Source organism: Streptomyces sp. NPDC016469 (assembly GCF_040632905.1).
In the GTDB taxonomy this organism is placed as follows: domain Bacteria; phylum Actinomycetota; class Actinomycetes; order Streptomycetales; family Streptomycetaceae; genus Streptomyces.
This window is the reverse complement of sequence record NZ_JBEYCQ010000002.1, coordinates 285,005-342,675: the sequence shown is the minus strand read 5'-3', so window position 1 is coordinate 342,675 and position 57,671 is coordinate 285,005. Positions and strand designations below refer to the sequence as shown.

General features: G+C 71.9%; 45 protein-coding genes (2 of these 45 running past the window's edge). 9 read left to right on the top strand and 36 right to left on the bottom strand.

Annotated elements, in window-relative coordinates:
* From ABZ565_RS03430 to ABZ565_RS03380, 11 genes are all read right to left on the bottom strand, one after another.
* Positions 1 to 989: the 5' portion of a discoidin domain-containing protein gene (locus tag ABZ565_RS03430; RefSeq protein ID WP_361019973.1), read on the bottom strand. It extends 886 nt beyond the left edge of the window; the window shows 989 of its 1,875 coding nt (coding positions 1–989); it begins with the start codon at positions 987 to 989; its stop codon lies beyond the left edge, outside the window.
* 55 nt (positions 990 to 1,044) lie between these two features.
* Positions 1,045 to 2,466, bottom strand: coding sequence for a GH1 family beta-glucosidase (locus ABZ565_RS03425; protein ID WP_361019971.1), 1,422 nt, complete (start codon positions 2,464 to 2,466; stop codon positions 1,045 to 1,047).
* A gap of 41 nt (positions 2,467 to 2,507) precedes the next feature.
* Positions 2,508 to 3,521 carry an ABC transporter ATP-binding protein gene (locus ABZ565_RS03420; RefSeq protein WP_361019969.1) on the bottom strand — a complete coding sequence of 338 codons (1,014 nt, stop codon included), beginning with the start codon at positions 3,519 to 3,521 and terminating at the stop codon, positions 2,508 to 2,510.
* Positions 3,518 to 4,504, bottom strand: coding sequence for an ABC transporter permease (locus tag ABZ565_RS03415; RefSeq protein ID WP_361019967.1), 987 nt, complete (start codon positions 4,502 to 4,504; stop codon positions 3,518 to 3,520). Before ABZ565_RS03415 ends, ABZ565_RS03420 begins: the two co-directional genes overlap by 4 nt.
* A gap of 3 nt (positions 4,505 to 4,507) precedes the next feature.
* A complete protein-coding gene (locus ABZ565_RS03410; protein ID WP_361019965.1) occupies positions 4,508 to 5,488 on the bottom strand; it encodes an ABC transporter permease in 981 nt (326 codons plus the stop codon).
* A complete protein-coding gene (locus tag ABZ565_RS03405) occupies positions 5,485 to 6,543 on the bottom strand; it encodes an ABC transporter ATP-binding protein (RefSeq protein ID WP_361019963.1) in 1,059 nt (352 codons plus the stop codon). The genes ABZ565_RS03410 and ABZ565_RS03405 overlap by 4 nt, the downstream gene beginning before the upstream one ends.
* 23 nt (positions 6,544 to 6,566) lie before the next feature.
* Complete coding sequence (locus tag ABZ565_RS03400; protein WP_361019961.1) at positions 6,567 to 8,243, bottom strand: ABC transporter substrate-binding protein; 1,677 nt, start codon at positions 8,241 to 8,243, stop codon at positions 6,567 to 6,569.
* A gap of 126 nt (positions 8,244 to 8,369) precedes the next feature.
* Positions 8,370 to 9,344, bottom strand: coding sequence for a LacI family DNA-binding transcriptional regulator (locus ABZ565_RS03395; RefSeq protein WP_361019959.1), 975 nt, complete (start codon positions 9,342 to 9,344; stop codon positions 8,370 to 8,372).
* A 348-nt stretch (positions 9,345 to 9,692) separates the two neighbouring features.
* The gene (gene cimA / locus ABZ565_RS03390) at positions 9,693 to 11,300 is read right to left on the bottom strand and encodes a citramalate synthase (RefSeq protein ID WP_361019957.1); all 1,608 of its coding nucleotides are present in this window, start codon (positions 11,298 to 11,300) and stop codon (positions 9,693 to 9,695) included.
* A gap of 339 nt (positions 11,301 to 11,639) precedes the next feature.
* Positions 11,640 to 12,725: a branched-chain amino acid aminotransferase gene (locus ABZ565_RS03385; protein WP_361019956.1), complete on the bottom strand. Its 1,086-nt coding sequence runs from the start codon at positions 12,723 to 12,725 to the stop codon at positions 11,640 to 11,642.
* Positions 12,726 to 12,954: 229 nt separating this feature from the next.
* Positions 12,955 to 13,995: a 3-isopropylmalate dehydrogenase gene (locus tag ABZ565_RS03380; RefSeq protein WP_361019955.1), complete on the bottom strand. Its 1,041-nt coding sequence runs from the start codon at positions 13,993 to 13,995 to the stop codon at positions 12,955 to 12,957.
* A gap of 129 nt (positions 13,996 to 14,124) precedes the next feature.
* Between ABZ565_RS03380 and ABZ565_RS03375 the strand changes: the two genes are divergently transcribed.
* Positions 14,125 to 15,690, top strand: coding sequence for a metallophosphoesterase family protein (locus ABZ565_RS03375; RefSeq protein ID WP_361019953.1), 1,566 nt, complete (start codon positions 14,125 to 14,127; stop codon positions 15,688 to 15,690).
* Positions 15,691 to 15,715: 25 nt separating this feature from the next.
* Here the strand turns inward: ABZ565_RS03375 and ABZ565_RS03370 are convergent, their stop codons facing one another.
* Positions 15,716 to 15,847, bottom strand: coding sequence for a hypothetical protein (locus ABZ565_RS03370; RefSeq protein ID WP_361019951.1), 132 nt, complete (start codon positions 15,845 to 15,847; stop codon positions 15,716 to 15,718).
* 339 nt (positions 15,848 to 16,186) lie between these two features.
* Here ABZ565_RS03370 and ABZ565_RS03365 point away from each other — a divergent pair, with 339 nt between their 5' ends.
* The 3 genes from ABZ565_RS03365 to ABZ565_RS03355 are packed head-to-tail and all read left to right on the top strand — an operon-like array spanning position 16,187 to position 18,824.
* Positions 16,187 to 16,759 (top strand): phosphatidate cytidylyltransferase, encoded by a 573-nt coding sequence (locus tag ABZ565_RS03365; RefSeq protein WP_361019949.1) that lies wholly within the window; start codon positions 16,187 to 16,189, stop codon positions 16,757 to 16,759.
* Positions 16,756 to 17,616, top strand: coding sequence for a phosphatidate cytidylyltransferase (locus tag ABZ565_RS03360; RefSeq protein WP_361019947.1), 861 nt, complete (start codon positions 16,756 to 16,758; stop codon positions 17,614 to 17,616). The genes ABZ565_RS03365 and ABZ565_RS03360 overlap by 4 nt, the downstream gene beginning before the upstream one ends.
* Positions 17,613 to 18,824 (top strand): lysophospholipid acyltransferase family protein, encoded by a 1,212-nt coding sequence (locus ABZ565_RS03355; RefSeq protein WP_361019945.1) that lies wholly within the window; start codon positions 17,613 to 17,615, stop codon positions 18,822 to 18,824. The genes ABZ565_RS03360 and ABZ565_RS03355 overlap by 4 nt, the downstream gene beginning before the upstream one ends.
* An 85-nt stretch (positions 18,825 to 18,909) precedes the next feature.
* On the opposite strand, the gene pruA is transcribed toward ABZ565_RS03355, so the two are convergent.
* Together pruA and ABZ565_RS03345 are read right to left on the bottom strand one after the other, a co-directional pair.
* Entirely contained in the window at positions 18,910 to 20,541 is a 1,632-nt protein-coding gene (gene pruA, locus ABZ565_RS03350; protein WP_361019943.1) for an L-glutamate gamma-semialdehyde dehydrogenase, read from the bottom strand.
* Positions 20,542 to 20,590: 49 nt separating this feature from the next.
* Positions 20,591 to 21,517 (bottom strand): proline dehydrogenase family protein, encoded by a 927-nt coding sequence (locus ABZ565_RS03345; protein WP_361019941.1) that lies wholly within the window; start codon positions 21,515 to 21,517, stop codon positions 20,591 to 20,593.
* A gap of 188 nt (positions 21,518 to 21,705) precedes the next feature.
* Here ABZ565_RS03345 and ABZ565_RS03340 point away from each other — a divergent pair, with 188 nt between their 5' ends.
* Positions 21,706 to 22,848, top strand: coding sequence for a helix-turn-helix domain-containing protein (locus tag ABZ565_RS03340; RefSeq protein ID WP_361019939.1), 1,143 nt, complete (start codon positions 21,706 to 21,708; stop codon positions 22,846 to 22,848).
* A 3-nt stretch (positions 22,849 to 22,851) separates the two neighbouring features.
* Here ABZ565_RS03340 and ABZ565_RS03335 read toward each other — a convergent pair whose 3' ends face one another.
* The 7 genes from ABZ565_RS03335 to ABZ565_RS03305 all read right to left on the bottom strand — a co-directional run bounded on the left by ABZ565_RS03335 (position 22,852) and on the right by ABZ565_RS03305 (position 33,178).
* Complete coding sequence (locus tag ABZ565_RS03335) at positions 22,852 to 23,445, bottom strand: TetR/AcrR family transcriptional regulator (protein WP_361019937.1); 594 nt, start codon at positions 23,443 to 23,445, stop codon at positions 22,852 to 22,854.
* Between the two features lie 86 nt (positions 23,446 to 23,531).
* Positions 23,532 to 25,124 carry a phosphoglycerate dehydrogenase gene (gene serA / locus ABZ565_RS03330; RefSeq protein ID WP_361019935.1) on the bottom strand — a complete coding sequence of 531 codons (1,593 nt, stop codon included), beginning with the start codon at positions 25,122 to 25,124 and terminating at the stop codon, positions 23,532 to 23,534.
* A 216-nt stretch (positions 25,125 to 25,340) separates the two neighbouring features.
* Positions 25,341 to 26,342 (bottom strand): ketol-acid reductoisomerase, encoded by a 1,002-nt coding sequence (gene ilvC, locus ABZ565_RS03325; RefSeq protein WP_361019933.1) that lies wholly within the window; start codon positions 26,340 to 26,342, stop codon positions 25,341 to 25,343.
* A gap of 107 nt (positions 26,343 to 26,449) precedes the next feature.
* Entirely contained in the window at positions 26,450 to 26,977 is a 528-nt protein-coding gene (gene ilvN / locus ABZ565_RS03320; RefSeq protein WP_018553223.1) for an acetolactate synthase small subunit, read from the bottom strand.
* A gap of 23 nt (positions 26,978 to 27,000) precedes the next feature.
* A complete protein-coding gene (locus ABZ565_RS03315; RefSeq protein ID WP_361019931.1) occupies positions 27,001 to 28,857 on the bottom strand; it encodes an acetolactate synthase large subunit in 1,857 nt (618 codons plus the stop codon).
* A 215-nt stretch (positions 28,858 to 29,072) separates the two neighbouring features.
* Positions 29,073 to 31,922: an EAL domain-containing protein gene (locus ABZ565_RS03310; RefSeq protein ID WP_361019929.1), complete on the bottom strand. Its 2,850-nt coding sequence runs from the start codon at positions 31,920 to 31,922 to the stop codon at positions 29,073 to 29,075.
* Between the two features lie 293 nt (positions 31,923 to 32,215).
* Positions 32,216 to 33,178 (bottom strand): 2-hydroxyacid dehydrogenase, encoded by a 963-nt coding sequence (locus ABZ565_RS03305; RefSeq protein WP_361019927.1) that lies wholly within the window; start codon positions 33,176 to 33,178, stop codon positions 32,216 to 32,218.
* A 109-nt stretch (positions 33,179 to 33,287) separates the two neighbouring features.
* Between ABZ565_RS03305 and ABZ565_RS03300 the strand changes: the two genes are divergently transcribed.
* Positions 33,288 to 34,244, top strand: a complete 957-nt coding sequence (locus tag ABZ565_RS03300; RefSeq protein ID WP_361020038.1) for an aldo/keto reductase — start codon at positions 33,288 to 33,290, stop codon at positions 34,242 to 34,244.
* A gap of 170 nt (positions 34,245 to 34,414) precedes the next feature.
* Complete coding sequence (locus tag ABZ565_RS03295) at positions 34,415 to 35,602, top strand: PQQ-dependent sugar dehydrogenase (RefSeq protein WP_361020036.1); 1,188 nt, start codon at positions 34,415 to 34,417, stop codon at positions 35,600 to 35,602.
* An 18-nt stretch (positions 35,603 to 35,620) separates the two neighbouring features.
* On the opposite strand, the gene ABZ565_RS03290 is transcribed toward ABZ565_RS03295, so the two are convergent.
* From ABZ565_RS03290 to ABZ565_RS03225, 14 genes are all read right to left on the bottom strand, one after another.
* The gene (locus tag ABZ565_RS03290) at positions 35,621 to 38,749 is read right to left on the bottom strand and encodes an AAA family ATPase (RefSeq protein WP_361019925.1); all 3,129 of its coding nucleotides are present in this window, start codon (positions 38,747 to 38,749) and stop codon (positions 35,621 to 35,623) included.
* Between the two features lie 76 nt (positions 38,750 to 38,825).
* Positions 38,826 to 39,017, bottom strand: coding sequence for a hypothetical protein (locus ABZ565_RS03285; protein ID WP_361019923.1), 192 nt, complete (start codon positions 39,015 to 39,017; stop codon positions 38,826 to 38,828).
* Positions 39,018 to 39,235: 218 nt separating this feature from the next.
* Positions 39,236 to 39,808 carry a hypothetical protein gene (locus ABZ565_RS03280; RefSeq protein ID WP_361019920.1) on the bottom strand — a complete coding sequence of 191 codons (573 nt, stop codon included), beginning with the start codon at positions 39,806 to 39,808 and terminating at the stop codon, positions 39,236 to 39,238.
* A gap of 64 nt (positions 39,809 to 39,872) precedes the next feature.
* On the bottom strand, positions 39,873 to 42,086 hold the full coding sequence (locus ABZ565_RS03275) for an MMPL family transporter (RefSeq protein WP_361019917.1): 2,214 nt from the start codon (positions 42,084 to 42,086) through the stop codon (positions 39,873 to 39,875).
* 189 nt (positions 42,087 to 42,275) lie between these two features.
* On the bottom strand, positions 42,276 to 44,384 hold the full coding sequence (locus tag ABZ565_RS03270) for a phosphocholine-specific phospholipase C (RefSeq protein ID WP_361019914.1): 2,109 nt from the start codon (positions 44,382 to 44,384) through the stop codon (positions 42,276 to 42,278).
* Between the two features lie 186 nt (positions 44,385 to 44,570).
* Entirely contained in the window at positions 44,571 to 46,079 is a 1,509-nt protein-coding gene (gene gatB / locus ABZ565_RS03265; RefSeq protein ID WP_361019911.1) for an Asp-tRNA(Asn)/Glu-tRNA(Gln) amidotransferase subunit GatB, read from the bottom strand.
* 15 nt (positions 46,080 to 46,094) lie between these two features.
* Complete coding sequence (locus ABZ565_RS03260; RefSeq protein WP_361020034.1) at positions 46,095 to 46,328, bottom strand: hypothetical protein; 234 nt, start codon at positions 46,326 to 46,328, stop codon at positions 46,095 to 46,097.
* An 8-nt stretch (positions 46,329 to 46,336) separates the two neighbouring features.
* Positions 46,337 to 47,839: an Asp-tRNA(Asn)/Glu-tRNA(Gln) amidotransferase subunit GatA gene (gene gatA, locus ABZ565_RS03255; protein ID WP_361019908.1), complete on the bottom strand. Its 1,503-nt coding sequence runs from the start codon at positions 47,837 to 47,839 to the stop codon at positions 46,337 to 46,339.
* A 5-nt stretch (positions 47,840 to 47,844) separates the two neighbouring features.
* On the bottom strand, positions 47,845 to 48,141 hold the full coding sequence (gatC, locus tag ABZ565_RS03250) for an Asp-tRNA(Asn)/Glu-tRNA(Gln) amidotransferase subunit GatC (protein ID WP_018102521.1): 297 nt from the start codon (positions 48,139 to 48,141) through the stop codon (positions 47,845 to 47,847).
* A 285-nt stretch (positions 48,142 to 48,426) separates the two neighbouring features.
* Complete coding sequence (locus tag ABZ565_RS03245; RefSeq protein ID WP_361019906.1) at positions 48,427 to 50,601, bottom strand: bifunctional diguanylate cyclase/phosphodiesterase; 2,175 nt, start codon at positions 50,599 to 50,601, stop codon at positions 48,427 to 48,429.
* 229 nt (positions 50,602 to 50,830) lie between these two features.
* The gene (ligA, locus tag ABZ565_RS03240) at positions 50,831 to 53,047 is read right to left on the bottom strand and encodes an NAD-dependent DNA ligase LigA (RefSeq protein WP_361019903.1); all 2,217 of its coding nucleotides are present in this window, start codon (positions 53,045 to 53,047) and stop codon (positions 50,831 to 50,833) included.
* A gap of 30 nt (positions 53,048 to 53,077) precedes the next feature.
* Positions 53,078 to 54,103, bottom strand: coding sequence for a methionine synthase (locus ABZ565_RS03235; protein WP_361019900.1), 1,026 nt, complete (start codon positions 54,101 to 54,103; stop codon positions 53,078 to 53,080).
* Positions 54,104 to 54,128: 25 nt separating this feature from the next.
* Positions 54,129 to 54,818, bottom strand: coding sequence for an SDR family oxidoreductase (locus ABZ565_RS03230; protein ID WP_361019898.1), 690 nt, complete (start codon positions 54,816 to 54,818; stop codon positions 54,129 to 54,131).
* A gap of 43 nt (positions 54,819 to 54,861) precedes the next feature.
* Positions 54,862 to 55,401 (bottom strand): TIGR00730 family Rossman fold protein, encoded by a 540-nt coding sequence (locus ABZ565_RS03225; protein ID WP_361019895.1) that lies wholly within the window; start codon positions 55,399 to 55,401, stop codon positions 54,862 to 54,864.
* Between the two features lie 77 nt (positions 55,402 to 55,478).
* On the opposite strand from ABZ565_RS03225, the gene ABZ565_RS03220 reads away from it, so the two are divergent.
* The gene (locus tag ABZ565_RS03220; RefSeq protein WP_361019892.1) at positions 55,479 to 55,814 is read left to right on the top strand and encodes a DUF427 domain-containing protein; all 336 of its coding nucleotides are present in this window, start codon (positions 55,479 to 55,481) and stop codon (positions 55,812 to 55,814) included.
* Between the two features lie 167 nt (positions 55,815 to 55,981).
* Here ABZ565_RS03220 and mnmA read toward each other — a convergent pair whose 3' ends face one another.
* Positions 55,982 to 57,112 (bottom strand): tRNA 2-thiouridine(34) synthase MnmA, encoded by a 1,131-nt coding sequence (gene mnmA / locus ABZ565_RS03215; protein ID WP_361019889.1) that lies wholly within the window; start codon positions 57,110 to 57,112, stop codon positions 55,982 to 55,984.
* Between the two features lie 61 nt (positions 57,113 to 57,173).
* Between mnmA and ABZ565_RS03210 the strand changes: the two genes are divergently transcribed.
* Positions 57,174 to 57,671: the 5' portion of an N-acetylmuramoyl-L-alanine amidase gene (locus ABZ565_RS03210; protein ID WP_361019886.1), read on the top strand. Its footprint extends 180 nt past the window's final position; only the first 498 of its 678 coding nucleotides appear in the window; its start codon is at positions 57,174 to 57,176; its stop codon lies off the right edge, out of view.

Below are 57,671 nucleotides of genomic sequence, written 5' to 3'. Positions count from 1 at the left end.
GCGGTGGCCGGCGCCGGGTTGTAGAACGAGCGGCGCTCCACGCCCAGCATCCGGACGTAGCGGCCGGTCGCCGGGGTGGCCAGTCTGACGGTGTCGTGCCGTCCGACGGCGTCGCCGGGCGACTTGACGTCCGCGCGGCGGGCGGCGACCTCGGCGGCGGACGGCTGGTGGACGGTGCGCCAGGTGCGGTTGTCGTCGGAGACCTGGATGCGGTAGTCGACGGCGTACGCGGCCTCCCAGTACAGGTCCACGGTGTCGATGACGGAGGTCGCGCCGAGGTCGACGCCCACCCAGCGGTTGGCGTTCCAGTCGCTGGACCAGCGGGACCGGTCGGCCTTCAGGTCGGCGGGCCAGCCGCCGTCGGTGACGAAGGCCGGTGAGTTGCCGGCGTGCTGGTAGAAGTCGCCGTACGCGGGGTGGTTGAGGGCGAGGTTGCTGCGGGTCGTGGAGGCCGGGGCGGGCTCTCCCCCGTACACCTTGAAGGAGTACAGCGAGTAGCCCCAGGGGGTGGCGCGCTGGATGCCGCGCATCCGGACGTAGCGGCCGGTGACCTCCTGCGGGTAGGTGTGCGCGGTGACGCTGCCGCCGGTGCCGTCGTCCTCGGTGTAGAAGGGGGTCCAGTCCGTGCCGTTCCTCGACACCTCCAGGACGTACTTCTTGCCGTAGGCGGCCTCCCAGTCGAGGGTGACGCTGCTGACGCGGATGACGGAGCCGAGGTCGACCCGGATCCAGGCGTCGTCGGCGAACTCGCTGGACCAGCGGGTGGCGCCGTCTCCGTCCGTCGCGGCCCCGGGGCCGGTGCCGGCGTTCTCGCTTCCGGAGGCGGTGACGGCGCCCGGGTTCGCGGCGTACGCGGAGGCGGCCCGGTCGGTGTCCCAGGCCGCGGCCTGGGCCGCCGCCGGCTTGGGGACCGGGGCGGCGAAGGCCATGGGGGCGGCGAGGGCGATCAGAGCGGCGGTGGTGGCTGCCAGGGTCGTACGAGAGGGCATGGTGGGGTATCCCGTTCGTATCGGTGAGGGTGAGCGGCCACACCCGCGGTCGCGGCTACGACGCGTCGCGGGTGAGCCGGATGGTGTCGCGGTACCACTTGGCGCTGTCCTTGAGCGTCCGCACCTGCGTGTCGTAGTCGACGCGGACGATGCCGAACCGCTTGTCGTAGCCGTAGGACCACTCGAAGTTGTCCATCAGCGACCAGGCGAAGTAGCCCCGCACGTCCGCCCCCTGGGCCCGGGCGGCGGCGACGGCGGCGATGTGGTCGGCGAGATAGGTGGTGCGGTCGGCGTCGTGGATCTCGCCGTCCGCGGAGACGGTGTCGTCGAAGGCGGCGCCGTTCTCCGTGATGACCGTCGGGAGGCCGTAGTCCTTCTCCAGACGGACCAGCAGGTCGGTGAGGGCGGTGGGGGTGATCTCCCAGTCCATGGCGGTACGCGGCAGGTCGCGCTCCACCTGCCGGGTGACGGGCAGCCCCTCCGCGTCGGTGGTCGCGCCGTCCTCCGTGACGCCGGAGAAGAGCGCGCCCCGGTAGAAGTTGACCCCGAGCACGTCCAGCGGCGTCGAGATCGCGGCCAGGTCGCCGTCCTGGACGGGCAGTTCGATGCCCTGGGCGGCGAGGTCGGCGACGATGTCCTGCGGGTAGGTGCCCTTGACGACCGGGTCCAGGTAGAGCCGGGCGCCCAGGCCGTCGGCGCGGCGGCACGCCTCGGCGTCCTCGTGGCTGTCGGTCTCCGGGGTCGCGGTGCCCAGGTTGAGGGTGATGCCGAGTTCCAGCTCGTTGCCCCGGGCGGCGGCCTGCTCGCGCAGGTACCGGGAGGCGAGACCGTGGCCGAGGAGCAGGTGGTGCACGGCGTGGATCGCCTCGCCGAAGTTCTGCCGGCCGGGCGCCTGGCCCCCGTAGGCGTAACCGAGCATCGCGGAGCACCAGGGCTCGTTGAGGGTGGTCCAGTGCTTCACCCGGTCGCCCAGGGCGTCGTAGGCGAGCGCGGCGTACTCGGCGAAGCGGTACGCGGTGTCGCGCACCGGCCAGCCTCCGGCGTCCTCCAGCTCCTGCGGCAGGTCCCAGTGGTAGAGGGTGACCCAGGGGGCGACGCCCTTGGCCTCCAGCTCGTCGAGCAGCCGCTTGTAGAAGTCCAGCCCCTTGGGATTGGCCGGGCCCCGGCCGCCCGGCTGGATGCGCGGCCAGGCCATCGAGAAGCGGTACGTGTCGACGCCGAGGTCCGCGATGAGCCGCACGTCCTCGGGCATCCGGTGGTAGTGGTCGCACGCCAGGTCACCGTTCTCACCGCGGACGACCATGCCCGGCACCCGGCAGTACGTGTCCCAGATGGACGGCGTCCTGCCGTCCTCGGCCGCCGCGCCCTCGATCTGGTACGCGGCTGTGGCGACGCCCCAGCGGAAGCCGGCGGGCAGACCGGGGACGGCTTGGGCGGTGATCTCGCGGGCGTATGCCTGAGGGGTGACGAGGTTCATGGTTCTCCTGTGGTGTGCGTTGCTCTGGGCGGCCGGCGGGGCTACGCGCGGGCGGCGGCGGTGGCCGGGGCCTCGTGGTGGAGCCAGCAGGCCACCGAGCGGGAGCCGTCCGCCCCGGGCGCCGCGAGCACCGGGACGTGGGTGTCGCAGCCCTCGGTCTTCTTGGCGCAGCGGGGGTGGAAGGCGCAGCCGGCGGGCATCGCCGAGAGGTGCGGGGGCGAGCCGGGGATGCCGCTGAGTTCGCGGCGGGGTCCGTGCAGCGCGGGGAAGGAGTGCAGCAGCCCGGCGCTGTACGGGTGGTGGGGGTCGCGGTAGATCTCGGTGGCGCCCGCCTCCTCCACGATCCGGCCGCCGTACATGATCGCGATCCGGTCGGAGAACTCGATCAGCAGCGAGATGTCATGGGTGATGAAGACGACCGAGAACCCCAGCTCCTCGCGGAGCCGGACCAGCTGGCGCAGGATCTGCCGCTGCATGACCACGTCGAGCGCGGTCGTCGGCTCGTCCATGATGACGATCTCGGGTTCCAGGGCGAGCGCCATCGCGATCATCACGCGCTGGCGCATGCCGCCGGACAGCTGGTGCGGGTAGGCGCCGAGCCGGTCCGGGGAGATCCCGACGAGGCTGAGGAGTTCCCGCGCCCGGGCGGTGCGGTCGGCCTTCCGCATCTCCGGGCGGTGCGCCTGGAGCACGTCGGTGAGCTGGGCGTGGACCGTGTAGACGGGGTTCAGCGAGTTCATCGCGCCCTGGAAGACGATGGACAGCTCCTGCCAGCGGAAGGCGCGCAGCTGGGCCGCCGACATGGCCAGCAGGTCCAGTGCCTCGCCGTCGCGCCCGTGGTAGTGGACCTCGCCGCCGGTGATGACACCGGGCGGGGAGAGGAGCCGGGTGACCGCGTAGGCCAGGGTGGACTTCCCGGAGCCGGACTCGCCGGCGAGGCCGAGGACCTCGCCGCGGTGCAGGGTGAGGTCGATGTCGCGCAGGGCGTGCACGGCGTCGGTGCCGGTCCCGTAGTCCACGTTGAGGCCGCTGATGGTGAGGACGGGCTCGCTCATGAGCGGGTCTCCTTGTGGCGCTGGGTGCCGGTGCCGGGACGGGCCACCGGGGTGAAGCCGACGCGCATCTTGACCTTGCGGGAGCCGCCGGTCTCGGTGCGCAGTCGCGGGTTGACGAACTCGTCGATGCCGAAGTTGATCAGGGCGAGGGACATGCCGAGCAGGGCGATGCAGAGCCCGGCCGGGACGAACCACCACCAGGCGCCCTGGGCCAGGGCCTGGCTGGACTGCGCCCAGAACAGGACGGTCCCCCAGTTCCAGTTGGAGATGTCGGCGACGCCGATGAAGGCGAGGGTGATCTCGGAGAGGATCGCGAAGATGACCGTGCCGACGAAGCCAGAGGCGATGACGGCGGTGAGGTTCGGCATCACCTCGAAGAGGATGATCCGCCAGGTCGGCTCGCCCGTGGCGCGGGCCGCCTCCACGTAGTCGCGGCGGCGCAGCGACAGCGTCTGGGCGCGCAGCACGCGGGCGCCCCAGGCCCAGGAGGTGACGGCGATGACGAAGGCGATGAGCAGGTCGCCGGCGTCCGTGACGAAGCTGGCGATGATGATGATCAGCGGCAGTCCGGGGATGACCAGGAAGACGTTGGACAGCAGCGACAGCACCTCGTCGGCCAGCCCGCCGAGGAAGCCGGCGGTGACGCCGATCAGCACGGACAGGGCGGTGGCGAGGATGCCCGCGACGAAGCCGACGACGAGCACGCCCCGGGTGCCGACGAGGATCTGCGAGAGCACGTCCTGGCCGGTCTGCGTGGTGCCGAACCAGTGCGAACCGGAGGGCGCCTGCAACAGGTCCTGGCTCATCGTGTCGGGGTCGTACGGGGCGATCCACGGGCCGATGATCGCGATCAGCACGAAGAAGAGCAGGATGCCCAGTCCGATGACGGTCTTCCGGCCGCGCAGGAACCGGAACTTGCGCTTGCTCGCTGCCGGGGTTTCGGCGGCATCGAGTACGGCGACCTCGGTGGCGGTGACGGCCATGTCCTACGCCTCCCTTCGGGTACGGGGGTCGAGGAGCATGTAGAGGATGTCGGCGATGAGGTTCGCCGCGAGGACGGAGAGCGTGATGATGAGGAAGATGCCCTGCATGAGGGGGTAGTCCTTGGCGCCCACGCCCTGGAAGAGCTGGTAGCCGATGCCCGGGTAGGAGAAGACCATCTCCACCAGGAGCGTGCCGCCGACGATGAAGCCGAGCGAGAGGGCGAACCCGGAGATGTTGGGCAGGATCGCGTTGCGTGCCGCGTAACCGAACATCACCCGGCGCTCCGAGAGGCCCTTGGCCTGGGCGACCATGACGTAGTCCTCGCTGGACACCGTCACCATCATGTTCCGCATGCCGAGGATCCAGCCGGCGACCGCGCTGAGGACGATCGTGAAGCCGGGCAGCACCCCGTGGTAGAGCGCGCTGGAGATGAACGGCCAGTCGAAGGCGGGCACCAGCGAGTTGTCGTAGCCGCCGTCGGCCGGGAAGAGCGGCCACTTCACGGCGAACAGCGAGATCGCGATGAGCCCGAGCCAGAAGTACGGGATGGACGAGATGAACGTGGTGACGGGCAGCAGGCTGTCCATCCAGGAGCCGCGCCGCCAGCCCGTGAAGACCCCGATGCCGGTGCCGAGCAGGAAGCTGATCAGCGTGGTGATGCCGACGAGCGCCAGCGTCCAGGGCAGCGACTGCGCGATGACCTCGCTGACCGGGGTCGGGAAGAAGGTGAACGACAGGCCGAGGTCGCCGTGGAACAGGTGCGCCCAGTAGTCGGTGTACTGCTCCCAGATCGACTGCTTCTTGTCGAGGCCGAAGAGGGCCTTCAGCGAGTCGATGGCGCTGGTGTCGAGCTGGCCCTGGAAGCGGGCGATGAGCGCCTGGACCGGGTCACCGGGCATCAGGCGCGGGATGAGGAAGTTGATAGTGATCGCGGCCCAGGCCGTGACCAGGTAGAAGGCGAGCCGTTGGAGCAGGAACTTCACTTCGCAGCCTCCTTCTCGTGGTCGTCGGTGCGGGTGCCGGTGCCCTCGTAGAGCCAGCAGGCGGCCCACTGGCCGTCGGCCAGGTCGAACCGGGGCGGCAGCTCGGTGCGGCAGCGCTCCATCGCCTTGGGGCAGCGGGGGTGGAAGCGGCAGCCGGCGGGCGGGGCGATGAGCGACGGGGGCTCGCCGGTACCGGCGTCCTCCGGCTCGTCCTCGTCGCCCGCCCGGTCGGGGTGCGGGGCGGAGGCGATGAGCAGCTGGGTGTAGGGGTGTGCGGGGCGCTGGGTGACGGTCTCGCTGTCACCGCCCTCGACGATGCGGCCCGCGTACATCACCAGGGTGGTGTCCGCGAAGTAGCGGGCGGACGCGATGTCGTGGGTGATGTAGAGGATCGCGAGGTGGAGCCGGTCCTTGAGGTCCTTGAGCAGGTTGAGCACCCCGAGCCGGATGGACACGTCCAGCATCGAGACCGGCTCGTCGGCCAGGAGGACCTGGGGGTCGGCGCCGAGCGCGCGGGCGATGGCCACGCGCTGGCGCTGACCGCCCGACAGCTCGTGCGGGAACTTGTCCAGGTACTGATGAGGAGGAGTCAGCTGGACGCGGTTCAGCAGAGCGGTCAGGTTCTGTTCCAGTTCCGCCTCGCCGCTGCCCGCCCGGCCGTGGATCTTCAGCGACCGGGTCAGGTGGTAGCGCACGGTGTGCACGGGGTTCAGCGAGGCGAACGGGTCCTGGAAGATGAGCTGGACCCGGCGTACGTAACTGCGGAAGGACCGGCCACGTCCGGCCTTCACCGGCTGTCCGCCCAGGTGGATCTCGCCCGAGGTGAGCGGATACAGCTGGGCGAGCAGTCTGGCGACGGTGGACTTCCCGGAGCCCGACTCCCCCACCAGTGCCGTGACGGTGCCGCGCCGCAGTCGCAGCGAGACGTCGTCCACGGCGTGGACGGTACGGCGTGTGCGCGCGAGGAGGTCGCGGGCGTTGCGCCGCACGGCGAAGTGCTTGGTGACTCCGCGTGCTTCGAGCACGATGTGGTTGTTCTCTGGCTGTTCAGACATGGCCGGTACCTGATCCCTGCGTACTACTTGGCGGGCTTGAGATTCAGCACGACTTCCAGCGAGGTGCGCTGGGTGTGCTGCGGGTCCGCGTAGGGGTTGTCCTCGGTGGGCCAGCCCACCCAGTTCTTCGTGGAGTACTCCGCCCCGATGGGCGCGGCCGCGGTCGGGATCATCGGGACCTGCTCGACCATGATCTTCTGGAGCGTGTTCATCGCCTCGTTGCGGGCGGTGTCCGTGGTGGCCTGGGCGAAGTCCTTCAGCGCCTCGGTCGCCTCGGTGCTCTTGAAGCGGCCGAAGTTGCCGGACTGGGACGGCTTGCCGACGGGCTGGAGCAGAGCGCCGTCCATGATGTTCTGGTACATGTCGTACGGCGTCGCGCCGCTGTTGGTCCAGTGCAGGGTGGCGTCGAAGTTGCCGTTGGCGACGTTCGCGCCCCAGGCGTCCGCGGTCTGCGTCTTGACCTTGGCGTCGATGCCGATCTTCTTGATGTTGTCCTTGATGATCGACAGACCGGTGATGTAGTCGTTCCAGCCGGCCGGGTCGGTCAGGGTGAGCTTCACCGGCTTGCCGCTCGGGTCCTTGAGGACACCGCCGCTGAGCGTGAAGCCGGCCTTCTCCAGGACCTTCTTGGCGCCCTCGACGTCCGGCGTGGTGGTGGCCTTCTTGTAGTCCGGGGCGACGAAGGACTCACCGGCGGGCAGCGGGATGCCGGTGGGGTTGGTGATCTCCGGGTAGAGCGTCGCCTCGGCCTGGGTGTAGATGGCCTTGCGGTCGATGACCATCGCCATGGCCTTGCGGAGCGCCGGGTCGTCGAACGGCTTGCGGGTGGTGTTGAACCAGAGGCCGTGGATGCCGAGGCCGGAGGGGAACCACAGCTTGTGGTTCTTCGGGTCCTTGTCGATGAACAGCTTCTTGAAGTCCGGCATGAAGACGAACGACCACTCCAGCTTGCCGCTGGCCAGCGCGGTGGTCGCCGCGTTGTTGTCGTTGTACGTGCTGTAACGCAGCTCCTTGACCTTGGTCGACCCCTTCCAGTAGGTCGGCGTCGCGGTCAGCGTGGTGGTCTGCGGCGTGAAGGTCTTCAGCTTGTACGGGCCCGAGCCGACGGGGTTCCGGTTCGGCCAGGTCTCCGGGTTGTCGACCTTCTCCCAGATGTGCTTGGGCACGATGTACTGCTGGAGGATCTTGTTCTGGTTGACGTACTGCGAGGCGTTGAAGGTCAGGATGACCTTCTTGTCCTTGACCTCGATCCCGCCCCACTGGATGCCGTCGGCGTTGAGGGCCGGGTGCTTCTTCAGCAGGCTGAAGGTGTACGCCACGTCGTCGGCGGTCAGCGGCTTGCCGTCGGCCCACTTGGCGCGCTCGTCGATGGTGAGGGTGACCTTCGTGAAGTTGAGGTCCCACTTCCAGTCGGTCGCCAGCCACGGGTCGGGCTTGTCGGCGGGCCGGATCTGGCTCACCATCGCCAGCGGCTCGTAGATCATCCAGCGGTAGCCGAGGGTGGCGCCGGCCGAGGTGTTGAGGAACGGGTTGCTGTTGTTCGTCTGCGGCCCGTCCGGCTTGCCGATGTTCAGGACGCCCGTAGCGGCACCGCCGCCGTTCTTGTTGTGGTTCGAGTTGGCCGAGGAACAGCCTGCGGCGAGTGCGACCACCGCGGTGGCGAGCGCGGCCGCTCTCAGCGTGTGACGGCGTGCGGACATAACGACTCCAGGAGGGACTGGCGGGTCTGTGGATTCCGGAAACGGGCAGCGCTGGGCGCGCCTGGGTACGGGCTTGCTGTACAGGCGGTGCGGGTGCGGGAGTGGGCCTGGGGGTGCCCTTGTCCGCTAGGGCGCCGAGTGGCGCACGACCAATTCGGTGGGGAGCACGACCGGGGTGTCCGGCGCGAGCGTGCCGCCCAGGTGGGAGAGGAGCATCCGTGCGGCCGTCTCACCCATCTGCCGGGTGGGCTGGCGCACGGTGGTCAGGGGCGGTTCGGTGTGCTCGGACATCGGGATGTCGTCGAAGCCGACGACCGCGATGTCACCGGGCACGCTCTTCCCCGCGGCGCGCAACGCCCGCAGCACGCCGGCCGCGGTGATGTCGTTGTGCGCGAAGACCGAGTCGAACTCCGTGCCCGAGGCGAGGAGTTCCTCCACGGCGAGCCGGCCGGAGCGTTCGGTGAAGTCCCCCAGGACGACGAGGTCCGTGGGGAGGACCGAGACGAACCCGGCCGTCCGGTCGCGTACGCAGCCGAAGTGCTGGGGGCCGGTGATCACGACGGGCCTGGTGCGACCGGCGTCCCGCAGATGGCGGGCGGCCGACGCGCCTCCTTCGTGGTTGGTGGTCACGACGGAGGGAAATTCGGGGTGGTGGCCGCGGTCGTCGATGAGCACGATCGGCAGGCCGTCGCGGTGCAGTTCCGTGAGGTGGTCCAGGGTGTTCTCGGGTTCCACCACCACCAGGCCGTCGAAGGCCCGCGCCGACACCTGGCTGGTGAAGCGCTCCACGGACTCGGCCCCGCGGTTGCAGGTGAACAGCAGCAGCCCGTAGTCGGCGGCCTCGACGGTGTCGACCACGCCCTGGAGCAGCTCGCCCATCCAGGGCCAGGTCAGCGAGGGCACCAGCATGCCGACCGTACGGCTGCTGCCGCGGGCCAGGCCGACGGCGCCCGAGCTGGGCACATAACCGAGCTGTGCGATCACTTCGCGAACGCGCGCCGCCGTCGAACCGTCCACCTCGCCCTTGGTGTTGATGACCCGGGACACGGTCGTCTTGCTGACGCCGGCCTCGCGGGCGACATCAGCGATGGTGACTCGCATCGGGGGCCTCCAGGACACAACGGGACAGAGAGAACGGCCGCAACGGCCGACGATGGAACCGGTGCCGCAACCGGTTCCGGAACCGGTACCGGCGTTGGTGGCGTGAGTTAACCCCGCTGGAACACGGCCGTCAATACTTCACGTCGAGATTGGTCCGTACCCATCTGATAACGAGAAGAACACGGTCCTTTCGTTCAATTCCTGAACGCGAAGAACTCTTGACGCGGACACCCGGAATCCCGTTCACTCAGTCCCCGTACGGGGCCGTACACGCGAACGCCCCCGCCCGCCCTGCCGGTTGAGGCGGGCGGACGGGGGCGGGCGTGTACGGGTCGGGCCCCGCGGGCGTCAGTCGGTCGGTTCGAGGCCGGCGCGCAGCAGCCCGTAGGTGTACGCGTCCTCCAGCGCCTGCCAGGACGCGGAGATGATGTTCTCGGCGACCCCGACGGTCGACCACTCGGCGGTCCCGTCGCCGGTGGTGATCAGGACGCGGGTGGTGGAGTCGGTGCCGGTGCGGCCCTCCAGGATGCGGACCTTGTAGTCCGTCAGCTCCAGCTTGGCGAGCTGCGGGTAGATCCGCTCCAGGGCCACGCGCAGCGCCCGGTCCAGGGCGTTGACCGGCCCGTTGCCCTCGGCGGTGGCGACGATCCGCTCACCCTTGGCCCACAGCTTCACGGTCGCCTCGTTGGCGTGGGTGCCGTCGGGGCGGTCCTCGACGATCGCCCGCCAGGACTCGGTGCGGAAGTAGCGCCGCACCCGGCCCTCGGCCTCGGCGCGCAGCAGGAGCTCGAAGGAGGCGTCGGCCGCCTCGTAGGTGTAGCCCTTGAGCTCGCGCTCCTTGACCCGCGCGACGACCCGGGCGACCAGCTCCCGGTCGCCCCCGAGGTCGATGCCGAGTTCGTCGCTCTTCAGCTCGATGGAGGCCCGCCCGGCCATGTCGGAGACCAGCATCCGCATGGTGTTGCCGACCAGGGCGGGGTCGATGTGCTGGTAGAGGTCCGGGTCGACCTTGATCGCGGAGGCGTGCAGCCCGGCCTTGTGCGCGAAGGCCGAGACACCGACGTACGGCTGGTGCGTGGAGGGGGTCAGGTTGACCACCTCGGCGATGGCGTGCGAGACGCGGGTCATGTCGGCGAGGGCGCCGTCGGGGAGGACCCGCTTGCCGTACTTGAGTTCCAGCGCGGCGACGACCGGGAAGAGGTTGGCGTTGCCCACGCGCTCGCCGTAGCCGTTGGCGGTGCACTGGACGTGCGTGGCGCCCGCGTCGACGGCGGCGAGGGTGTTGGCGACGGCGCAGCCCGTGTCGTCCTGGGCGTGGATGCCGAGCCGGGCGCCGGTGTCGGCGAGGACCGTGGAGACGACGGCCTGGATCTGGGCCGGGAGCATCCCGCCGTTGGTGTCGCAGAGAATGACCACGTCGGCGCCGGCCTCGGCGGCGGCCTTCACGACGGCCTTGGCGTACTCGGGGTTGGCGCGGTATCCGTCGAAGAAGTGCTCGCAGTCCACGAAGACCCGGCGGCCCTGCTCGCGGAGGTGGGCGACGGTGTCGCGGACCATCTCCAGGTTCTCCTCCAGCGTGGTGCGCAGCGCGAGCTCCACGTGGCGGTCGTGGGACTTGGCGACCAGCGTGATCACCGGGGCGCCGGACTCCAGCAGCGCCTTGACCTGGGGGTCCGTCGCTGCCGAGCCGCCCGCCCTGCGGGTCGCGCCGAAGGCGACCAGCTCGGCGTTCTTGAACTCGATCTCCTGGCGCGCACGGGCGAAGAACTCGGTGTCGCGGGGGTTGGCGCCGGGCCAGCCGCCCTCGATGAAGCCGACGCCGAACTCGTCCAGGTGCCGGGCGATGGTCAGTTTGTCGGCGACCGTCAGGTTGATGCCTTCACGCTGTGAACCGTCGCGCAGCGTGGTGTCGAAGACATGGAAGCTGTCGTCGGTGGGCTTGGCCTTGGTGGTCATTGCTGGTCTGACTCCTGTCGGATGAGTGGATCCGGACGATCTGGCTCCACTTGCCCCCATCATCCCGTGCGCCGCGTTCCCGGCCGAGGTGGAGGCCGGAAAACAAAAAACCCCTCGCGGGTGCGAGAGGTCTGCGCGCGGGTCTGGGGCACGGTGGCCGTGCCGTACGTGGTGGTACGGAACGGTCACTGCGGACCGGCGCGCCTGCTGCCAATAATCATGACGAACGAGGACACGGAAGCAGTCTGGCACAGGACCGCCGCCGTGAAGCGCCCGTCTCAGGATGCGGGCGTACGGAGAGCCCCCGGCGTCTCGCCGGGGGCTCTCCGTACGGGGTGCTCACGCCAGGGAGTGCATCCAGCCGTGGGTGTCCTCGGCGGTGCCGCGCTGGATGTCGAGCAGGCGCTCGCGCAGCTTGAGGGTGACCGGGCCGGGCGTGCCGTCGCCCTGGGTCCACTCGCCGCCCGCGCTCTTCACCGTACCGACGGGGGTGATGACGGCGGCGGTGCCGCAGGCGAAGACCTCGGTGAGGGTGCCGGCGGCGGTGTCCTCGCGCCACTGGCCGATGGAGACGCGGGCCTCCTCGGAGGTGTAGCCGAGGTCACCGGCCAGCTTGAGGAGCGAGTCCCGGGTGATGCCGGCGAGCAGGGAGCCGGTGAGGGACGGGGTGACGATCTTGTCCCCGTACACGAAGTAGAGGTTCATGCCGCCCAGCTCCTCCACCCACGTGTGCTCGACGGCGTCGAGGTAGGCGACCTGGTCGCAGCCCCTGGCTGCGGCCTCGGCCTGGGCCAGGAGGGAGGCGGCGTAGTTGCCGCCGGTCTTGGCGTCGCCCATGCCGCCGGGAACGGCGCGCACCCGGTCCTCGGAGAGCCAGATGGAGACGGGCTTCACACCGCCGGGGAAGTAGGCGCCGGCCGGCGAGGCGATGACCAGGAACAGGTACTCGTTGGCCGGCCGCACGCCGAGGCCGACCTCGGTCGCGATCATGAAGGGGCGCAGGTACAGGGACTCCTCGCCGCCGTGGGCCGGGACCCAGGCCGCGTCCTGCTGGACGAGCGCGTCACAGGCCGCGACGAAGGTCTCGACGGGCAGCTCCGGCATGGCGAGGCGGCGGGCGGAGGAGCGGAAGCGCTCGCCGTTGGCCTCGGGGCGGAAGGTGGCGACGGAGCCGTCGGGCTGGCGGTACGCCTTGAGACCCTCGAAGATCTCCTGGCCGTAGTGGAGCGTCATGTTGGCCGGGTCCATCGACAGCGGCGCGTACGGCACGAGCTGGGCGTCGTGCCAGCCGCGGCCTTCGGTCCACTTGATCGTCACCATGTGGTCGGTGAAGTAGCGGCCGAATCCGGGCTGGGCCAGGATCGCCTCGCGCTCCGCGTCGGACAGCGGGTTCGAGGAGGGCTTGAGCTCGATCGTGGTCGTCATGAGTGCGTGTCCTTCACCGTGATGTGTGTGTAGGACCGCGTGCACGCCTTCAAGTGCTAGGACGTCCGAGCTTCGCTGCGAGCCACGGCCCCGTTCGATTATCGCCCGAAGGGTGCCGTGCACGAAATGGCGTGATTGCGGTCCAGGGTTCGATGGTGACACCCGGGGCCGCACAGGTGAAGCCGCCGGGTGCGTCTGCGACCCGGCGGCTTCTGTGGGAGTCGTCGGGTCAGCCCGCTACGCGTACCGCGAGGGCGTCGCCGATCTCGTCGGTGCTACGGGCGGTTGCGTCGCGCTCCGCGAGGTCGGCGGAGACGGCGTCCTCGATGCGCACGGCCTCGGCCTCGTAGCCGAGGTGGCGCAGCAGGAGGGCGACGGAGAGGATCGTGGCGGTCGGGTCGGCCTTGCCCTGCCCCGCGATGTCGGGGGCGGAGCCGTGGACCGGCTCGAACATCGACGGGAAGGCGCCCGTCGGGTTGATGTTGCCGGAGGCGGCCAGGCCGATGCCGCCGGAGACGGCCGCGGCGAGGTCGGTGAGGATGTCGCCGAAGAGGTTGTCGGTGACGATGACGTCGAAGCGCTCCGGCTGCGTGACGAAGAAGATCGTCGCGGCGTCGACGTGCAGGTAGTCGGTGGTGACCTGCGGGTACTCCGCGGCGACCTTGTCGAAGGTGTTCTTCCACAGGTGGCCCGCGTACACCAGGACGTTGTTCTTGTGGACCAGTGTCAGCTTCTTGCGGGGGCGGGCGGCGGCGCGCTCGAAGGCGTCCCGGACGACCCGCTCGACACCGAAGGCGGTGTTGAGGCTGACCTCGGTGGCGACCTCGTGCTCCGTGCCGGTGCGCAGCGAGCCGCCGTTGCCGGTGTACGGACCCTCGGTGCCCTCGCGGACGACGACGAAGTCGATGTCCGGGCGGCCGGCCAGCGGGGTCCCGGTGTTCGGGAAGAGCTTCGACGGCCGCAGGTTGATGAAGTGGTCGAAGGCGAAGCGCAGCTTCAGCAGCAGCCCCCGCTCCAGGACGCCGGACGGCACGGACGGGTCGCCGATCGCGCCGAGCAGGATGGCGTCGTGCCCCTTGAGGGCGTCGAGCTCCGCGTCGGGGAGGGTTTCGCCGGTACGGTGCCAGCGCCGGGCCCCAAGGTCGTACTCCTTGGTCTCCAGCTTCACATCCTGCGGGAGAACAGCGTTGAGGACCTTGAGGCCCTGGGCCACGACCTCCTGGCCGATACCGTCACCGGGGATCACTGCGAGATTGATGCTGCGAGACATGGTGGCACCCTACTGCTCGTCCCACCCCATGACACGTCCCGTCCACCATACGGACATATGAGCAGCTGTACGTGTACCGTTCACCTACTCGACGGGGCGCCGTCAGCCGGGCGGTGGAGGTTGTCGCCCATGGACCTCCCCCGCTTCGGCATCCCCGAGAAGCTCGCCGCCCGCATGACCATGGCCGAGCAGCACGACTACCTCCGCACCCGGCTCACCCGCCGCGGGGCGCTGCGCACCGGCGTGGCGACCGCGGCCGTGGCCGGCGCCGGGATCGGCCTCGCCTCCTCCCCCGCGTACGCGGCCCCCACCGTACTCACCTCGCACAGCACCACCCGGGTCGACGGCGCGCTGGTCGCCCCGTTCGGGCGGCACCTGGCGTACGGGGCCGACCCGAAGACGCAGATGGCGGTCTCCTGGCAGGTGCCGTTCGCGGTGCGCCGCCCGTACATCCGCATCGGGCTGAAGCCGTGGGCGCTCAGCCGGAAGATCGACGCCGAGGTGCGCCACCTGACGACGCCGCGGCTGGACAACGGCAGGATCGCGGCGGCCGAGCAGTTCTACGTGCACGCGTCGCTGGAGCGGCTGAAGCCCGGGACCACGTACTACTACGGCGTCGGCCACGAGGGCTTCGACCCGGCCGACGCGCGCAACCTGGGCACGCTCGGCACCTTCACCACCGCACCGGCGCGGGCGGAGAACTTCACCTTCACCGCCTTCGGCGACCAGGGCGTCAGTTACCACGCGCTCGGCAACGACCAGCTGATCCTGGGCCAGAACCCGGCCTTCCACCTGCACGCCGGGGACATCTGCTACGCGGACCCGTCGGGCTCCGGGCGGACCACCGACACCTACGACGCGCGCACCTGGGACCAGTTCCTGGCGCAGACGGAGACGGTGTCCAAGACCGTGCCGTGGATGGTCACGACCGGGAACCACGACATGGAGGCGTGGTACTCGCCGGACGGCTACGGCGGCCAGAACGCGCGCTGGACCCTGCCGGACAACGGCCCGGACCCGGTCAACCAGCCCGGTGCCTACTCCTTCGTCCACGGCAACGTGGGCGTGATCGCGCTCGACGCCAACGACGTCAGCTACGAGATCCCCGCCAACTTCGGCATCAGCGGCGGCCGCCAGACCCGCTGGCTGGACCGGCGCCTCGGCGAACTGCGGGCCCGCCGGGACATCGACTTCCTGGTGGTCTTCTTCCACCACTGCGCCTTCTCCACGACGAACGCGCACGCCTCGGACGGCGGGGTGCGCGACGCCTGGGTGCCGCTGTTCGAGAAGCACCGGGTGGACCTGGTCATCAACGGGCACAACCACGTCTACGAGCGCACCGACGCGATCCTGAACAACGCCGTCGAGCGCCCGGTGCCGATCGGCGAGCGCACCGACCCCCGCCGGGACGGCATCGTCTACGTCACGGCGGGAGGCGCGGGCAAGGCGCTGTACGACTTCCCGGTGCCCGACAGCTACGAGGGACACGTCGCGGACCTGGAGAGCGTGCACACGTACCACGTGGCCAAGGGCGGCGCGAAGGCCGCCGAGACCGTGGAATGGTCGCGGGTGCGGTACACCGGCTTCTCGTTCCTCGCGGTGGAGGTGGAGGCCGGACGGCACCCCCGGATGAAGGTCACCGCGCTCGCCGAGTCGGGCGAACGCGTCGACCACTTCGAGATCAGCCGCGGCTGAGCGCGGCCGGCTGAAGGAGGACCGGTCAGTGGCCGGTGGAGCCGCCGTTGTCCCTGCGGTCGAGGGCGCGCTGCAGGGCGGCGGCGGCAGCCTGCCGCTCCGACTCGGTCGGACGGTGGGCGTGACGGACACGGCGGCGGATGGTGGTCTCGGCCATGGTGGATCGACTCCTTGAGATCGCGGGGATTTCGAGATCGAACAGCGTGGGGTGATGTCGAGATCGGTGATTTCGAGGCGCCGGAAGGGGCGGGGAACGGGCACCGCAGGGGTTGCCTGCACAGGGCGCGCGCTCTCGACCGCCAGTCGCTTGATCTAGCGAGACGTTCGGCTCCTACAAAGCTAGAACAGCCGGGCCGGTCTGTCTCCACAATTACTCGGACTTCCTACTATCTGAGACGGGGCCCCTCGGGCGGGCCCCCTGCCCGCGCGCGTACTCAGGCGTACTTGAGTACCCGGGCCGTGTCGAAAGAACGTGCGTCGCACGAGAGTTGCGGTCATGAACGGCCTCTACGCTCTCAAGCCCTGGTACGCGGACCGGCTCTCCGGCGTCCGCGCCTCGCTGGTCCGCCGTGAGGTGTCGCCCGACACCCTCACCGCCGCCGGGGTGGCCGCCGCGGCCGGCGCCGCCGCCTCGCTGGCCTGGCTGCCCGCCCCGGTCGCCGCCCTGCCGGTCGCCGTCCTGCTCGCGGCGCGGCTCGCCTTCGCCAACCTGGACGGGGCGCTGGCCCGCGACACCGGCCGCACCACCCGGCGCGGCGCCGTCCTCAACGAGCTGGGCGACCGGGGCGCCGACCTGGTCGTGCTCGCCGGCTTCCTGACGCTCGCCCCGCTCGGCCTGGTCGCGCTGGCCGGTCTCGCGGCCACGCTGCCCTCCTGGGTGTCGCTGGCCGGGGCCGCCGCCGGGGCGCCCCGGCGCAACGGGGGCCCGGTCGGCAAGACCGAGCGCTGTCTGCTCGTCGTGGTCGCCGCCGCGAGCGGCTGGGCCGTCCCGGTGCTGGCCGTGATCGCCGTCGGCTCGCTCCTCACCGCCGCGCTCCGGCTGGCCGGCCTCCGGCGGGAGCTGGCATGAGCGCCGTACTGATCGCCGAGGAGGCCGCCGCCCGCGCGGTGCCGCTGGTGGCGGGCGTGCTGGGTGCGGGCGGGGTCGCCGTCGCGGTGCTGCCCGCGAGGGTCCGGATGCGCGCCGAGCTGCGCAAGCGGTGGCGGACCTGGGCCGTGGTCGCGCCGGTCTTCCTGGGCGCGTTCTTCCTGGGCGGCGGCGGCACGTACGCGCTGGCCGCCGGTCTCGGCGTGGTCGCGGCAGGCGAGTACGCCCGGATGGCGGGGCTGCACCGGGGCGACCTGGCCGTCCTGGCGGTGGCGTCGGCCGCCCTCCCGGCCCTCGCCCTGCTCGCCCCGCACGCGCTGGACCTGCGGGCGGCGGCCCTGCTGCTCGTCGCGGCGGCGCTCCCCTCCGTGCTGGGCGGGGACGACCGCACGGGTTTCACCCGCACCGCGCGGACCGCCTTCGGGCTGCTGTGGATCCCGGTCGCGCTGACCGGCCTGGTGACGCTCGGGGACACCGCGGTCGCGGTGGGCCTGGCGGTGGCGCTCGGGGACGTCGGCGCCTGGTGCGGCGGTACGGCGCTGGGCCGGCGCGGTCCGCTCGCCCGGCCGCTGTCGCCGCTCTCCCCGAACAAGACGTGGGCCGGGGTGCTGGGCGCGGCCGCCGCCACCGGCGCGCTGCTGCTGGTGCTCGGCGCGTTCAGCCCGGCGCTGTGGGCGGCCGTGGTGGGCGGGTGCGTGCTCGGCGACCTGGTCGAGTCGATGGTCAAGCGCGAGTCCGGGGTGAAGGACGCGGGCAGGTGGCTGCCGGGCTTCGGCGGCCTGCTCGACCGGATCGACTCCCTGCTGGTGGCCCTCCTCCTGGCGATGGTGACGACGTGACGCTCCCCGGAAGAACCCTTGTACGCATCCCCGGTGTCCTCCCGGTCCGCTCCCGGGCCGCGTCCGCCCTGCGGCGCGGCCTGTGGTGGGGCGTGCTCAGCCTCACCGGCGGCATCGAGCGGCGCGGCCGGCTGCCGCGCGGCGGGTGCGTGGTCGTCGCCAACCACACCTCGCACGCGGACACGGCGGCGCTCCTGGCCGCGCTCGACGCCCGGCACGCCCCGGCGATCGGCGCGGCGGCGGACTACTGGTTCGCCTCCCCCTGGCGGCGCCGGATCTGCCGCAGGCTGGCGGCCGGCTTCCCGGTACGCCGGGCGGGCGGCGGGACGGCCGACCTGCTGTCGATGACCGGCGAACTGCGCGAGGGCCGGGCGGTCGTGCTCTTCCCGGAGGGCACCCGCGCCGAGGACGGTACCCTCGGCTCCTTCCACAAGGGCGCCCTGGTCCTGGCCGAGGCGGCGGGCGTGCCGGTGGTGCCGGTGGGCATCGCGGGCACGGACCGGCTGCTGCCCAAGCACGGCCGGCTGCGCTCGTCCCTGGTCCGGGTGACCATCGGTGAGCCGCTGCCCTCCGGGGTCACCCCGGACTCGGCCCGGGACGCGGTGCGCGGACTGCACGACCGTACGGCCGCCGAACCGCTGCGGGACTCCGCGGCGCGCAGGCGGGTTGCCTCGGTCGTCACGTCCCGCGCGGGGCTGCCGCTGGCCTTCTGCTGGGCGTTCGCGGAGGCGCTGAGCTGGCCGCTGATGCCGGAGCTGCTGCTCGCCGCGGTCTGCGTGGCGGTGCCGCGCGCGGCCCTGAGGATGTCGCTGGGGGCGCTGGCCGGGAGCCTGGTGGGCGGGCTGCTCGCGCTGCACATGGCGGCGGCGGGCGCGCACCTCCCGGCGCCGCTGACCACGGACCGGATGCGGGCGGAGGTCCGCGCGGAGCTGGCGGTGGAGGGCGCGTCGGCCGTCCGCCACCAGCCGTGGAACGGCATCCCCTTCAAGGTGTACGGGGCGGAGGCGGGCCGGGCTTCGGTGCCCGCGGCGGACTGGGTGGCCGCCTCGGCGGCGGCGCGGGGCTCGCGGACGCTGACGGTGGGGCTCGCCTTCGGCGCGTTCGGGCTGCTGCTGCGCCGCCACCGCCGGCTGTACGGGCCCTGTCTGGTGCTGCTCGGCGGCGGCTTCGCGGTGGGGCTCGCGCTGATCGTGCACGGGTGGAGCTGAGCCCCGTGATGGAAACCGCCCCCCGTCCGGCAGGGGAACCGGGCGGGGGGCGGGAATCGTGGGGGCGCCGGGCGCCCCGGGCTGGTCAGCCCTGGTGGGGGTAGGTGTACTCGGTCGGCGGGACCAGGGTCTCCTTGATGGCCCGGGTGAGGGTCCAGCGCTGGAGGTTCTGGGGGGCACCGGCCTTGTCGTTCGTACCCGAGGCGCGGCCGCCGCCGAAGGGCTGCTGGCCGACGACGGCTCCGGTCGACTTGTCGTTGATGTAGAAGTTGCCCGCGGCGTACCGCAGCTTCTCCATCGTGTACGCGGCCGCCGCGCGGTCGTTCGCGATGACGGAACCGGTCAGGGCGTAGTCGGAGACCGACTCCATCTGGTCCAGCATCGCGTGGTACTGGTCGTCCTCGTACACGTGCACGGCGAGGATCGGGCCGAAGTACTCGGTCGTGAAGACCTCGTTCTCGGGGTCGGTGCACTCGATGACGGTCGGGCGGACGAAGTAGCCCACCGAGTCGTCGTAGGTGCCGCCCGCGACGATCGTGCACGCCGGGTCGGCGGCGGCGCGGTCGATCGCGGCCTTGTTCTTCGCGAAGGAGCGGTCGTCGATGACGGCGCCCATGAAGTGCGACAGGTCGGTGACGTCACCCATGGTGATGGAGTCGACCTCGGCCGCGAACGCCTCCTTGAAGCCCGAGTTCCAGATGGAGGCCGGGATGTAGGCACGCGAGGTCGCCGAGCACTTCTGGCCCTGGTACTCGAAGGCGCCACGGGTCAGCGCGGTCTTCAGGACGGCCCGGTCGGCCGACGGGTGGGCGACCACGAAGTCCTTGCCGCCGGTCTCGCCGACGAGCCGCGGGTAGGTGCGGTAGTGGGCGATGTTGTTGCCGACGGTCTTCCACAGGTGCTGGAAGGTCGGGGTGGAGCCGGTGAAGTGGATGCCGGCCAGGTCGCGGTGGTTCAGGGCCACCTCGGAGACGGCGATGCCGTCACCGGTCACCAGGTTGATGACGCCCTTGGGCAGACCGGCCTCCTCCAGGAGCTGCATGAGCAGCACGGCGGCGTGGGTCTGCGTCGGGGACGGCTTCCACACGACGACGTTGCCCATGAGGGCGGGCGCGGTCGGCAGGTTGGCGGCGATGGCCGAGAAGTTGAACGGCGTGATCGCGTAGACGAAGCCCTCCAGCGGGCGGTGGTCCATGCGGTTCCACACGCCCGGGGAGTTGGCCGGGGGCTGCTCGGCGAGGATCTGGCGCGCGTAGTGCACATTGAAGCGCCAGAAGTCGACCAGCTCGCAGGGACAGTCGATCTCGGCCTGCTGGGCGGTCTTGCCCTGGCCGAGCATGGTGGAGGCGGCCAGCGTCTCGCGCCACGGGCCGGACAGCAGCTCGGCGGCGCGCAGGATGATCGCGGCGCGGTCGTCGAAGGACATCGCGCGCCAGGCCGGGGCGGCGGCCAGGGCGGCGTCGATCGCGTCCTGGGCGTCCTGCTCGGTGGCGCCGGCGAAGGTGCCGATGACGGCCTTGTGGTTGTGGGGCTGCACGACGTCGACGCGCTCGCCGCCACCCATCCGCTTCTCGCCGCCGATGGTCATCGGCAGGTCGATGGGGTTCTGGCTGAGCTCCTTGAGCTTGGCCTCCAGGCGGGCGCGCTCCGGGGAGCCCGGGGCGTAGGAGTGGACCGGCTCGTTGACCGGCGCGGGGACCTGGGTCACAGCGTCCATGGGTTCCGATGCTCCTTCAGTCAGTCGTGGGGAGGGTGGGAGGGGGTGCTCAGCCCTTGGTGAGGATGGAGCGGCCGAAGAAGAGCAGGTTGGCCGGCTTCTCGGCGAGGCGGCGCATGAAGTACCCGTACCAGTCGGTGCCGTACGCGGTGTAGACACGCATGCGGTGGCCCTCGGCCGCGAGCCGGATGTGCTCGTCGCTGCGGATGCCGTACAGCATCTGGAACTCGTACTCGTCCAGCTTGCGGCCGGCCTGGCGGCCCAGCTCCTGGGCGATGGCGATCAGGCGGGGGTCGTGCGACCCGATCATCGGGTAGCCCTCGCCCTGCATCAGGGTCTTCAGGATGCGGACGTACGCCTTGTCGATCTCGGCCTTGTCCTGGTACGCGACGGAGGCGGGCTCCTTGTAGGCGCCCTTGACGATCCGCACGCGGCTGCCGGCGGCGGCGAGGCGGCGGGCGTCCTCCTCGGTGCGGAAGAGGTACGCCTGGATGACGCAGCCGGTCTGCGGGAAGTCCTTCCGCAGCTCCTCGTGGATGGCGAACATCGAGTCGAGGGTGGTGTGGTCCTCGGCGTCCAGGGTGACCGTGGTGCCGATCGCGGCGGCGGCCTCCACGACCGGGCGCACGTTGGCGAGGGCCAGCTCGTGGCCGCGGTCCAGGGACTGGCCGAACATCGAGAGCTTGACGGACATCTCCGCCCGGGTGCCCAGGCCGAGGTCCTTGAGGCGCTCGATGAGCTCCAGGTAGGCGTCGCGCGCCGCGGCGGCCTGCTCGGGGGTGGTGATGTCCTCGCCGACGACGTCGAGGGTGACTTCGAGACCCTTGTCGGCGGCGTCCTCGATGACCGGGACGACCTGGTCGACCGTCTCACCGGCGATGAAGCGGTCCACGACCTGCTTGGTGCCGGGCGCGGCCGAGATGAACCGGCGCATCTTGTCGCTTCGCGACGCGGCGAGAATCACGGGACCCAGCACGGGGCACCTCCACGGAAAGTACGAACGAAGCCACACCGCCGTATATGCCCTGTAACGAACATAAGCGGTACAGCACGGAGAACCACCGTGAAATCTAAGGATCGCGCCGTTTCCCTGCCATCGACAGCTGCCACACATCCGTGCACCGGATCTCAGACATATGTCTGAAGGGGTGCGAGAATGGCCGGGTGAAGGGCGATTACCAGGAGCTGGTGGACGAGATCTCCGCGCTGCTCGGCGTCCCCGCGACGCTGGAGAACCGGGATTTCGGCCTGGTCGCCTTCGGGGCCCACGACAGCGACGACACCACGGCGATGGACCCGGTCCGCACCCGGTCGATCCTCACCCGCCGCTCCACCCCGGCGGTCCGCGCCTGGTTCGAGAACTTCGGCATCACCCGCGCCACCGGCCCCCTGCGCATCCCGGCCGCCCCCGAGGCCGGCGTCTACCGCGACCGCATCTGCCTGCCGGTACGCCATCGGGGTGTCGTGCTCGGTTACGTATGGCTGCTCGACGCGGACCCGGGGCCGACCGACCGCCAGCTCGACGCGGCGATGGACGTCGCCGCCCGGATCGGCGCGCTGCTGGCCGACGAGGAGCGGGCGGGCACCGACCTGTCCCGGGAGTTCGGCGCGGTGCTGGCCGCCGGGCGCGGCTGGCAGCGGGACATGGCGGTGGCCGCGCTCGCCGAGGCGCTGGGCCCCGACGCGGACGGCCTGCACACCGTGGTGTGCGTGGCCCCGTGGCCGGACGGCGCGCCCGCCGTGCGCACGGTCCCCTCGGCGGCGGCGCTCACCGGAGCCCCGCTGCCGGGCCGGGCCGGCCCGCCCGCGCTGGCGGCGCTGATCCGGCTGCGGGCGCCGGAGGTCCTGGACCCCGCGCTCACCGCGGCCGGCCGGCTGCGCGCCACCGCCGGGGAGACGGCCACCGCCGGGATCGCGGTCCCGCGCCGGGGCCTCGCGGAGCTGGCGGACGCCTGGCACGAGGCGTCGGCGGCGGCCCGGGCCGCGGCGGCGGAGACCCGGTTCGGCCCGGTCGCCGACTGGTCGGCCATCGGCCCGTACCGCACGCTGACCGCGCTCGCCCCGGACGCCCTGCCCGACCCGGCCGTGTGCCCGCTGCTGACCCCGGCGCAGCGGGACCTCGCCCGCACCGCGGAGGTGTTCCTGGACTGCGCGGGCCAGGCGTCCCGGACCGCCGCCGAGCTGGGCATCCACCGCCAGACGCTGTACTACCGGCTCTCCCGCGTCCAGCAGCTCACCGGTCTCGACCTGAACGACGGCGAGGACCGCCTGCTCCTCCACATGGCCCTGAAGGCGGCCCGGCTCTGAGGCTCAGTTCGCCGGGCCGCGCCCTTCCAGGACGACCTTCAGGCCGTCCGTCAGGTCCTGGGCGGACGGGGCGGAATCGGCGTCCATCAGCCACTGGACCATGACCCCGGCGAGGAGGGCCTGGCAGAAGAGGCCGGCGACGCGGGCGCGCTCGGGGTCGGTCTCCGGGTCGATGCCGAGCATGTTCTCGGCGAGACCGTCGCGGCCCGCACGCTGCGGCCCGGCGAGGGCCTTCTGCAGTTCGGGGTCGGAGTCGATGCGGGAGATGACCTCCATCTGGAGCTGCCAGACGGCACGGGTCTGCTCGTAGCTCCCGATCACCCGCTCCCAGGTCTCGCGGAACTGGTCGAGGGGTGCCGCCGGAACCTCCGGCTGCCCTCCGGACCCGCCCTCGTCCACGGTGAGCCGTTCGCCCCACTCCTCCGTCACCTTGATGAAGGCGAGGTTGAGCAGCGCCTCCTTGGAGCCGTAGTGGTAGCCGATGGAGGCGAGGTTCGTGCCGGACGCGGCCACGATGTCGCGCGCCGTGGTGCGCGCGTACCCCTTCTCCAGCAGGCAGCGCTTGGCGCCTTCGAGCAGATCCTCACGATGTCCCATGACAGCAGCGTACCCGGCATGCAGACGTTTGTGTAAGACGCGCGTCTACATGCCGGGTACGGGTGGGACTCGTGAGGCCCGGAAGGTCAGTCGGTGAGGTTCACCGAGCGGGCCGAGGCGGCGCCGATCTCCGAGGAGATCTCGGTCAGCACGGTCGCCGGGACGTCGTCGTCCACGGTGAGGACGACCAGCGCCTCGCCGCCCACATCGGCGCGGGAGACCTGCATGCCCGCGATGTTCAGACCGGCCTCGCCGAGGATCCGGCCGACCGTGCCGACGACGCCGGGGCGGTCCTCGTAGCGGAGCACGATCATGTGGTCGGCGAGCGCCAGGTCCACGTCGTGCTCACCGATCGCGACGATCTTCTGGAGGTGCTTGGGGCCGGCCAGCGTGCCGGAGACGGCGACCTCCTGGCCGTCGGCCAGGGTGCCCCGGACGGTGACCACATTGCGGTGCTCGGGCGACTCGGAGCTGGTGGTGAGGCGCACCTCGACACCGCGCTCCTGGGCGAACAGCGGGGCGTTCACATACGACACCGTCTCGTCCACGACGTCCTCGAACACGCCCTTGAGCGCGGAGAGTTCGAGCACCTTGACGTCGTGCTGGGTGATCTCGCCGTAGACCTCGACGTCGAGGCGGGCGGCGACCTCGCCGGCCAGCGCGGTGAAGATCCGGCCCAGCTTCTCGGCGAGCGGCAGCCCGGGGCGCACGTCCTCGGCGATGACACCGCCCTGGACGTTGACCGCGTCCGGGACCAGCTCACCGGCGAGCGCGAGGCGCACGGACTTGGCGACCGCGATGCCCGCCTTCTCCTGGGCCTCGTCGGTGGAGGCGCCGAGGTGCGGGGTGCAGACGACCTGGTCGAACTGGAAGAGCGGGGAGTCCGTGCAGGGCTCCTTCGCGTACACGTCGAGGCCGGCGCCGGCGACGCGGCCCTCCTTGAGCGCGGAGGCCAGCGCCTCCTCGTCCACGATGCCGCCGCGCGCGGCGTTGACGATGCGCACGGTGGGCTTCACCTTGTGCAGCGCCTCGTCGCCGATCAGGCCCAGCGTCTCGGGGGTCTTGGGGAGGTGCACGGTGATGAAGTCGGAGACCTCGAGCAGCTCGTCCAGCGAGAGGAGCTTGACCCCCATCTGCGCGGCGCGCGCGGGCTGCACGTAGGGGTCGTAGGCGACGATCTTCATGCCGAAGGCGGACATGCGCTGGGCGACCAGGACGCCGATGCGGCCGAGGCCGACGACGCCGAGGGTCTTCTCGCTCAGCTCGACGCCGGTGTACTTCGAGCGCTTCCACTCGCCGTTCTTCAGCGCGGTGTTGGCCTGCGGGATGTGGCGCGCGGTGGCCACGAGCAGACCGCAGGCCAGCTCGGCGGCGGTGACGATGTTGGAGGTCGGGGCGTTCACGACCATCACGCCGGCCTTGGTGGCGGCGGAGACGTCGACGTTGTCCAGACCGACGCCCGCGCGGGCGACGACCTTCAGCTTCTTCGCGGCGGCGATGGCCTCGGCGTCGACCTTGGTGGCGGAGCGCACCAGGATGGCGTCGACATCGGCGATGGCGGGGAGGAGCTCGGCGCGGTCCGCGCCGTTGCAGTGCCGGATCTCGAAGTCCGGTCCCAGGGCGTCCACCGTGGCGGGCGACAGCTCTTCAGCGATGAGTACGACAGGTTTCGAGCTCACGTGAGTCCTCACAGATCCAGTGCGGACGGCCGTCCCGACGGCCGCAGGCGTGGAGGGGCTTGCCGCGTGGAAGACGCACGACACTGTGGGCCTGACGCGTGTATGTGGAGCAGTGTAGTCATGCGCGGGACCCCGATCAGCGCCCCTTCGCAAGGATCACCCGCACGAGTGCGTGGGCCCCAGGGGCGGGGGTGACCCGCCCCCGGGGCTCGGGGCTTACGCGTCCTCGTCGTTGACCCAGCTCATGAGCTTGCGCAGCTCACGTCCGGTGGTCTCCAGGAGGTGGTTCTCGTCGGCCTTCTTGTACTCGTTGTACTTGGGCAGACCGTTGTGGTACTCGGCCATCCAGTTCTTGGCGAAGGTGCCGTCCTGGATCTCGGCGAGGACCTTCTTCATCTCGGCCTTGGTGGCGTCCGTGATGATGCGCGGGCCGGTGACGTAGTCGCCCCACTCCGCGGTCTCCGAGATGGACCAGCGCATCTTCTCCAGGCCGCCCTCGTACATGAGGTCCACGATGAGCTTCAGCTCGTGCAGGCACTCGAAGTAGGCGATCTCCGGCTGGTATCCGGCCTCGGTCAGGGTCTCGAAACCGGCCTTGACCAGGGCGGCGGTGCCACCGCAGAGGACGGCCTGCTCGCCGAAGAGGTCGGTCTCGGTCTCCTCGGTGAAGGTCGTCTTGATGACGCCGGCGCGGGTGCCGCCGATGCCCTTGGCGTACGACAGGGCGAGCGCCAGGCCGTTGCCCGTCGCGTCCTGCTCGACGGCCACGATGCACGGGACGCCGCGGCCCTCCTCGTACTGGCGGCGGACCAGGTGGCCCGGGCCCTTGGGGGCGACCATGCAGACGTCGACGTCGGCCGGCGGCTTGATGAAGTCGAAGCGGATGTTCAGGCCGTGGCCGAAGAACAGCGCGTCGCCCTTCTTCAGGTTGCCCTTGATGGACTCCTCGTAGACCTGGGCCTGGATCGGGTCCGGGACGAGGATCATGATGACGTCGGCCTCGGCGGCGGCCTCGGACGGGGTCACCACGCGCAGGCCCTGCTCCTCGGCCTTGGCCTTGGACTTGGAACCCTCGTGCAGACCGACACGGACGTCGACACCCGAGTCACGCAGCGACAGCGCGTGGGCGTGGCCCTGGCTGCCGTAGCCGATGACCGCGACCTTGCGGCCCTGGATGATGGACAGGTCGGCATCGTCGTCGTAGAACAGCTCGGCCACTGGGTCTTCTCCTTGGTGTGCAGGTGTTGCGTCCCACCGTACGGCGGGGTGCGTCAGATACGTTTTCGGGTCTCGCCATACGAGCGGCGTCGGCGGGCTCCGGGGGGTTACGCCGTGCGGTCGAGGGCGCGCAGGGAACGGTCGGTGATCGAGCGCGCGCCGCGCCCTATGGCGATGGTGCCGGACTGGACGAGCTCCTTGATGCCGTACTGCTCCAGCATCTTGAGCATCGCCTCCAGCTTGTCGGCACCGCCGGTCGCCTCGATCGTGACGGCCTCGGGCGAGACGTCGACGGTCTTGGCGCGGAACAGCTGGACGATCTCGACGATCTGGGAGCGGGTCTCGTTGTCGGCGCGGACCTTCACCAGGACGAGCTCACGCTGGATCGCAGCGGACGGCTCGAGTTCGACGATCTTGAGGACGTTGACCAGCTTGTTGAGCTGCTTGGTGACCTGCTCCAGGGGCAGGTCCTCGACATTCACGACGATGGTGATGCGGGAGATGTCGGGGTGTTCGGTGGTGCCGACCGCGAGCGAGTCGATGTTGAAGCCGCGGCGGGAGAACAGGGCGGTGATCCGGGCCAGGACACCGGGCTTGTTCTCGACCAGGACGGAGAGCGTGTGCTTGGTGGACATGGAGGTCGGTCTCTCTCTGTCTCTCAGTCGTCTTCGTTGTCGCCGAAGTCGGGGCGGACACCCCGGGCGGCCATGACCTCGTCGTTGGAGGTGCCGGCGGCGACCATCGGCCACACCATGGCGTCCTCGTGGACGATGAAGTCGATGACGACCGGGCGGTCGTTGATCGCGTTCGCCTCGGCGATGACCTTGTCCAGGTCGGCCGGGTCCTCGCAGCGGATCGCGTAGCAGCCCATGGCCTCGGAGAGCTTCACGAAGTCCGGGACGCGGGTGCCCTTGTTGGGCGGGGTCTCGCCGTCCGGGCCCGCGTGCAGCACGGTGTTGGAGTACCGCTGGTTGTAGAACAGGGTCTGCCACTGGCGGACCATCCCGAGCGCGCCGTTGTTGATGATGGCGATCTTGACCGGGATGTTGTTCAGGGCGCAGGTGGTGAGCTCCTGATTGGTCATCTGGAAGCAGCCGTCGCCGTCGATCGCCCAGACCGTGCGGTCGGGCATGCCGGCCTTGGCGCCCATCGCGGCGGGGACCGCGTAGCCCATGGTCCCGGCACCGCCGGAGTTGAGCCAGGTGGCGGGCTTCTCGTACTGGATGAAGTGCGAGGCCCACATCTGGTGCTGGCCGACGCCCGCGGCGAAGATCGTGTCCGGCGGGGCGAGCTCGCCGATGCGCTGGATGACCTGCTGCGGGGAGAGGCTGCCGTCCTCGGGGAGGTCGTAACCGAGCGGGTAGGTCTCGCGCCAGCGGTCGAGGTCCTTCCACCAGGCGCTGTAGTCGCCGGTGTTGCCCTCGGTGTGCTCGGCCTGGACCGCCTGGACCAGGTCGGCGATGACCTCGCGGGCGTCACCCACGATCGGGACGTCGGCGGCGCGGTTCTTGCCGATCTCCGCCGGGTCGATGTCCGCGTGGACGACCTTGGCGTACGGGGCGAAGCTGTCGAGCTTGCCGGTGACGCGGTCGTCGAAGCGGGCGCCGAGGGCGACGATCAGGTCGGCCTTCTGGAGCGCGGTGACGGCGGTGACCGCACCGTGCATACCGGGCATTCCCACGTGCAGCGGGTGGCTGTCGGGGAAGGAGCCGAGCGCCATCAGGGTGGTGGTGACGGGCGCTCCGGTCAGCTCGGCCAGCACCTTGAGTTCGGCGGTGGCCCCGGCCTTGATCACGCCGCCGCCCACGTAGAGCACCGGGCGCTTGGCCTGGGTGATGAGCTTGGCGGCCTCGCGGATCTGCTTGGCGTGCGGCTTGGTCACCGGACGGTAGCCGGGCAGGTCCATGACGGGCGGCCAGCTGAAGGTGGTCTTCGCCTGGAGCGCGTCCTTGGCGATGTCGACCAGGACCGGGCCCGGGCGGCCGGTGGAGGCGATGTGGAACGCCTCGGCGATCGTGTGCGCGATGTCCTCGGCGCGGGTGACCAGGAAGTTGTGCTTCGTGATCGGCATGGTGATGCCGCAGATGTCGGCTTCCTGGAAGGCGTCCGTACCGATGGCGCCGGAGGCCACCTGGCCGGTGATCGCGACCATCGGAACGGAGTCCATGGCCGCGTCGGCGATCGGGGTGACGAGGTTGGTGGCGCCGGGGCCCGAGGTGACCATGCAGACACCGACCTTGCCGGTGGCCTGCGCGTAACCGGTGGCCGCGTGACCCGCGCCCTGCTCGTGCCGGACCAGGATGTGACGGACCCGGGTGGAGTCCATCAGCGGGTCGTAGGCCGGGAGAATGCAGCCGCCGGGGAGACCGAATACGGTGTCGGCCCCGACTTCCTCGAGAGAGCGGATGAGGGACTGCGCGCCCGTGAGGTGCTCAACGGAGGCGGCGGGCGATCCGCCGGTACGGGCCCGCGGCTGGGGATGGTGGGCCCCTGTGGCCTGCTCGGTCATCGGCATTCTCTTCTCGAAGCTGAGGTTTTTGCGAGTGTTTTACGACGTTTTGCCTGGTCCGGTGCAACAAAAAACCCCTCGTGCCGTGAGGCAAGCGAGGGGAGCGCGCCGGTGCGGTCCGCAGGGTGTCATGGAGGGACCCTGCTTCAGCCGACGCGCTTTCCAAGTACGAGAATTCGGGTGCGCATGGCATTGACCCTCTCTCCGACGCACGCGGAGTGTCAAGTGGGTGGGATGGGTGTCTCACCATGTGAGCGGGCGAGGGACGGGACCGGGCCACCCGTGAGTACCGGCTGCGCGGGCACCCCGGTCGGCACCGGGAACGTCCCGCGGACCAGGGCCCGGCGCAGCCGGTACTCGTCCAGCGGCCCCGAGAAGGCCGCGCCCTGGCCGTGCGTACAGCCCATGGCGCGCAGGGCGAGGACCTGCTCCGGGACGTCCACGCCGTCGGCCACGGACTGCATGCCGAGGTCGCAGGCGATCCGGAGCAGCCCGCTGGTGATCTTGTGCAGCCGGGCCGACTCCACGACGCCCTCCACCAGGCCCCGGTCCAGCTTGAGCACGTCGATGGGGAGGCGGCGCAGGGCGTTGATCGCGGCGTAACCGCTGCCGAAGCCGTCGAGCGCGATGCGGACGCCCAGCCGGCGCAGGGCGGCCAGGCGCTGTTCCAGGTCCTCGAAGGAGACCCGGGGATCGCTGTCCGCGACCTCGATCATGAGCGCCCCGGACGGCAGCCCGTACCGCGTGAGCAGGGCCTCGACGGAGCCGGCCGGGAAGCCGCGGTCGAGCAGCCTTCGGGCCGGGAGGCGGACGGACACCGCGGCCTGATGGCCCGCCCTGGCCCGGTCGGCGGCCTGCTCGACGGCCTCTTCGAGGAGCCAGCGGCCCAGCTCGGCGGTGCGGTCGCCGTCCTCGGAGATCCGCAGGAACTCGGCGGGCGTGAACAGGATGCCCTGGGCGGAGCGCCAGCGGGCCTGCGCGGCGACGGCGGCGACCCGGCCGGTGGCCAGGTGCACCACGGGCTGGTGGAGGAGCGCGAACTCGCCGTCGCGCAGGGCGCCGCGCAGCCGGGTCGCCAGCTCGGAGCGGCGGACCACGTCCGCCTGCATCTGCGGGGCGTACAGCTCGACGCGGTTCTTGCCGCCGGCCTTGGCGCGGTACATGGCGAGGTCCGCGTTGCGCATGAGGTCGTTGGGGGTGATGCCGGGCTCGGCGAAGGCGACGCCGATGGAGGCGGTGACGCGTACCTCGCCGTCGCCGACGCGGTAGGGCTCGGAGAGCGTGAGGCGGAGCCGGTCGGCGATCTCGTGGACCTGGCACTCGCGGGCGTCCTGCTCTCGGCCGGCGTCGCCGACGATGAGGGCGGCGAACTCGTCGCCCCCGAGGCGGGCCGCGGTGTCCCCGGAGCGGACGGACTCGTGGAGGCGGCGGGCGGCCTGGACGAGCAGTTCGTCGCCCGCCTGGTGGCCGAGCCGGTCGTTGGCCGCCTTGAAGCCGTCGAGGTCGATGAAGAGGACGGCGGTGCCCGCGTCCCCGGCGCGGCGGCCGGAGAGTGCCCGGCGGACCCGGGCGGTGAACAGGGCCCGGTTGGGCAGGTCGGTGAGCGGGTCGTGCTCGGCGTTGTGCTGCAACTGGGCCTGGAGGCGGACGCGTTCGGTGACGTCGCGGCTGTTGAGGATCAGGCCGCCCTGGTGGCGGTTGACGGTGGACTCGACGTTGAGCCAGTCGCCGGAGCCGGACCGGAAGCGGCACTCGATGCGCGTGGCGGGCTCCTCGCCGGGCGGGGCGGCGAGGAAGCGGCGGACCTCGTGGACGACGCGGCCGAGGTCGTCGGGGTGGATGATCGAGGACAGCTCGGCGCCGACCAGCTCGTCCGCGTCCCGCCCGTAGACACCGGCGGCGGCGGGGCTGACGTAGCGCAGGACGCCGCTGGGGGCGGCGATCATGATGACGTCGCTGGAGCCCTGCACCAGGGACCGGAAGTGGTTCTCCTTCTGGGCCAGTTCCTGGGTGAGGGCGATGTTGTCGAGGAGCATGATGCCCTGGCGGACGACGAGCGCGAGGACCACCGTGCACCCGGTGAGCACGACGACGCGGTCCACCCGGCGGCCCTCGATCACGTTGTACAGGATGCCCAGGGTGCAGACGGCCGCGGCGAGATACGGAGTCAGCGCGGCCAGTGAGCCGGCGATGGGGCGGCTGGTGGTGCGCGGGGCGGCCGGGTCCTCGTGCTCGCCCTCTCCCGCGCCCCGGGCGGCGTCCTCCGCGTCGCGCGCGGCGCCCCAGGGGGCGTACGCGAGAAGCAGGGAGCCGGCGAACCAGCCGGCGTCGAGCAACTGGCCCGAGTGGTAGGTCTGGCGGAGCAGCGGCGAGGTGAACAGGGCGTCGCACAGCACGGTCAGGGCGAGCGCGGCGATGGCGGTGTTCACCGCGGCGCGGTTGACGCTGGATCGCCGGAAGTGCAGGGCGAGGACCATCGAGACGAGGACGATGTCGAGCAGCGGGTAGGCCAGCGAGAGCGCGGCGCGGGCCACGCTGTCGCCCTCGATGTCCGCGACGTGCGCGGTGTGGGCGAGGGCGAGGCTCCAGGACAGGGTGAGCAGCGAGCCGCCGATCAGCCAGGAGTCGAGGGCCAGGCAGACCCAGCCGGCGCGGGTGACGGGCCGCTTGGCGAGGACGAGGAGTCCGACGATCGCGGGCGGCGCGAAGCAGAGGAAGAAGACGTCCGCGAGGGACGGGCTCGGGACGCGGACCTCGCGCACGCACTCGTACCAGCCCCAGACGGCGTTGCCGGCCGAGGCCATCAGCGAGGAGAGCGCGAACAGCAGCCAGGCCGGGCGGAACCTCCGGTCGGCGACGCGGGCGAAGAGGAAGCAGGAGACGGCGGCGGCCAGGGCGGCGGCGCTCAGGCCGAAGTCCCCCATGAACAGGGCGACCTGGGCCGAGCCCCAGCCGGTGGCCGCGCCCACCGCGTAACCGCCGCAGACGAGGCCGAGGACGAGCTGCGGGAGCAGCGCGGAGGTGCGGCCCGCCCATGGCTGCCGGGCGAGGAAGGCTCCGCGGGTGCTCACCGGGGCGCTCACCGCGGGCCCCCCGAGGTCCCCGGCCGGCTGCGGCGCCGGCTCACCGGGCCCTCCGCGCGCCGTCGCCGGCCCCGTCGTGTCGGATCGTTCGCCCATCGGCCGTCCATCGCCCGTCGCCCCCTCGCGTGTGGCTGGCTTCCCGGCGCCGTCCCTGCCACGGCGCGACACCCCTTTCGGGACGATACACCAGACTCGTCACTCAGGGACATAGTTCCTCTACTCTCCGTGACGACCTGCGGTGTTGCGGCCACGGAGGGGAGCCGGACGTGCTCGTTGCGTGGTCATCCGGTGGTGCGTACGACGTTGTCCAGCGGCTCCCCCGCGGCGAAGCGGGTGAGCTGTCCGGCGATCAGCCGCCTGGCGCGCGGCAGGAACGCGGAGGTGCTGCCGCCCACATGCGGGGTGATGAGGACGTTCGGAGCATGCCAGAGGGGATGGCCGGAAGGCAGCGGTTCCGGGTCGGTGACGTCGAGGGCGGCGCGCAGCCGGCCGGACTCGAGTTCGGACAACAGGGCCTTGGTGTCGACCACTCCGCCCCGGGCGACGTTGACCAGGAGTGCCCCGTCGCGCATCGCGGCGAGGAACTCGGCGCCCACCAGCCCCTGCGTGGAGGGGTTCAGCGGGGTGGACAGGATGACCACATCGGCCTCGGGCAGCAGGGCCGGCAGGTCGTCGAGCGTGTGTACGGGGCCGCGTGCGGTTGTCCGCGCGGAGCGCGCGACGCGTGCGACCCGCGCGCACTCGAACGGCGCGAGCCGGTCCTCGATGGCCGAGCCGATCGATCCGTACCCCACGATCAGCACGGACTTGTCGGCGAGCGCCGGGTAGAAGCCGGAGCGCCACTCCTCGGCGTCCTGGCCGTGCACGAAGCCGGGGAACCCGCGCAGCGAGGCCAGGATCAGCGCGAGGGTCAGCTCGGCGGTGGACGCCTCGTGGACGCCCTTGGCGTTGCACACCCGTACACCGGCGGGGAGGCCGGCGAGGCCCGGCTCGACGTGGTCGGTGCCCGCCGAGAGCGTCTGCACGACCTGGACGCGGCTCATCGCACCGAGCGGCCGGACCGCGACCTCCGTGCCCTTCATGTAGGGGACGACGTAGTAGGCGCAGTCGGCGGGGTCGGCCGGGAAGTCCTGGCCGCCGTCCCAGAAGTGGTACGTCAGGCCCTCGGGGAGCCCTTCGATCCCGTCGGCGGGCAGGGGCAGCCAGACCTCGGGGGCGGGGGCGGAACGCGTGGTGGAAGTCATGGTCAGGAGGCTATGCGAAGCCCTCCGGGACGCAGAGGTTAGGTTGTTGGCGGTGCGAGGAGGGGTTCGGGAGTTGGAGCGCAGGAGTCTCGGTGCGGCGGCGCTCGCCGTGGGTGCGGTCGGTCTCGGCTGCATGCCGATGAGCTGGGCGTACAGCGCCTCGCAGCAGCGGGGCGACCGTGCGCTGCGGGCGGTGCACGCGGCGCTGGACGCGGGCGTCGATCTGCTCGACACCGCCGACATGTACGGTCCCTTCACCAATGAGCTGCTGGTGGGGCGGGCCCTCAAGGGGCGGCGCTCGGAGGCCTTCGTGTCCACCAAGTGCGGGCTCCTGGTGGGTGATCAGCACATCGTGGCCAACGGCAGGCCGGGTTACGTACGCCGGGCCTGCGACGCGTCGCTGCGGCGGCTCCAGACCGATGTGATCGACCTCTACCAGCTCCACCGCGCCGACCCCGAGGTGCCCGTCGAGGAGACGTGGGGCGCGATGGCGGAGCTGGTGAGCGCGGGCAAGGTGCGGGCGCTGGGCCTGTGCGCGGTCGGTGCGCGGGCGTCGCGGCGGCCGGGTGCCCGGATGCACGACGGAACGATCCGGCAACTGGAGCGGGTGCAGCAGGTGTTCCCGGTCAGCGCGGTGCAGGCGGAGCTGTCGGTGTGGTCGCCGCAGGCGCTGGAGTCGCTGCTGCCGTGGTGCGCGGCCCGGGGGGTGGGCTTCCTGGCCGCGATGCCGCTGGGCAACGGCTTCCTCACGGGGACGCTGACGCCGGGGCAGGGGTTCGAGCCGGAGGACCTGCGGGCCCGGCATCCCCGGTTCACGGCCGAGATGATGGCGGCGAACCAGCCGCTGGTGGTGGGGCTGCGCCGGGTCGCCGAGCGGCACGGGGCGACGCCCGCGCAGGTGGCCCTGGCCTGGGTGCTGCACCAGGGGCCCCAGGTGGTGCCGGTGCCCGGCACCAAGCGGGAGGACTGGGCGGTGGAGAACGCGGGCGCGGCCGGGCTGGCCCTGACGGAACGCGACCTGGCGGAGATCGACCGGCTGCCGGCGCCGCGTGAGTCCTGGGACTAGACGCGCTGTCCGGCGGTCCGGAAAGCGCCCCGGTCCGCGCCGGCTCGGTGTAAGAACACAGGGGACAGGCGGCCGTTGAAGGGACACGTGCGGTGTTGGGATCAGTGCAGGGCCCCGAGGGGCGTCACACGGGGCACGTCTGGGACGGCCCCAGGGCGCGGCGGGGCGCGGTGGCCGTGCTGGCGGCCGGCGCCCTGCTGATGGCCGCCGGGTGCAGCTCCCAGGAGGGCATGGAGAGTTCGGCGGGCCGGGGCGCGAGTTCACCGGCCCACTCCCCCTCCGCGTCGGCCGCCAAGTCCCCCTCCCCGTCGCCGTCCGTCTCCCGCCCCCCGGCCGGCCGGCCCCCGGCCAAGGGCTCGGCGAAGGTGGTCTCGACGCTCACCGAGGGGCTGAACTCCCCGTGGGGGCTGGCCGCGCTCCCCGGCGGCGACCTCCTGGCGGGCTCCCGGGACAAGGGCACCATCACCCGGATCGACGCGGAGACCGGCGAGAAAAAGCTCCTCGGCACGGTCCCCGGGGTCGCCCCGGCCGGTGAGGGCGGCCTGCTCGGCCTCGCCGTGTCGCCCGACTTCGGCACGGACCACCAGGTGTACGCGTACTTCACCACCGCGTCGGACAACCGCATCGCCCGCATGATCTACGACGAGAACGGCTCGCCCGGCCAGCTGCTCGGCGCCCCGGACACCATCCTGCGCGGCATCCCCAAGGGCCAGATCCACAACGGCGGCCGGATCGCCTTCGGCCCCGACCGCGCGCTGTACGCGGGCACCGGTGAGACGGGCGACGACGGCCGCGCCCAGGACAAGGAGTCCCTGGCGGGCAAGATCCTGCGCATGACGCCCGACGGCGAGCCGCTGCACGGCAACCCGCAGGGCGACTCGGTGGTGTATTCGTACGGGCACCGCAATGTGCAGGGCCTCGCCTGGGACGCGGAGAAGCGGCTGTGGGCCTCCGAGTTCGGCCAGGACACCTGGGACGAGCTGAACCTGATCGAACCGGGCGGCAACTACGGCTGGCCGGACGTCGAGGGCACCGCGCACAAGGAGGGCTTCCGCGACCCGGTCGCCCAGTGGAAGACCTCCGAGGCGTCGCCGAGCGGCATCGCGTACGTCAAGGGCTCCATCTGGATGGCCGGACTGCGGGGCGAACGGCTGTGGCGCATCCCGCTCTCCCGCGAGGACGGGGCGGCGAAGGAGCCGCTGGCCGATCCGCAGGCGTTCCTGGAGGGCGAGTACGGCCGGCTGCGCACGGTGCTCGCGGCGGGCGGCGACAAGCTGTGGCTGGTCACGAGCGAGACGGACAGCCGGGGCACACCGAAGCCGGGGGACGACAAAATCCTGCTGGTGCGGGTCCGGTAGCGCCCCGGGCCCGCCGGCTCAGCGCCGCTCCGGCACCGGGTAGAGCCGCAGCCGGTGGGCCAGGGCGGCGGCCTCGCCGCGGCCGGTCACGCCCAGCTTGGCCAGGATGTTGGAGACGTGGACGCTCGCGGTCTTCGGCGAGATGTACAGCTCCTCGGCGATCCGGCGGTTGGTGAGGCCCGCCGCGACCAGCCGGTGCACGTCCTGCTCGCGCGGGGTCAGCCCGAAGGACTCCACTGCGGCCGCGGCGGCCCGCAGTTGCTCATCGGCGGGGTCCCGGGCGGGCCCGGGCCCGTCCTGGACGACGACCGCGGCCGGTAGCTCCTCGGCCCCGCCGCCCGCGCCGGCCAGGGCGATGCGGGCGCGGCCGGCCAGCAGCTCGATGGTCTCGGTGAGCGGGCGGGCCCCGAGCCGGACGGCGGTGGTGTGCGCGTCGCGCAGCAGGCCGGTGGCGGTGGCCCGGTCACCGGAGGCGACGAGCAGGGCCTCCGCCCAGCGGTGGTGGATCTGCGCCAGCTCGTACGGGCGGTGCAGCGGGGTGAACGCACGGGCGGCGCCCTCCCAGTGGTCCGGGGTGTCGACGCCCTCGGCCCTGGCCAGTTCCGCTTCGACCAGGAGGGCGTAGGCGGACCAGACCGGGACGAGGACCGGCAGCCGCTTGAGGTGGCCCCGGACCAGGTCGAGGACGGCGGGGCGGCCCGGTTCGGTGGCGGGCAGGCCCCGGGCGTCGGCCTCGGCCGCCGCGACGACGTGCAGCATGGGGAAGGCGTAGCGCTGGGTGCCGGTGGGGAAGCCCTCGGCGGCCTGCTCCTCGAAGGCGGCGCGCGCCTCGGGCAGCCGGCCCTGCATCACGGCGATCTGGATGGTGTGGCGTACCGGGTTGATGAAGTGCTGGGGCTGGGGGTCGCTGGAGCCGAAGCAACGCCGGGTGAGCGCGAGTTGCCGTTCGGCCTCGGCGAGGTCGCCCCGCGCGAGGGCCAGTTCGGTGCGGCGGGAGGCGACCAGGCCCTGGGACTTGCGGGACAGCGACTTGCGGGCGGCGGCCTCCGTGGTGGCGGCGGCCTCGTCCCAGCGGCCCAGCGAGAAGAGGGACATCGCCTGGTTGGTACGGACCCACGCCTCGATGTCCGCGACGCCGTGCTCGTGGCAGACGCGGATGCCGTGGTCGGCCGCGGCCACCGCTTCCAGGGAGCGGCCCATCGCCTCCAGGTTGGAGGGGAGGTTGATGCTGGCCCGGCCCATGATGTCGATGAGGCCCAGCTCGTCGGCCCGGTCGCGCACGGCGTACATCTCGGCGATGCCCTCGTCCACGGCGCCCGCGTCCGCGTTGAGCCAGCCCCGGGTGAGCCGGGCGTGCAGCTCGATGTACTCGTCGCCGACGAGCTGGGCGTACTCCACGGCCCGTTCGGCGGCGACCAGGGTCTCGGCGCCGGGGCGGTGCAGGGCGCCCCAGCCGGCCACCAGCATCAGGACGAAAGCGTGCACCTTCGACGGGGGCAGGCCCCGCACCAGCCGCTCGGCGGTGGCCAGCTCCTCCCAGCCGTCGCCGCGCGTCAGGTCCTGGACGAGGCGGGAGCGCTGGACCCAGAACCAGGCGGCGCGCAGCGCGTCGTCCTCGCCCTCCAGGATGCGCAGGGCCTTCTTGCAGATGGCGAAGGCCCGTTCGCGCTCTCCGCCGAAGCGGGCGGCGACGGTGGCCTCGGCCATCAGGTCGAGGTAGGTCAGCGGGGTCGAGGCGTCCCGCCCGCAGGTCGGGTAGACCTCGGCGTAGTCGATGGGGCGCAGGGTGCGGCGGACGTCCTCGGGGGCGTCGTCCCACAGTTCGAGGGCGCGTTCCAGGAGGCGCAGCTGCTCGGCGTAGGCGTTGCGGTGGCGGGCCCGGACCGATGCCTTCAGCACGGCGGGCAGCGCCTTGGCGGGGTCGTGCGCGCCGTACCAGTAGCTCGCCAGCCGGGTCGCGCGCTCGCCGTCGCAGACGAGGGCGGGGTCGGCCTCCAGCGCCTCCGCGTAACGGCGGTTGAGGCGGGAGCGCTCGCCGGGGAGCAGGTCGTCGCTGACGGCCTCGCGGACGAGGGAGTGCCGGAAGCGGTAGCCGTCGCCCTCCGGGGTGGTCAGGAGCAGGTTGGCGCCGACGGCGGTGCGCAGCGCCGCGATGAGGTCGTCCTCGCTGAGGCCGGCGACGGCGGCGAGCAGTTCGTACTCGACGGCGGAGCCCCCCTCGGCGACGATCCGGGCGACCTTCTGGGCGTCGGCGGACAGCGTCTCGACGCGGACGAGGAGGAGGTCCCGCAGCGATTCGGGCAGGCCGTCGCCGTCCCCGTCGCCGCACTCCAGGATGCAGGCCAGCTCCTCCACGAAGAACGCGTTGCCGTCGGAACGCTCGAATATCTCGTCCACCAGGGCGGGGTCGGGGGTGTCCGCGAGGATGCCGGCGAGCTGGCGGCGGACCTCGGAGCGGGTGAACCGGGAGAGTTCGATGCGGCGGACGGTGCGGAGCCGGTCGATCTCCGCGAGGAGCGGGCGCAGGGGGTGGCGGCGGTGGATGTCGTCGGCTCGGTAGGTGCCGACGACGACGAGGCGGCCGCTGCGCAGGGTGCGGAAGAGGTAGGCGAGGAGGTGGCGGGTCGAGGAGTCCGCCCAGTGCAGGTCCTCCAGGACGAGGACGACGGCCCGGTCGGCCGAGAGGCGTTCCAGGAGGCGGACGGTCAGTTCGAAGAGGCGGGCGGTGCCGAGCTCGTCGGAGCCGTCGCGGCCGGTCTCGCCCAGTTCGGGCAGCAGCCGGGCCAGTTCGCCCTCCTGGCCGGCGCAGGCGGCGGCCATCTCGTCGGGCAGGGCGCGGCGCAGGGCGCGCAGGGCGGTGGAGAAGGGGGCGTACGGCAGGCCGTCGGCGCCGATTTCGACGCATCCGCCGACGGCGACGACGGCGTCCCGGCGGGCGGCGACGGCGAGGAACTCCTCGACGAGGCGGGTCTTGCCGACGCCCGCCTCGCCGCCGATGAGCAGGGCCTGCGGTGCACCGCAGAACCCTCCGGCGGCGCCGGAGGGTTCCGCGGTGGCGCGGGTGAGCGCGCCGGTGAGCGAGTTGAGTTCGCCGGTGCGGCCGACGAACACGGGACTGACTGACCTGGTCTCCACGTGGGCGAGCATCGCACACGGGTCCGACAGTGCGGACGGAATTAGCCGTGGGCCGAATGACCCCGGGCCCCGGTCCACTTCCGCCGCCTTACGCGGCGTGCGTGAACCGGTCGCGTACGCCGCCGGTACTCACCGGCCCCTCCGCCTCCTGGCGTGCGATCCGGCGGGCGGCGCGGCGCGAGGTGCGGCGGGCGCGGGTCGCTTCGCCGGCGAGGCGCTGGAGGTCGGCGCGGCGCAGGAGTTCGGCGTGCATGACCTTGTGGAGTTCGTATTCGAACATGGGATTGTCCCCCTGGGGTGAGGGCCCTTGCGGGCCTCGGTGGCGGCAGTTCCTCTGCCGTGCCACCACTCTCGTCCCCCAGGGGGGTGCGCCACATCGGGCGTGTTACGCATCTGTGGCGTACGGGGGCCTTAGGTGCGGGGCCGTACCACCACTCAGGACCGGTGAAACCGCCCGGACATGCCTTAGTACGTGGGTGCCCGGGCCCCGGAACCGTCCTATCCGGCCGCGGTGGGCAGGGCGACGATGAGGTCGAAGTACATGGCTATGGAGATCAGTACGCCGAGGGTGCCGAGGGCGATGCCGCCCCGGGCGACGGCGCGGACCCAGCCGGCCTGCGGCTGCCGGGCCGGGGCGCCGAACGCGGGCCGGACCAGGACGTAGGTGCCGACCAGCAGGGCGAGGAGGCCGAAGAGGCCGTTGACCAGGGCGGTGGAGTGCCAGGCGTCGCCGTAGATCTCGTTGATCTGCTGGGCGGCCGAGCCGCCGGACGAGGTCTTGATCTGGCCGATCAGGGTCTCGCGCTCGGCGGCGACCCGGCCGGTCCAGGCGCCGGTGAGGCCGACGACGCCGAGTCCGGCGGAGACGACGGCCGCGGAGGCGGCGGCGAGCCGGCCCGAGGTCTCCTCGCCGGTGTCGTCGTCGGTCTCCTCGACGGTGTCCGTCTCCGTCCCGTCCCCCGGGCCCGTCTCGTCGTGGTCCCGCTGTTCCGTCTCCCGGGCGGTGAGGTCGTCGGTCGTGTCGGTCGTCTTCTCGCCGTCGGCGAGGGCTTCGGGCGTGGTGGGGTTCATGCGGCGCACGCTAGATGCCGCAGATGAGAGGCCCCTTAACGCGTCCGGTCGCCCCGGCGGGCGGTCAGTGGACGCGCTCGGCCGGCCCGTCCTCGTACGTCCGCACACCCGGCACCGGCACCCGGACCACCGGGCGGTCCGGCGGTTCGATGCTCAGGCGGGGCAGGCGGCGCTCCAGCCAGCCGGGGAGCCACCAGTTGGCACCGCCCAGCAGGTGCATGAGGGCCGGCACGAGCAGGGTGCGCAGGACGAAGGCGTCCAGAGCGACGGCCGCCGCGAGGGCGATGCCGAACATCGCGATGACGCGGTCGCCGCTGAGGACGAAGGCGAGGAACACCGAGATCATGATCACGGCGGCCGAGTTGATGACCCGGCTGGTCTCGGCGAGCCCCACCCGGACCGCGCGCCGGTTGTCGCGGGTCTCCAGCCACTCCTCGTACATCCGGCCGACCAGGAAGACCTGGTAGTCCATGGAGAGGCCGAAGAGCACGGAGACCATGATCACCGGCAGGAAGGGTTCGATGGGGCCCGCGCTGCCCAGGCCCAGCAGTTCGCTGCCCCAGCCCCACTGGAAGATCGCGACGACGACGCCGAACGACGAGGCGACCGCCGCGACGTTCATCGCCGCCGCCTTCAGTGGGATGCCGACGGACCGGAAGGCCAGCAGCAGGAGCAGGCAGCCGAGTCCTATGACGACGCCGATGAACAGCGGCAGCTTGCCGATGATGATCTGCGCGAAGTCGTCGTAGCTGGCCGTGACCCCGCCCACATGGGTCTCCAGCGAGGTGTTGTCGGCCGCCTTCGGCAGCACGTCCGTACGCAGCCGCTCCACGAGATCGCTGGTCCGGCGGGACTGCGGGGCGGAGTCGGGGACGACGGTGACGTACGCGGTGTCGCCTCCGGCGTTGTACGTCACCGGGTAGGCCCGGGCCACCCCGTCGACCGTACGCAGGGTGGCGGGCAGGGCGTCCATCGCGAGCCGGTCGTCGGCGCCGTCCAGGTGCGCGGCGACGGTCAGCGGTCCGTTGACGCCGGGGCCGAAGCCGTCGGCGAGCAGGTCGTACGCCTGCCGGGTGGTCGAGGACGCCGCGTTGTTGCCCTGGTCGGAGCTGCCCAGGTGGAGCGAGAAGGTGGGCAGCGCGAGGACCAGCATCACCACGGCGGCCACGGCGCCCAGGAGCTTGGGGTGCCGCTCCACGAAGGCGGACCAGCGGGCGGCGAAACCGGTGGCCGGCTCGGGCTGCGGCCCGTGCGCGGCCAGCCGGGCCCGTTCGCGCCGGCTGAGCGCGCGCAGTCCGATGAGCGAGAGGAGGGCCGGCAGCAGGGTGACCGAGGAGGCCACGGTGAGGACCACGGTGAGCGAGGCGGCGATGGCCACACCGTTGAGGAAGCTCAGCCGGAGGATCAGCATGCCGAGGAGCGCGATGCAGACGGTGGCCCCGGCGAAGACGACGGCCCGCCCGGTCGTCGCCACCGCGTGCTGCGCCGCCTCGGGCACGGTCATGCCGCGCCGCAGCCCTCTGCGGTGCCGGGTGACGATGAACAGGGCGTAGTCGATGCCCACGCCGAGCCCTATCAGCATGCCGAGCATGGGCGCGAAGTCGGCGACGGTCATCAGGTGCCCGAGGAGCACGATGCCCGCGTACGCCGTACCGACCGAGACGAGCGCCGTGGCGATGGGCAGCAGACTCGCGGCGAGCGAGCCGAAGGCGAGGAAGAGCACGACGGCCGCGACGGCCACCCCGATGACCTCGCTGAGATGCGCGGCATGCGCCTCGGTGAGCCCGACGGCCTGACCGCCCAGCTCGACGCGCAGATGCGGGCTCTCGGCCGCCTCGGCGGTGTCCACGACCGCCTGCGCCTGCGCCACGGGCACGTCGTCGGCGCGCTTGTCGAAGGTGACGGTGGCGTAGGCCGTGTGCCCGTCGGGGCTGATCTGCGCCGCCCCGGTCTCCGTGTAGGGCCCGTCGACCGCCCCGACCCCGGGCAGCCGCTCCACGGCGTGCAGGGTGCGGGTCATCTTCTGCTCGACGTCGGTGGCCCGGACCGTGGAGTCCTCGGTGTGCCAGACGATGGTGTCGGTGTCCCCGCCGAGATCGGTGAACCCGCTCTGCAGCAGCTCCGCGGCCCGCCCGGACTCGGTGCCGGGCGCCTCGTAGTCGTTGGAGTAGGCGGACCCCGCGAACCCCGCGGCGGCGGCCGTGCCCCCGAGGGCGAGCAGCCAGATCAGGACGGCGATGAGGCGGTGCGTGACGCACCAGCGGGCGATGGCAGCCAAGGGGACGCGCTCCCTGCGGGTTCGTGGACCTTTACCCGCAGATGGCGTGATCTGCCCGTAAACGTCTCATGACCTGAGGACGCCACTCTGACAGCAGAAGATGATCCTTTGTCCCTTTCGTGGCCATGGTCACAGGGCCCGGTCTCCAGGTGAACCGGGATGGATCAGGCCCTGCGACCGGCGGTCCGGTCAGCCGGAGACGCTCGCCCGGCCGTTCTCGATGTGCCCCATCAGCCGGCGCCGGAAGCCGCTCTCGCCGTCGGCGGTGACCGCCAGGTCGTACCAGCCGTGGGCGTCGGCCGCCGAGTGCACGACCGTACGGCTGCGGCCCGGCTTGACGGTGACGTGACGGGTCCAGTTCCGCAGGTCGGCCTCGTCGACGTAACCGAGCGGGCGCACCAGGAAGGTCAGGGTCCGGCGGCCGGTGTTGCGCAGGGTGAGGTGCAGATCGCGGTCGCGGGCGTCGACGCGGGAGGTGACCTCGGCCCCGCCGTCGGCCGGTCCCTCGAACTCGCGCCGGAAGCCGTTCGGCCCGGTGACCGTGAAGCGGTACGACTCACCCGTCAGCGGGAGGGTCCAGTGCCCGTCGCCCCGGACGTCCTGGTGCTGCGGAGCCGGGAACTCCCCCGCGTACGGGTACAGCGCGAAATGCGCCGACGCCTCGCCGCTGTTGGCGAGTTCCACCCGCAGACCGCCGCCGGCCCGCCGGACCTGGGCGTCGGGCTGGTAGGGCAGCGGGCGCGCCGGACGGACGCCGGGTTCCTGCTCGGGCAGACGCTGGACGGCGGGCGGCTTCGGCTGCCAGCGGCCGCTGAGCGGCGGGATGGCCCCGGGCCGTTCCACGGCCGGCTGCCGACGCTGCCGGGTGAAGTCGAAGGCGGAGGTGAGGTCACCGGTGACCCGCCGCCGCCAGTCGCTGATGTTGGGCTCCTCCACACCCGTCCAGCGCTCCAGGAAGCGGATCACGGAGGTGTGGTCGAAGACCTCGGAGCAGACGTAGCCGCCCACGGTCCACGGCGAGACGACGAGCATCGGCACCCGGATGCCCAGGCCGGTGGGCCGCCCCTCCCACTGCTCGTCGGTCACCCCGGGCGGCGCGACGGGCGGCGGGACGTGGTCGAAGAAGCCGTCGTTCTCGTCGTAGTTGATCAGCACGGCGGTGTGGCGCCACACGTCGGGGTGCTTGCCGAGCGCGTCGAGGATCTTGTAGACGACGGTGGCGCTGTGCACCGGCGAGGAGACGCTCGGGTGCTCGGAGTCGATCGCCGAGGGGACCAGGTAGGAGACCTCGGGCAGCGTTCCGGCCTCCACGTCCTTGGCGAACTCCTCGGCCAGCGTCCCGGTCGGCACCCGGCGCAGCGCCCGCTCGAACAGGCTGCGCTCCTGCCGGGTGAGGGTGGCCACGCCCTCGTCGAGCAGCCCGAGCAGCCGCTCCCGCTCGGCCTCGGAGGCGCCCCGGATCTGCGCGTAGAAGGACTCCATGTAGGTGTGGCCGCCGGTCCTCGCCAGGGCCTTGCGGGCGACGGCCTTGAAGGTGGCGTAGAACTCGATCTGGTTGTCGGTGAAGTTCTCCCACTCGGTGTACGTACGCCAGCTGCGCCCGGCCTTCTCCAGCCGTTCGGCATAGGTGGACCAGTCGTAGCCGGGATGCGTGCCCTCGTCGTAGGCGTCGTTGCCGACGGCCCGCTTCCCGTTCGGCTCGAAGCCGGTCTTCCCGCTCCACAGATGGTTGCGGTTGGGGCTGGTGGAGCTGTGGATCGAGGAGTGGTACGCGTCGCAGACGGTGAAGGTGTCGGCCAGTTCGTAGTGCAGCGGGATGTCGCGGCGGTCGTAGTACGCCATCGTGGCCGCGGTCTTGGCGCTGATCCAGCCGTTCATCCAGCCGCCGCCCCAGGCCTTGGCACCGCCGTTCCAGGAGTGGTCGAGGGCGCCGATGTACTGGAGGTCCTTCTTCTGCTCCTCCGCCGCCCCGCGCACCGGGAAGGGCAGCACGGTGGAACCGGCCGCGCCGGGCTGCTCGAACACCGTCGTGCCGGTGGGCAGTTCGACGGCGTTGCGGTCGCCGAAGCCGCGTACGCCGCGCAGGGTGCCGAAGTAGTGGTCGAAGGAACGGTTCTCCTGCATCAGGATCACCACATGCCTGATGTCCCGCAGCCCTCCCCCACCGGGCCCCGCGTGGGCGGGCTGCGCGGCGATGGCGGCCTGGAGCGACGGCGGCAGGAACGATCCCGCCGCAGCGGCGCCGAGCGCACCGCCGCCCAGCGCGAAGAGCCGTCGCCGTGACATGTCCGTGGTCAAAAGAGCCTCCCCATTCCGGTGGTTACAGCCGGGAAGCTATGCAGGCCGGGTGGCGCGGGGAAGGACTGCGCGCGGACCGGTGGTGAACGTCCAACAGGTGGGCCCGAAAGTCCAAGCACGGCGAAGGGGCGGTGTTCCCGGTCCGGGGACCGGGAACACCGCCCCTCAGGGCTGTACGGAAAGGGCTCAGCCCTCGACGCCGAGCTTCTCCAGGATCAGCTCGCGGACCCGGGCCGCGTCCGCCTGGCCGCGGGTCGCCTTCATGACCGCGCCGACCAGCGCGCCGGCCGCCGCGACCTTGCCGCCGCGGATCTTGTCCGCGATGGCGGCGTTGCCCGCGATGGCCTCGTCCACGGCGGTGGACAGCGCGCCCTCGTCGGAGACGACCTTCAGGCCGCGCTTCTCGACCACGGTGTCCGGGTCGCCCTCGCCGGCGAGCACGCCCTCCAGGACCTGGCGGGCCAGCTTGTCGTTGAGGTCACCCGCGGCGACGAGCTCGGCGACCCGGGCGACCTGCGCCGGGGTGACGGGCAGTTCGTCCAGGCCGCGGCCGGTCTCGTTGGCGTTGCGGGCCAGCTCACCCATCCACCACTTCCGGGCCTGGTCCGAGGGGGCGCCCGCCTCGGTCGTGGCGACGATCAGGTCGACCGCGCCCGCGTTGAGGATGGACTGCATGTCGTGCTCGGAGACGCCCCACTCCTCCTTGAGCCGGGCGCGGCGGACGCGCGGCAGCTCGGGGAGGCCCTTGCGCAGTTCCTCGACCCACTCCCGGGCCGGGGCGACCGGCACGAGGTCGGGCTCGGGGAAGTAGCGGTAGTCCTCGGCGTTGTCCTTGATGCGGCCGGCCGTGGTGGAGCCGTCCTCCTCGTGGAAGTGCCGGGTCTCCTGGACGATCGTGCCGCCGGAGTTCAGCACCGCGGCGTGGCGCTGGATCTCGAAGCGGGCGGCCCGCTCGACGGAACGCAGCGAGTTCACGTTCTTCGTCTCGGAGCGCGTACCGAAGGTCTCGGTGCCGTTCGGGCGCAGCGACAGGTTGACGTCGCAGCGCATCTGGCCCATCTCCATGCGGGCCTCGGAGACGCCGAGCGCCTTGATGAGCTCGCGCAGCTCGGCGACGTACGCCTTGGCGACCTCGGGGGCGCGCGCGCCCGCTCCCTCGATCGGCTTGGTGACGATCTCGATGAGCGGGATGCCCGCGCGGTTGTAGTCGAGCAGGGAGTGGGACGCGCCGTGGATACGGCCGGTGGCGCCGCCGACGTGCGTCGACTTGCCGGTGTCCTCCTCCATGTGGGCGCGCTCGATCTGCACCCGGAAGACCTCGCCGTCCTCCAGCTGGACGTCCAGATAGCCGTTGAAGGCGATCGGTTCGTCGTACTGGGAGGTCTGGAAGTTCTTCGGCATGTCCGGATAGAAGTAGTTCTTCCGGGCGAAGCGGCACCACTCGGCGATCTCGCAGTTCAGCGCGAGGCCGATCTTGATGGCCGACTCCACGCCGATCTCGTTGACGACCGGCAGCGCGCCGGGCAGCCCGAGGCAGACGGGGCAGGTCTGCGTGTTGGCGTCCTGCCCCAGCTCGGTGGAGCAGCCGCAGAACATCTTCGTCTTGGTGCCGAGCTCCACATGGACCTCAAGGCCCATGACGGGGTCGTACGTCGCGAGGGCGTCCTCGTACGACTCCAGGTCGATGACAGTCACGGAAAACTTTCCCTCTCAGCCCAGCAGTACGTCGTCGTCGCCGAGACGCTTCAGTTCGCGATAGAGGATCGCGAGGCCGGTCACGATCGCCGCGGCGGACACGGCGGCGTCGATGAGGCGCAGCGTGTCGTTGTCCGAGCGGGCCAGCTTCGCCTGCTTGGCGACGCTGAGCGCACCGAAGGCGGTGGTGCCCATCGACACGTACAGCCCGGTCTTCGACTTCTTGAAGTTCTTGGCCTTCTTGGTCATGGCGGCGCTCATAGCGAAGGAGCCTCCTCGATCAGCGGGTGCCCCCACTTTTCCACGAAAGCGGCCTCGACGGCGGCTCCGACCTTGTACAGCCGGTCGTCCTTCATCGCGGGGGCGATGATCTGGAGCCCGACGGGCAGGCCGTCCTCGGGGGCCAGGCCGCAGGGCAGCGACATGGCGGCGTTGCCGGCGAGGTTGGTCGGGATGGTGCACAGGTCGGCCAGGTACATCGCCATCGGGTCGTCGGCGCGCTCGCCGATCGGGAAGGCGGTGGTGGGCGTGGTCGGCGAGACGATCACGTCGACCTGCTCGAACGCCTGCTCGAACTCGCGCGTGATCAGCGTGCGGACCTTCTGCGCGGAGCCGTAGTACGCGTCGTAGTAGCCGGAGCTGAGCGCGTACGTACCGAGGATGATGCGGCGCTTGACCTCGTCGCCGAAGCCGGCCTCGCGGGTGAGCGCGGTGACGTCCTCGGCGGACTTCGTGCCGTCGTCCCCGACGCGCAGGCCGTAGCGCATGGCGTCGAACCGGGCGAGGTTCGAGGAGCACTCGGACGGCGCGATCAGATAGTACGCCGAAAGGGCCAGGTCGAACGTCGGGCAGTCCAGCTCCACGACCGTGGCGCCGAGCGACTTCAGCAGCTCGACCGACTCGTTGAAGCGCTGGACGACACCGGCCTGGTAGCCCTCGCCGGAGAACTGCTTGACGACCCCGACGCGCATGCCCTGGACGGACCCGTTGCGCGCGGCCTCCACGACCGGCGGCACCGGCGCGTCGATCGACGTCGAGTCCATCGGGTCGTGCCCGGCGATCGCCTCGTGCAGCAGGGCCGCGTCCAGGACCGTGCGGGCGCAGGGGCCGCCCTGGTCGAGGGAGGACGAGAAGGCGACCATGCCGTAGCGGGAGACCCCGCCGTAGGTGGGCTTGACGCCGACCGTGCCGGTGACGGCGGCGGGCTGGCGGATGGAGCCGCCGGTGTCCGTGCCGATGGCGAGCGGGGCCTCGTACGCGGCGAGGGCGGCCGAGGAGCCGCCGCCGGAGCCGCCCGGGATGCGGGTGAGGTCCCAGGGGTTGCCGGTGGGGCCGTAGGCGCTGTTCTCGGTGGAGGACCCCATGGCGAACTCGTCCATGTTGGTCTTGCCGAGGATGACGACGTCGGCGGCCTTCAGCTTCCGCGTGACGGTGGCGTCGTACGGCGGGACCCAGCCCTCGAGGATCTTCGAGCCGACGGTGGTCGGCATGTCCTTCGTGGTGAAGATGTCCTTGAGCGCGAGCGGGACGCCGGCCAGCGGGCCCAGCTTCTCGCCGGCCGCCTTCCTGGCGTCCACGGCGCGGGCCTGGGCGAGCGCGCCCTCGCGGTCGACGTGCAGGAAGGCGTGCACCTTCTCGTCCACGGCGTCGATGCGCGCGAGGTGGGCCTCGGTGACCTGGACGGCGGTGAGCTCGCCGGAGGCGATCTTCGCGGCGATCTCGGCCGCGGTGAGCTTGATGATGCTGCTGATGTCCGTCATGGCTGTCAGTCCTCCCCCAGGATCTGCGGCACCTTGAAACGCTGCTGCTCCTGGGCCGGGGCGCCGGAGAGCGCCTGCTCGGGGGTGAGAGACGGACGGACGACGTCCGCCCGCATGACGTTCGTCAGCGGCAGCGGGTGGGAGGTCGGCGGTACGTCTTGGTCGGCGACTTCGGAGACGCGGGCGACCGCGCCGATGATGTCGTCGAGCTGTCCGGCGAAGTGATCGAGCTCTTCGCCCTTCAGCTCCAGACGCGCCAGCCGGGCGAGGTGGGCGACCTCCTCGCGCGTGATGCCAGGCATGCAGCGATCCTCAGGGGTTGGTGTGTGGTTGGCCGGGGGCCGGCGGCACATGTCCACCGTCCGTCCGAAGGACGGGCCGCGCGGCGTCCGGCGCGTGCGCTCGCAAGGCGCCGGAGCGCCCTTGTGGCGGAGCCACTCGGGCGTTTCGGCAACGCGGCGAGCGTGCGTGCCAGGCGTCGCGCGGCAGGTGGAAATGTGCCGCCGGCCCCCAATCCTATGGGGTCGGCCACACGCCGGAGGACACGGTTGTGCGGGACGCCGCCACGCCGTCCGCACGGGACGCCGCTACGTCGTCGCCGGGCGCGGGCCCGCCGTGCGGCCGGAGGGGCGTTGTTCCAGCTCGGACGCCGGAGCCGCGGGCGTCGCGGCGGGCGCCGGGGCCGTGGCACCCGCCGCCGCCGCCAGCTCGGCCGGGCGGCGCCAGCCGTGCTCGCCCCGGGCCCTGAGCCAGGCGGTGGTCTCCTGGGGCGGCATCGCGGCCGCCACCAGCCAGCCCTGGACCGCGTCGCACCGCAGGTCCCGCAGCCGCTCCCACGTCTCGTCGTCCTCGACGCCCTCGGCCACGACCAGCAGGCCGAGCGAATGGGCCAGGTCGATGGTGCAGCGGACGATCTCCGCGTCCTCGTGGTCGATGGCGAGCCGCGCCACGAAGGAGCGGTCGATCTTCAGCTCGCTGACCGGCAGCCGGCGCAGATGGACCAGTGAGGAGTACCCGGTGCCGAAGTCGTCCAGGGACATCTTCACGCCGTGCCCGGTCAGCCCGGCGAGCGTGTCCGCCGCCCGCTGCGGGTCCTCCAGGAGCACGTGTTCCGTTATCTCCAGCTGGAGCGCTCCCGCCGGGACGCCGTGCCGGGCGAGCCGGGCCGCGACGCCGCCGGCGAAGCCGGGGGTGTGCACATCGCGCGGGGACACGTTGACCGCGACCGGGACGAAGAGGCCCTGGGCCCGCCACCGGGCGACCTGGGCGAGCGCCGTCTCCAGCACGTACTCCGTGAGGTGCGGCATCAGCCCGGACGACTCCGCGATGGCGATGAACTCGTCCGGGGGCACCCTGCCGCGCTCCGGGTGCACCCAGCGCACCAGCGCTTCGAGCCCGGCGACCTGGCCGTCGAAGCGGACCTTGGGCTGGTAGTGCAGCTCCACCTCGCCCGCGTCCAGCGCACGGCGCAGATCGCCCAGGAGGCCGAGCCGGTCCGGGGTGTTGCTGTCGCGCTTGGACTCGTACACCTCCACGCCGGTGCGGTCCCGCTTGGCCTGGTACATCGCGACGTCGGCCCGGCGCAGCAGCCCCTCCGCGTCCACCGCGTGGTCCGGGAAGACGGCGACGCCGGCGCTGGCCTCCAGGACCAGGGTCAGCCCGTCCAGGTCCAGCGGGGACGACAGCTCGGCGACCAGGTGGCGGGCGACGCGCTGGGCGCTGGTGGTGGAGTCGGCGGTGGGCAGCAGGACCGCGAACTCGTCGCCGCCGAGCCGGGCCGCCTCCGCGCCGCGCGGGAGGGCGAGCCGGAGCCGCTCCGCGATCTGGAGCAGCAGCCGGTCGCCGGCCAGGTGGCCGAGGGTGTCGTTGACGGCCCGGAAGCGGTCGAGGTCGATCAGGACCAGGGCGGCCCGGTTGCCGTCGCTCTCCGCCTCCTCCAGCGCGGCCCACGTCCGCTCCAGCAGCCACTGGCGGTTCGGCAGCCCGGTCAGCGGGTCCTTCAGCTGCTCCTCGGCCCGGGCGCGGGCGATCCACAGCGTGGAGTCGAGCGCGATCAGCGGCACCGCGAAGAGCGGCAGGAGGACCGGCCGGGCCATCGCGACGACGCAGATCAGCGGGGCGATGCCGAGCAGGGCGACCGCGACGAGGCCCTGGCGCAGCAGCGCGGTGCGGGCGACGGTGGGCAGGCCGCCGCCGGGCTGGGCCCGCGCGTACCACAGCAGGACCCGGGTGACGAGCAGGTAGGTGGAGGCGGCGAGCAGGACTTCCGGGACGGCGTCGATGCCCCAGTCGAGTGGCCGCCACGGCCTCTCGACGGACTGCACCTCGCCGAACGCGGCGAGCACCAGGGCCGCCGCTCCGACGCCGAGGATGTCCACGGCGCCGTGCAGCAGCCCCTGCCACCAGCGGTGTTTGCGGGCGACGCCGACGAGGACGACCACGACGAGGCTGACGAGGCCCGCGGGCACCCAGCCGTACAGCAGCAGGACGGCCAGGGTGAGGGCGGCACCGGAGCCGGTGCCGCCCCACCAGCGGTCGCGGCCGAGCGCGACGAGGTGGCCGACGACGATGCCGGTGAGGACGGCCAGCGACCAGCCGGCCCGGCCGTCCGGGAAGAGGGCGTGCCCCTGGCTGAGGGCACGGGAGAAACCGGTCGCGAGCTGGACCGTGGCGAGGGCCACCACGACGGCGCCCACTCTGGGCGCGGGTCCCACGAAACCTTGCAGCCGCGCCACCGGTGCGGCGCTCTCGGTCGGTTTCATTCCGTCCCTCTCACAGCCGGCGATGCCGATGTCACCCGATGAATGCGTTCCGTGCCAGGACGCGCCCCGGCCCGCCCGGTGGCCAGGTTCGAGGGCGCGTCTGACCACAGTAGGCCGCGGAAGGCTGCTAGGGGCAGCGGTCTACCGCTCTTGCCCGAATGCGAACCGACTGTCCGTCAGCATCTGGTATGCGCCGATCGGGTGACGCCGACCGAGCGTCGGCGGCCGTTCACTCTCCGGGTGTGTCACCCGTCTCCGGGGCCGGTTCCCCGGCGGGGACCGTTGCCTCGCGGGCCGCGTCCGGGCCATCGGTGAGCAGGACGGCGAAACCGGCCTCGTCCAGCACGGGGACCTTCAGCTGCACCGCTTTGTCGTACTTGGATCCGGGGTTGTCCCCGACGACGACGAAGGCGGTCTTCTTGGAAACGGAACCGGTGACCTTCGCGCCCCGGCTCTGCAGGGCCTCTTTCGCGCCATCCCTGGTGTGCCCGGTCAGCGTGCCCGTGACGACGACGGTGAGCCCTTCGAGCGGGCGGGGGCCCTCGTCCTCGCCGGCCCCCTCGTCCTCCATCCGGACGCCGGCCTCGCGCCACTTGCGCAGGATCTCGCGGTGCCAGTCCTCGGCCAGCCACTGTTTGACGGAGGCCGCGATGATGGGCCCGACGCCGTCGGCGTCGATCAGCTCCTGCTCGGTGGCCTCCTGGATGCGGTCCATGGACCGGAACTGGCGGGCCAGCTCCCGGGCCGCGACCGGGCCGACGTGGCGGATGGAGAGTCCGGTGAGGATGCGGGCCAGCGGGGCCTCCTTGGCCGCCGCGATGGCGTCGAGCATCGCGAGGGCGTTCTTCTTGGGCTCGCCCTGCTGGTTGGCGAAGACCCGGGCGATCTTCTCCTCGCCGGTCTTCGGGTCGCGCTTGGGCAGCCCGCTGTCCGGGTCGAGGACGTAGGCCCGGATGGGCAGCAGCTCGTCCATGGTCAGCCCGAAGAGGTCGCCCTCGTCACGCAGCGGCGGTTCGGCGGGCTCCAGCGGTGCGGTCAGCGCGGCGGCGACCACGTAACCGAAGTGGTCGATGTCGAGGCACTTGCGGCCGGCGAGGTAGGAGACGCGCTCACGCAGCTGGGCGGGGCAGGAGCGGGCGTTGGGGCAGCGGACATCGACGTCCGCCTCCTTCATGGGCTTCAGCTCCGTGCCGCACTCGGGGCAGTGGGTCGGCATGACGAACGCCCGCTCGGTGCCGTCGCGGAGGTCGACGACCGGGCCGAGGATCTCCGGGATCACGTCACCGGCCTTGCGGAGCACCACCGTGTCGCCGATCAGGACGCCCTTCGCCCTGACCACGTTCTGGTTGTGCAGGGTGGCGAACTCGACCTCGGAGCCCGCCACCACGACCGGTTCGACCTGGGCGTACGGGGTGACGCGGCCGGTGCGGCCGACGCCGACGCGGATGTTGACCAGCTTGCTGTTGACCTCCTCCGGCGCGTACTTCCAGGCGATGGCCCAGCGCGGGGCGCGGGAGGTGGAGCCCAGGCGGCCCTGGAGCGGGATCTCGTCCAGCTTGACGACGACGCCGTCGATCTCGTGCTCCACGGAGTGCCGGTGCTCGCCGAAGTACGCGATGAACTCCCGTACCCCGTCCAGGGAGTCGACCACCTTGTTGTACTTGGCGGTGGGCAGGCCCCACTCGCGCAGCAGCTCGTAGGCGTGCGACAGGCAGTCGATGTCGAAGCCCTCGCGGGCGCCGATGCCGTGCACCACCATGTGCAGCGGGCGGGACGCGGTGACCTTGGGGTCCTTCTGGCGCAGCGAACCGGCGGCCGCGTTGCGGGGGTTGGCGAAGGGCTTGTCCTCGGCCTCGACCAGCCGGGCGTTCAGTTCCTCGAACCCCTCCATCGGGAAGAAGACCTCGCCGCGCACCTCGACGAGCGCGGGCACCCGGTCACCCTTGAGCCGGTGCGGGATGTCCGCGATGGTGCGGACGTTGGGCGTGATGTCCTCGCCGGTGCGGCCGTCACCGCGGGTCGCGGCGCGGGTCAGCACGCCGTGCTCGTACGTGAGGTTGACGGCGAGGCCGTCGATCTTGAGCTCGCACAGGAAGTGGTAGCCGGGCGAGCCGACGTCCCGGGCGACGCGCTCGCCCCAGGCGGCCAGCTCCTCGTCGTCGAAGGCGTTGTCCAGGGAGAGCATCGGCTCGCGGTGCTCGACCGACGTGAACTCCGTGCGGTAAGGACCGGCGACCTTCTGGGTCGGCGAGTCCGGGGTGCGCAGCGGGGGGTGCGACTCCTCCAGGGCCTCCAGCTCCCGCAGCAGCCGGTCGAACTCGGCGTCGCTGACGACCGGCTGGTCGTTCACGTAATACCGGAAGCGGTGCTCCTCGATCTGCTCCGCGAGGAGCTTGTGCCTCTCCTGTGCCTCGACTGGCACCGCTGTCTGCTCTTCGCCGGCCATCGTCCCGTCCTCCCGTTACCCAGCGTCCCGCTACTCAGGGTTGTCCGCGAGCGATCTCGCGGCCCGGGCGCAGTGGGCGAGCGCGGCCCGTGCGTACGCGGGCGACGCACCCGCGAGACCGCACGAGGGGGTGACCGTCACGGACTCGGTCAGAGTCCCCGGATTCAGCCCCAGCCTGCGCCACAGCGTCCTGACACCCATGACGCTACCGCCCGGGTCGGACAATCGGCCCGAGGCCGGGTCGGTGCCCGGTACGACCCCGAAGAACATCCGGGTGCCGCCCTCGACGGCTTCCCCGACCGCCTCCTCCTCACGCTCGGTGAGCAGGGAGAGGTCGAAGGAGATCCCGCCCGCCCCGGCCCGGCGCAGCAGCGCGAACGGCACCTCGGGGGCGCAGGTGTGCACGAGCGTGGCGGTCCCGCCGGCCGCCGCCAGCACCTCGCGCAGGACGTCCTCCACGACCTGGCGGTCCACCGCCCGGTACGTGCGGTAGCCGCTGGCGGTCCTGACCCGGCCGCGCAGCACGGCGGTGAGGGAGGGTTCGTCCAGCTGGAGGGCGAGGCGCGCCCCGGGCACCCGGCGGCGCACCTCGGCGAGGTGGCCGCGCAGGCCCTCGGCGAGCGAGTCGGCGAGGTCGCGGCAGGCGCCCGGGTCGCCGAGGAACGCCTCGCCGCCCCGGCGTTCCAGGGCGGCGGCGAGGGTCCAGGGCCCCACGGCCTGGACCTTGAGCGGGCCCTCGTAGCCCTGGGTGTACTCCTCCAGGGCGTCCAGGTCCTCGCCCAGCCAGGACCGGGCCCGGCGGGTGTCGCGGCCCGGCCGGTCGCTGATCCGCCAGCCGCTCGGCTCGACGTGCCCGTACAGCTCGGAGAGCAGTCCGATCGTGCGGCCGGTCATGTCGGCGCCGGGCCCGCGCGCCGGAAGCTCCGCCAGGTACGGCATGCCCTCGCCGTCGCCGAAGGAGCCGGTGACGGTCTTCGCCGCCTCCCGGGCGTCTCCCCCCGGCATCGAACCGATCCCGGTGGCCGGGCAGTCCCTGAACTCGCTGTTCTCGCTCACGCGGAGAGCCTACGGCCCCGGGGACTCAGCGGCCGGGGCGGACGGTGAGGTCGTTGATCTCGGCGTCTCGGGGCAGGTCGAGCGCCATCAGGATGGTGGTGGCGACGGACTCGGGGTCGATCCAGCGGGCGGGGTCGTACTCCTTGCCCTCCTGCCGGTGGACCTTCTCCTGCATGGGACTGGCGGTGCGGCCCGGGTACACGGTGGTGACGCGGACGCCGTTGCCGTGCTCCTCGTGGCGCAGCGAGTCCGCGAGCGCCTTCAGGCCGTGCTTGCTTGCGGCGTACGCGCTCCACTCGGGGCTCGCGGAGAGCCCGGCGCCGGAGTTGACGAACAGGACGTGCCCCTGGGCGACGCGCAGCTGGGGCAGCGTGAGCCGGGTCAGCTCGGCGGGGGCGACGAGGTTGGCGTTGAGCTGGTGGTGCCATGCCTTGGGGGTCAGCTCACCGACCGGGCCGAGCTCCACCACGCCCGCGATGTGCAGCAGCGAGTCGAGGCGCTCCGGCACGCTCTGCTGGGCGAGGGCCCAGGAGAGCCGGTCCGGGTTGGACAGGTCGCCGACGAGGGTGCGGGCGCCGGGGTGGAGCGCGGCGAGCTCCTTGGCGCGGCCCGCGTCGCGGGCCAGCAGGACGAGGTCGTCGCCGCGCTCGGTGAGGCGCCGGGCGACCGCTGCGCCGATGCCGGAACCGGCACCGGTGATGAGGTGAGTGGACATGGCCCCCATCGTCGCATCCGCCGCCCGGGCCCCGTACGTCACATCACTGCAGGCCGGCCGACTCCTCCAGGTAGGCCAGGGCGCCGACGCCGTCCTCCGCGAAGAACACCAGCTCGGTCAGCGGGAGCGGCAGGAATCCCTCGTCCTCCATGCGCTGGAACTGCTCGCGCAGGCCGTCGTAGAAGCCGGCGGTGTTGAGCAGGACGACCGGCTTGGTGTGCTTGCCGTGCTTCTTCAGCTCCAGGATCTCGGTCGCCTCGTCCAGCGTCCCGGTGCCTCCGACCATGATCACGATCGCGTCGGACTTCGCGAGCAGGAGCGCCTTGCGCTCGGCGAGGTCGCGGGCGATGACCATCTCGTCGGCGTCGGTGCGCGCCTTGGCGGCCAGGAAGTCCACCGAGACGCCGACCAGCTTCCCGCCCGCCTCCTGGACGCCGTCGGCGACGACCTTCATCAGGCCGCTCTCGGAGCCGCCCCAGACCAGGGTGTGGCCGCCGCGCCCCAGCAGCTCGGCGAATTCGCGGGCGGGCACGGTGTAGCGGTCGGGGAGGTCGGCGGCGGAGAGGAAGACGCAGATGTTCATGACTGCCACGGTAAGGCCCGGCGGACGGGGGCCCGCGGGCGGGGAAGAATCACGCACCGGGAGGGGCTGTGAGAGGTATGACTTCCATCCGAGGACACCGCATCACCGTCGAGCCCGGCACGGAGCACGTCCGCGTGGTACGCGACGGGCTCCTGCTCGCTGAGAGCCGCCGCCCGCTCGTCCTGCGCGAGACCGGCTGTCCGGTCCGCTACTACCTGCCGCCCGAGGACGTCCGTACGGAGCTGCTGACGCCGTCGGACACCCGCACGCACTGCCCGTTCAAGGGGGACGCGTCCTACTGGTCGCTGCCCGGAGCCGCCGACCTGGTCTGGGCGTACGAGGAGCCGAAGGCCGAGGTCGAGGCGATCAAGGACCACTTCTGCTTCTACGACGCGGAGCTGGTCGCGCGCTGACCACGACGGCCCCGGCCGGGACGGCCGCCCGGATGCGGCGGGGGCCGGTGTGGCGGACCCTGAAATGCGCGGTGCGCACATCCTGAGCGCCCCGCACGGCCACGCCCGTACTGGGGTCGGGCGTTGCCGTGCGGGGCTTTGCACGCGCGGACGCGGCGGCCGGGGGTTCAGCGCGCCGGCGCGGTCTCCCGGCGTGCCGTCGTCGCGATCGTCGCGGAGCCGACCACGCGGGTGCCGTCGTACAGCACGACCGCCTGGCCCGGGGCGACCCCCCGCACCGGCTCGGTGAACGTGACGTGCAGCGTGCCGTCGGTCAGCTCGGCGGTCACCTCGGTCTCGCCGCCGTGGGCGCGGAGCTGCGCGGTGTACGTCCCCGGGCCGGACGGGGGTGTGCCGCACCAGCGGGGCCTGATCGCGGTGAGCGCGGTGACGTCCAGGGCCTCGGCGGGGCCGACGGTCACCGTGTTGTTCACCGGCGAGATGTCCAGGACGTAGCGCGGCTTGCCGTCGGGGGCCGGGTGGCCGATGCGCAGGCCCTTGCGCTGGCCGATGGTGAAGCCGAAGGCGCCCTCGTGGGTGCCCAGCTTCGCCCCGGACTCGTCCAGGATGTCGCCCTCCGCCTTGCCGCCGAGGCGGTCCGCGAGGAAGCCCTGCGTGTCGCCGTCCGCGATGAAGCAGATGTCGTGGCTGTCGGGCTTCTTGGCGACCGCGAGGCCCCGGCGCTCGGCCTCGGCGCGGATCTCGTCCTTGGTGGTGAGGGTGTCGCCGAGCGGGAACATCGCGTGGGCGAGCTGGCGCTCGTCCAGGACGCCGAGCACATAGCTCTGGTCCTTGGCCATGTCCGAGGCGCGGTGCAGCTCCCGGTTGCCGTCCGCGCCGGTGACGACGGTGGCGTAGTGGCCGGTGCACACCGCGTCGAAGCCGAGCGCGAGGGCCTTGTCGAGGAGCGCGGCGAACTTGATCTTCTCGTTGCAGCGCAGGCACGGGTTGGGGGTGCGCCCCGCCTCGTACTCGGCGACGAAGTCCTCCACGACGTCCTCGCGGAAGCGTTCCGCCAGGTCCCAGACGTAGAAGGGGATGCCGATGACGTCCGCGGCGCGGCGGGCGTCGCGGGAGTCCTCGATGGTGCAACAGCCCCGGGCGCCGGTCCGGAAGGACTGCGGGTTCGCGGAGAGGGCGAGGTGCACACCGGTCACGTCGTGGCCCGCCTCGGCGGCGCGGGCCGCGGCGACGGCGGAGTCGACACCGCCCGACATGGCGGCGAGCACACGGAGGGGGCGCTGGGGAGTCTCAGTCATAGCCCCACCAGGGTACGTGGGGGCGGGAACCGAAAGCGCGCGGATATGCGTTGTCCGTCACATGGGGACCAAGGGGACGGACGGCGGCGGCACCGGGACCGGGATCAGCCGGCGCTCGGTGCTGATCGGCGGTGCCGTCACGGCCGTGGGCACGGCGGCGCTGGCGCGGGACCGGCTGAAGCGGGCCTGGTGGCGGATGCCGGGCGTGGAGAAGCCGCGCACCCCGGGGGCCGTGGATTACGCGGGGGCGCGGTGGGTGGCGGCGGCGGAGGCGAACTGGCGGCGGGCCGACCGCCCCGACGACTACGGCATCGACCGGGTGGTCATCCATGTCACGCAGGGCAGCTTCGGCAGCGCGGTCCGCGCCTTCCAGGACCCCGGGCATCAGGCGGCGGCGCATTACGTGGTGCGCAAGGACGGGCACGTGACGCAGATGATCCGTGAGCTGGACGTGGCGTTCCACGCGGGCAACCGCTCGTACAACGAACGCAGTGTGGGGATCGAGCACGAGGGCTTCGTGGAGCGCCCGCAGGACTTCACCGCCGCGATGTACGGGGCG

Coding starts and splice junctions, on each gene's coding strand:
- ABZ565_RS03425 (WP_361019971.1), bottom strand. CDS start 2,466: ATGAACCTCGTCACCCCTCAGGCATACGCCCGCGAGATCACCGCCCAA.
- ABZ565_RS03420 (WP_361019969.1), bottom strand. CDS start 3,521: ATGAGCGAGCCCGTCCTCACCATCAGCGGCCTCAACGTGGACTACGGG.
- ABZ565_RS03415 (WP_361019967.1), bottom strand. CDS start 4,504: ATGGCCGTCACCGCCACCGAGGTCGCCGTACTCGATGCCGCCGAAACC.
- ABZ565_RS03405 (WP_361019963.1), bottom strand. CDS start 6,543: ATGTCTGAACAGCCAGAGAACAACCACATCGTGCTCGAAGCACGCGGA.
- ABZ565_RS03400 (WP_361019961.1), bottom strand. CDS start 8,243: ATGTCCGCACGCCGTCACACGCTGAGAGCGGCCGCGCTCGCCACCGCG.
- ABZ565_RS03395 (WP_361019959.1), bottom strand. CDS start 9,344: ATGCGAGTCACCATCGCTGATGTCGCCCGCGAGGCCGGCGTCAGCAAG.
- cimA (WP_361019957.1), bottom strand. CDS start 11,300: ATGACCACCAAGGCCAAGCCCACCGACGACAGCTTCCATGTCTTCGAC.
- ABZ565_RS03385 (WP_361019956.1), bottom strand. CDS start 12,725: ATGACGACCACGATCGAGCTCAAGCCCTCCTCGAACCCGCTGTCCGAC.
- ABZ565_RS03380 (WP_361019955.1), bottom strand. CDS start 13,995: ATGTCTCGCAGCATCAATCTCGCAGTGATCCCCGGTGACGGTATCGGC.
- ABZ565_RS03375 (WP_361019953.1), top strand. CDS start 14,125: ATGGACCTCCCCCGCTTCGGCATCCCCGAGAAGCTCGCCGCCCGCATG.
- ABZ565_RS03370 (WP_361019951.1), bottom strand. CDS start 15,847: ATGGCCGAGACCACCATCCGCCGCCGTGTCCGTCACGCCCACCGTCCG.
- ABZ565_RS03365 (WP_361019949.1), top strand. CDS start 16,187: ATGAACGGCCTCTACGCTCTCAAGCCCTGGTACGCGGACCGGCTCTCC.
- ABZ565_RS03360 (WP_361019947.1), top strand. CDS start 16,756: ATGAGCGCCGTACTGATCGCCGAGGAGGCCGCCGCCCGCGCGGTGCCG.
- pruA (WP_361019943.1), bottom strand. CDS start 20,541: ATGGACGCTGTGACCCAGGTCCCCGCGCCGGTCAACGAGCCGGTCCAC.
- ABZ565_RS03335 (WP_361019937.1), bottom strand. CDS start 23,445: ATGGGACATCGTGAGGATCTGCTCGAAGGCGCCAAGCGCTGCCTGCTG.
- ilvN (WP_018553223.1), bottom strand. CDS start 26,977: ATGTCCACCAAGCACACGCTCTCCGTCCTGGTCGAGAACAAGCCCGGT.
- ABZ565_RS03315 (WP_361019931.1), bottom strand. CDS start 28,857: ATGCCGATGACCGAGCAGGCCACAGGGGCCCACCATCCCCAGCCGCGG.
- ABZ565_RS03305 (WP_361019927.1), bottom strand. CDS start 33,178: ATGACTTCCACCACGCGTTCCGCCCCCGCCCCCGAGGTCTGGCTGCCC.
- ABZ565_RS03290 (WP_361019925.1), bottom strand. CDS start 38,749: ATGCTCGCCCACGTGGAGACCAGGTCAGTCAGTCCCGTGTTCGTCGGC.
- ABZ565_RS03285 (WP_361019923.1), bottom strand. CDS start 39,017: ATGTTCGAATACGAACTCCACAAGGTCATGCACGCCGAACTCCTGCGC.
- ABZ565_RS03280 (WP_361019920.1), bottom strand. CDS start 39,808: ATGAACCCCACCACGCCCGAAGCCCTCGCCGACGGCGAGAAGACGACC.
- ABZ565_RS03260 (WP_361020034.1), bottom strand. CDS start 46,328: ATGACCAAGAAGGCCAAGAACTTCAAGAAGTCGAAGACCGGGCTGTAC.
- gatA (WP_361019908.1), bottom strand. CDS start 47,839: ATGACGGACATCAGCAGCATCATCAAGCTCACCGCGGCCGAGATCGCC.
- gatC (WP_018102521.1), bottom strand. CDS start 48,141: ATGCCTGGCATCACGCGCGAGGAGGTCGCCCACCTCGCCCGGCTGGCG.
- ABZ565_RS03245 (WP_361019906.1), bottom strand. CDS start 50,601: ATGAAACCGACCGAGAGCGCCGCACCGGTGGCGCGGCTGCAAGGTTTC.
- ligA (WP_361019903.1), bottom strand. CDS start 53,047: ATGGCCGGCGAAGAGCAGACAGCGGTGCCAGTCGAGGCACAGGAGAGG.
- ABZ565_RS03230 (WP_361019898.1), bottom strand. CDS start 54,818: ATGTCCACTCACCTCATCACCGGTGCCGGTTCCGGCATCGGCGCAGCG.
- ABZ565_RS03225 (WP_361019895.1), bottom strand. CDS start 55,401: ATGAACATCTGCGTCTTCCTCTCCGCCGCCGACCTCCCCGACCGCTAC.
- ABZ565_RS03220 (WP_361019892.1), top strand. CDS start 55,479: ATGACTTCCATCCGAGGACACCGCATCACCGTCGAGCCCGGCACGGAG.
- mnmA (WP_361019889.1), bottom strand. CDS start 57,112: ATGACTGAGACTCCCCAGCGCCCCCTCCGTGTGCTCGCCGCCATGTCG.